The 45,944-nt window shown below is 72.4% G+C and carries 39 protein-coding genes and 2 pseudogenes; 24 read left to right on the plus strand and 17 right to left on the minus strand.

Annotated elements, in window-relative coordinates:
- Nucleotides 1-31: 31 nt before the first annotated feature.
- Nucleotides 32-445 (minus strand): pyridoxamine 5'-phosphate oxidase family protein, encoded by a 414-nt coding sequence (locus D0D15_RS20480; RefSeq protein WP_425266791.1) that lies wholly within the window; start codon nt 443-445, stop codon nt 32-34.
- A 184-nt stretch (nt 446-629) separates the two neighbouring features.
- Here D0D15_RS20480 and D0D15_RS20485 point away from each other — a divergent pair, with 184 nt between their 5' ends.
- Entirely contained in the window at nt 630-1,457 is an 828-nt protein-coding gene (locus D0D15_RS20485) for a DUF4097 family beta strand repeat-containing protein (protein WP_094006004.1), read from the plus strand.
- A 19-nt stretch (nt 1,458-1,476) separates the two neighbouring features.
- Here the strand turns inward: D0D15_RS20485 and D0D15_RS20490 are convergent, their stop codons facing one another.
- The 5 genes from D0D15_RS20490 to D0D15_RS20510 all read right to left on the minus strand — a co-directional run bounded on the left by D0D15_RS20490 (nt 1,477) and on the right by D0D15_RS20510 (nt 5,780).
- Nucleotides 1,477-2,103, minus strand: a complete 627-nt coding sequence (locus tag D0D15_RS20490) for a response regulator (protein WP_115944667.1) — start codon at nt 2,101-2,103, stop codon at nt 1,477-1,479.
- Nucleotides 2,100-3,326: a sensor histidine kinase gene (locus D0D15_RS20495; protein ID WP_094006006.1), complete on the minus strand. Its 1,227-nt coding sequence runs from the start codon at nt 3,324-3,326 to the stop codon at nt 2,100-2,102. The genes D0D15_RS20490 and D0D15_RS20495 overlap by 4 nt, the downstream gene beginning before the upstream one ends.
- Before the next feature lie 172 nt (nt 3,327-3,498).
- On the minus strand, nt 3,499-4,242 hold the full coding sequence (locus tag D0D15_RS20500; protein ID WP_425266792.1) for an ABC transporter permease: 744 nt from the start codon (nt 4,240-4,242) through the stop codon (nt 3,499-3,501).
- On the minus strand, nt 4,239-5,153 hold the full coding sequence (locus tag D0D15_RS20505; RefSeq protein WP_094006007.1) for an ABC transporter ATP-binding protein: 915 nt from the start codon (nt 5,151-5,153) through the stop codon (nt 4,239-4,241). The genes D0D15_RS20500 and D0D15_RS20505 overlap by 4 nt, the downstream gene beginning before the upstream one ends.
- A gap of 99 nt (nt 5,154-5,252) precedes the next feature.
- Nucleotides 5,253-5,780, minus strand: a complete 528-nt coding sequence (locus D0D15_RS20510; RefSeq protein ID WP_115944668.1) for a ribonuclease FAU-1 family protein — start codon at nt 5,778-5,780, stop codon at nt 5,253-5,255.
- A gap of 58 nt (nt 5,781-5,838) precedes the next feature.
- Between D0D15_RS20510 and D0D15_RS20515 the strand changes: the two genes are divergently transcribed.
- From D0D15_RS20515 to uvrB, 3 genes are all read left to right on the plus strand, one after another.
- On the plus strand, nt 5,839-7,092 hold the full coding sequence (locus D0D15_RS20515) for a PucR family transcriptional regulator (protein ID WP_094006009.1): 1,254 nt from the start codon (nt 5,839-5,841) through the stop codon (nt 7,090-7,092).
- Nucleotides 7,093-7,306: 214 nt separating this feature from the next.
- Nucleotides 7,307-7,561 (plus strand): hypothetical protein, encoded by a 255-nt coding sequence (locus D0D15_RS20520; protein ID WP_094006010.1) that lies wholly within the window; start codon nt 7,307-7,309, stop codon nt 7,559-7,561.
- A 49-nt stretch (nt 7,562-7,610) separates the two neighbouring features.
- The gene (gene uvrB, locus D0D15_RS20525; RefSeq protein ID WP_094006011.1) at nt 7,611-9,764 is read left to right on the plus strand and encodes an excinuclease ABC subunit UvrB; all 2,154 of its coding nucleotides are present in this window, start codon (nt 7,611-7,613) and stop codon (nt 9,762-9,764) included.
- A 358-nt stretch (nt 9,765-10,122) separates the two neighbouring features.
- Here the strand turns inward: uvrB and D0D15_RS20530 are convergent, their stop codons facing one another.
- The 3 genes from D0D15_RS20530 to D0D15_RS20540 are packed head-to-tail and all read right to left on the minus strand — an operon-like array spanning nt 10,123 to nt 14,659.
- On the minus strand, nt 10,123-10,881 hold the full coding sequence (locus tag D0D15_RS20530) for an enoyl-CoA hydratase/isomerase family protein (protein WP_094006012.1): 759 nt from the start codon (nt 10,879-10,881) through the stop codon (nt 10,123-10,125).
- 20 nt (nt 10,882-10,901) lie between these two features.
- Nucleotides 10,902-11,828 carry an ABC transporter permease gene (locus tag D0D15_RS20535; protein WP_094006013.1) on the minus strand — a complete coding sequence of 309 codons (927 nt, stop codon included), beginning with the start codon at nt 11,826-11,828 and terminating at the stop codon, nt 10,902-10,904.
- Nucleotides 11,825-14,659 (minus strand): alpha/beta fold hydrolase, encoded by a 2,835-nt coding sequence (locus D0D15_RS20540; RefSeq protein WP_115944669.1) that lies wholly within the window; start codon nt 14,657-14,659, stop codon nt 11,825-11,827. The genes D0D15_RS20535 and D0D15_RS20540 overlap by 4 nt, the downstream gene beginning before the upstream one ends.
- A 258-nt stretch (nt 14,660-14,917) precedes the next feature.
- Here D0D15_RS20540 and D0D15_RS20545 point away from each other — a divergent pair, with 258 nt between their 5' ends.
- Both D0D15_RS20545 and D0D15_RS20550 read left to right on the plus strand, forming a co-directional pair.
- Complete coding sequence (locus D0D15_RS20545; protein ID WP_094006015.1) at nt 14,918-15,907, plus strand: TerC family protein; 990 nt, start codon at nt 14,918-14,920, stop codon at nt 15,905-15,907.
- 10 nt (nt 15,908-15,917) lie between these two features.
- A pseudogene (locus tag D0D15_RS20550) lies at nt 15,918-17,855 on the plus strand (S9 family peptidase).
- A gap of 57 nt (nt 17,856-17,912) precedes the next feature.
- On the opposite strand, the gene D0D15_RS20555 reads toward D0D15_RS20550, so the two are convergent.
- Nucleotides 17,913-18,569, minus strand: a complete 657-nt coding sequence (locus tag D0D15_RS20555) for an RES family NAD+ phosphorylase (protein WP_094006017.1) — start codon at nt 18,567-18,569, stop codon at nt 17,913-17,915.
- 16 nt (nt 18,570-18,585) lie between these two features.
- Entirely contained in the window at nt 18,586-19,170 is a 585-nt protein-coding gene (locus D0D15_RS20560) for a helix-turn-helix domain-containing protein (protein WP_094006033.1), read from the minus strand.
- A 151-nt stretch (nt 19,171-19,321) separates the two neighbouring features.
- Between D0D15_RS20560 and D0D15_RS20565 the strand changes: the two genes are divergently transcribed.
- From D0D15_RS20565 to D0D15_RS20575, 3 genes are read left to right on the plus strand one after another with little or no spacing between them, the layout of a single operon-like run.
- Nucleotides 19,322-20,875 carry a sugar ABC transporter ATP-binding protein gene (locus tag D0D15_RS20565; RefSeq protein ID WP_115944670.1) on the plus strand — a complete coding sequence of 518 codons (1,554 nt, stop codon included), beginning with the start codon at nt 19,322-19,324 and terminating at the stop codon, nt 20,873-20,875.
- The gene (locus tag D0D15_RS20570) at nt 20,872-21,897 is read left to right on the plus strand and encodes an ABC transporter permease (RefSeq protein ID WP_115944671.1); all 1,026 of its coding nucleotides are present in this window, start codon (nt 20,872-20,874) and stop codon (nt 21,895-21,897) included. The genes D0D15_RS20565 and D0D15_RS20570 overlap by 4 nt, the downstream gene beginning before the upstream one ends.
- Before the next feature lie 16 nt (nt 21,898-21,913).
- Nucleotides 21,914-22,909 (plus strand): substrate-binding domain-containing protein, encoded by a 996-nt coding sequence (locus D0D15_RS20575; RefSeq protein WP_094006020.1) that lies wholly within the window; start codon nt 21,914-21,916, stop codon nt 22,907-22,909.
- Nucleotides 22,910-23,021: 112 nt separating this feature from the next.
- Here the strand turns inward: D0D15_RS20575 and D0D15_RS20580 are convergent, their stop codons facing one another.
- Nucleotides 23,022-24,002: a LacI family DNA-binding transcriptional regulator gene (locus tag D0D15_RS20580; protein WP_094006021.1), complete on the minus strand. Its 981-nt coding sequence runs from the start codon at nt 24,000-24,002 to the stop codon at nt 23,022-23,024.
- A 112-nt stretch (nt 24,003-24,114) separates the two neighbouring features.
- On the opposite strand from D0D15_RS20580, the gene D0D15_RS20585 reads away from it, so the two are divergent.
- The 6 genes from D0D15_RS20585 to D0D15_RS20610 all read left to right on the plus strand — a co-directional run bounded on the left by D0D15_RS20585 (nt 24,115) and on the right by D0D15_RS20610 (nt 30,342).
- Nucleotides 24,115-25,530 carry an L-fucose/L-arabinose isomerase family protein gene (locus D0D15_RS20585; RefSeq protein ID WP_094006022.1) on the plus strand — a complete coding sequence of 472 codons (1,416 nt, stop codon included), beginning with the start codon at nt 24,115-24,117 and terminating at the stop codon, nt 25,528-25,530.
- Complete coding sequence (locus tag D0D15_RS20590; protein WP_094006023.1) at nt 25,523-27,013, plus strand: FGGY-family carbohydrate kinase; 1,491 nt, start codon at nt 25,523-25,525, stop codon at nt 27,011-27,013. Before D0D15_RS20585 ends, D0D15_RS20590 begins: the two co-directional genes overlap by 8 nt.
- Before the next feature lie 9 nt (nt 27,014-27,022).
- Nucleotides 27,023-27,727 (plus strand): MgtC/SapB family protein, encoded by a 705-nt coding sequence (locus D0D15_RS20595; protein ID WP_094006024.1) that lies wholly within the window; start codon nt 27,023-27,025, stop codon nt 27,725-27,727.
- 144 nt (nt 27,728-27,871) lie between these two features.
- Complete coding sequence (locus D0D15_RS20600; RefSeq protein ID WP_233157304.1) at nt 27,872-28,366, plus strand: MmpS family transport accessory protein; 495 nt, start codon at nt 27,872-27,874, stop codon at nt 28,364-28,366.
- 743 nt (nt 28,367-29,109) lie between these two features.
- The gene (locus D0D15_RS20605; protein ID WP_094006034.1) at nt 29,110-29,826 is read left to right on the plus strand and encodes an ABC transporter permease; all 717 of its coding nucleotides are present in this window, start codon (nt 29,110-29,112) and stop codon (nt 29,824-29,826) included.
- Between the two features lie 9 nt (nt 29,827-29,835).
- On the plus strand, nt 29,836-30,342 hold the full coding sequence (locus D0D15_RS20610) for a mycothiol transferase (protein WP_198958250.1): 507 nt from the start codon (nt 29,836-29,838) through the stop codon (nt 30,340-30,342).
- On the opposite strand, the gene D0D15_RS20615 is transcribed toward D0D15_RS20610, so the two are convergent.
- A complete protein-coding gene (locus tag D0D15_RS20615) occupies nt 30,339-30,989 on the minus strand; it encodes a hypothetical protein (protein WP_094006027.1) in 651 nt (216 codons plus the stop codon). The two genes, D0D15_RS20610 and D0D15_RS20615, sit on opposite strands and share 4 nt — an antisense overlap.
- Before the next feature lie 262 nt (nt 30,990-31,251).
- On the opposite strand from D0D15_RS20615, the gene D0D15_RS20620 reads away from it, so the two are divergent.
- Entirely contained in the window at nt 31,252-33,438 is a 2,187-nt protein-coding gene (locus D0D15_RS20620; RefSeq protein WP_094006028.1) for a terpene synthase family protein, read from the plus strand.
- A gap of 860 nt (nt 33,439-34,298) precedes the next feature.
- Here the strand turns inward: D0D15_RS20620 and rnhA are convergent.
- Complete coding sequence (gene rnhA, locus D0D15_RS20625; protein WP_094006035.1) at nt 34,299-34,757, minus strand: ribonuclease HI; 459 nt, start codon at nt 34,755-34,757, stop codon at nt 34,299-34,301.
- Between the two features lie 103 nt (nt 34,758-34,860).
- Between rnhA and D0D15_RS20630 the strand changes: the two genes are divergently transcribed.
- The 3 genes and pseudogenes from D0D15_RS20630 (at nt 34,861) to D0D15_RS37840 (ending at nt 38,015) form a co-directional block, all read left to right on the plus strand.
- Nucleotides 34,861-35,631, plus strand: a complete 771-nt coding sequence (locus D0D15_RS20630) for a hypothetical protein (RefSeq protein ID WP_094006045.1) — start codon at nt 34,861-34,863, stop codon at nt 35,629-35,631.
- 1 nt (nt 35,632) lies between these two features.
- Nucleotides 35,633-37,486, plus strand: coding sequence for a DNA/RNA non-specific endonuclease (locus D0D15_RS20635; RefSeq protein WP_094006036.1), 1,854 nt, complete (start codon nt 35,633-35,635; stop codon nt 37,484-37,486).
- Nucleotides 37,487-37,592: 106 nt separating this feature from the next.
- Nucleotides 37,593-38,015: pseudogene (locus D0D15_RS37840) on the plus strand (hypothetical protein).
- A 128-nt stretch (nt 38,016-38,143) separates the two neighbouring features.
- Here the strand turns inward: D0D15_RS37840 and D0D15_RS20645 are convergent.
- Both D0D15_RS20645 and D0D15_RS20650 read right to left on the minus strand, forming a co-directional pair.
- Nucleotides 38,144-38,605, minus strand: a complete 462-nt coding sequence (locus tag D0D15_RS20645; RefSeq protein WP_233157305.1) for an STAS domain-containing protein — start codon at nt 38,603-38,605, stop codon at nt 38,144-38,146.
- A 112-nt stretch (nt 38,606-38,717) separates the two neighbouring features.
- The gene (locus tag D0D15_RS20650; RefSeq protein ID WP_094006038.1) at nt 38,718-39,398 is read right to left on the minus strand and encodes an IclR family transcriptional regulator; all 681 of its coding nucleotides are present in this window, start codon (nt 39,396-39,398) and stop codon (nt 38,718-38,720) included.
- 65 nt (nt 39,399-39,463) lie between these two features.
- On the opposite strand from D0D15_RS20650, the gene D0D15_RS20655 reads away from it, so the two are divergent.
- The 5 genes from D0D15_RS20655 (at nt 39,464) to D0D15_RS20675 (ending at nt 43,806) form a co-directional block, all read left to right on the plus strand.
- Nucleotides 39,464-40,663 carry a styrene monooxygenase/indole monooxygenase family protein gene (locus tag D0D15_RS20655; protein ID WP_094006039.1) on the plus strand — a complete coding sequence of 400 codons (1,200 nt, stop codon included), beginning with the start codon at nt 39,464-39,466 and terminating at the stop codon, nt 40,661-40,663.
- Between the two features lie 20 nt (nt 40,664-40,683).
- On the plus strand, nt 40,684-41,616 hold the full coding sequence (locus D0D15_RS20660) for an AraC-like ligand-binding domain-containing protein (RefSeq protein ID WP_094006040.1): 933 nt from the start codon (nt 40,684-40,686) through the stop codon (nt 41,614-41,616).
- Nucleotides 41,617-41,761: 145 nt separating this feature from the next.
- Complete coding sequence (locus tag D0D15_RS20665) at nt 41,762-42,985, plus strand: styrene monooxygenase/indole monooxygenase family protein (protein WP_094006041.1); 1,224 nt, start codon at nt 41,762-41,764, stop codon at nt 42,983-42,985.
- A gap of 15 nt (nt 42,986-43,000) precedes the next feature.
- Nucleotides 43,001-43,309: an EthD family reductase gene (locus D0D15_RS20670; protein WP_094006042.1), complete on the plus strand. Its 309-nt coding sequence runs from the start codon at nt 43,001-43,003 to the stop codon at nt 43,307-43,309.
- Nucleotides 43,306-43,806, plus strand: a complete 501-nt coding sequence (locus D0D15_RS20675) for a flavin reductase family protein (protein WP_094006043.1) — start codon at nt 43,306-43,308, stop codon at nt 43,804-43,806. Before D0D15_RS20670 ends, D0D15_RS20675 begins: the two co-directional genes overlap by 4 nt.
- On the opposite strand, the gene D0D15_RS20680 is transcribed toward D0D15_RS20675, so the two are convergent.
- Nucleotides 43,800-45,806, minus strand: a complete 2,007-nt coding sequence (locus D0D15_RS20680) for a type ISP restriction/modification enzyme (RefSeq protein ID WP_094006044.1) — start codon at nt 45,804-45,806, stop codon at nt 43,800-43,802. The genes D0D15_RS20675 and D0D15_RS20680 overlap by 7 nt on opposite strands.
- Nucleotides 45,807-45,944: the final 138 nt, after the last annotated feature.

Below are 45,944 nucleotides of genomic sequence, written 5' to 3' on the forward strand. Positions count from 1 at the left end.
CCAACCCACCCACGCAACACCCGGATCCCGCTTATCCGCCCCCCAGATCCGCCGACAGCCAGCGCTCCGGCCGCATCCTCACCACGACGTGTTCCCCGAGCCGCGTTCGCTCGTAGGCCAGGAACTCCTCCACCTGGGCCGCCGGCAGATAGTGCTCCGCCATCTCCCGGGCGCGCTCCGCGCTGTCCGGCTCGATCGCCGTCACCGGGCCGGCCACCGACACGTACCGCACCGTCGGCTCGGTCCGCTGCGCCATCAGGCCGAACCGGCCCGCCGCCTCGATCGCCCGCGCCTTCCGCGAACCGGGCGGCGTGCGCACCCACAGCTCACCGCCCGGCGTGTACCGGTACCAGATCGGCACCGTCAACGGCGCGCGATCGGCCGCCTCGACGACCGACAGCGCGCCGACGTGCGGCTCGGCCAGGAATCGTTCACGTTCTTCCACCGACAACACCATGCGCCCGAGGCTAGGCGGGGGGTACGACAAAAATCCGCGCGCAGCACCTGGCGGCGGTGCCCACCCCGGCCGGCCAGTGGGGCAGCCTGACGCGGCCTGTCAGAGCCGTGACAGCCCGGTGTCAGACCCGGCGGCGAAAGTGATCACAACGAAACCCGACAAGGAGCTCCCGATGACCACCTTCGCCACCCCCGCCCCCATCACCGCCGGCCTGATCACCGCCGGCGCCCGCATCCGGATCACCGCCAGCGAGCGGCCGCACACGGTGGTGCGCGTCGAGCCCGTCGACCGCACCAACAAGGCCCACCTCAAGGTCGCCGAGCGCACCGAGGTCGCCTTCGCCGGCGGCGAGCTGTCCGTCAAGACCCGCAAGCCCGGCGACAAGGACGGGTCGGTCGCCATCACCATCGAGCTGCCGGCCGGCTCCCGCCTGGTCCTGCACACCACCTGGACCGACGTGCGCACCGAGGGCCGGTTCGGCGACTGCGAGCTGAACCTGGGCTCCGGACACGTCCAGCTCGACCACATCGCCGCCCTGCGCGGCAACCTCGCCGCCGGTTCGGTCGCCGTCGGGCACATCGCCGGACCCGCCGACATCGACGGCGGCGCGGCCGCCCTGCGCATCGGCGAGGCCGGGGGCGCCGTCCGCTACCAGGGGTCGACCGGGACGGTCTGGATCGGCCACGCCCGCTCCGGCGTCGACCTCGGCAGCGCCCGGGGCAGCTTCGACATCGACCGCGCCGAGGGCAGCGTCACCGCGAAGGCGGGCGACTGTCCGATCCGGATCGGCCGGCTGACCCGCGGCGTCGCGGAGCTGGTGAACGCCTCCGGGGGCATCGAGGTCGGCATCGGCGAACGCACCGCCGCCTCGGTGGACGCCCGGAGCACCAAGGGCACGGTGCGCAGCTCCCTGCCGCAGCCGGACGACTTCGACGACCACGTCAGCGTGCACGCCCGCACCCGGCTCGACGACATCGTCATCCACCGCGCGGCCGCGTGAGATCCCCGGCGGCGGGGGCTCAGTCGAGGTCGATGAGCCCCCGCCGCAGCGCCCGCGCCACCGCGGCGGCCCGGTCCTTCACCCCGAGCTTCGCGTAGGCGTGCAGCAGGTGCGTCTTCACCGTCGCCTCGCTGATGAACAGCTTCGCGGCCGCGTCCTTGTTCGTGCCGCCGCGGGCCACGAGCGTGAGCACCTCGATCTCGCGCTGGCTCAGCTCCTCCCGCGCCGGCGCCCGCATCTGCCCCATCAGCCGGGTCGCCACGGCGGGGGAGAGCACCGCCTCGCCGCGCGCCGCCGCCCGCACCGCCCGGAACAGCTCCTCCCGCGGCGCGTCCTTGAGCAGGTAGCCCGTCGCACCGGCCTCGATCGCCGGCAGCACGTCGGAATCCGTGTCGTAGGTGGTCAGCACGAGCACCCGCGCCGGGTTGCCGAGCCGCGCCAGCTCGCCGATCGCGTGCACCCCGTCGGTGCCCGGCATCCGCAGGTCCATCAGCACGACGTCCGGCCGCACGCGTTCGGCGAGCGCCACCGCCTCCGCGCCGTCCCCGGCCTCGCCGAGCACCTCGAACCCGTGCTCGGCGGTGAAGATCCCGCGCAGCCCGTCCCGCACCACCGGGTGGTCGTCGGCGAGCACCAGGGTGATCATGCCGCCCCGATCGCGGGCAGGCTGGCGGAGATGGCCGTCCCGCCACCGGGTTCGGACTCCACCGCGAGCGTCCCGGCGAGCCGCTGCACCCGCTGCAGCATCCCGGGCAGCCCGAACCCGTCTCCGCGCCGCGATGGGTCGAAGCCGGCCCCGTCGTCCCGCACGTCGAGCGTCACCTGGTCCTCCATGTAGGACAACGTGAGGCCGACCCGCCGCGCCCCGGCATGCCTGGCCACATTGGACAGTGCCTCCTGGGCGACGCGCAGCAGCGTCGCCTCGATCTCCGGGTGCATCGGCCGCGCGGTGCCGGTCGCGGTGAACTCGACCGCCACCTCGGACCGCTGTGACCACCGCTCCGCCACCGCCTGCAGGGCCTCGGGCAGCCGGGCCTCGTCGAGCGGACCCGGCCGCAGCGCGTTCACCGACCGGCGCGCCTCGGCGAGGTTCTCCCGCGCCAGCGCGGTGGCCGTGGCCACCCGCCGCCGCCACTGGTCCGGATCCTGCTCGGCGGCCTCCAGTTGGGTGATGATGCCGGTGAAGCCCTGCGCGAGCGTGTCGTGGATCTCCAGGCTGAGTCGCTGCCGCTCCTCCAGCGCCCCGGCCTCGCGCGCCTGGGACAGCAGCTGCCGGTGCAGGCCCGCGTTCTCCGCCAGCGCCGCCTCCAGCTCGGTCACCGCCGCGCGCCGCGCCTCGTTCTGCTCGCTGAGCTTGCGGCTGACCACGGTGCCGCCGCAGATCGCCCCGGTCTGCACGACCACGATGGTCAGCCACAGCACCGGCTCGTCGGCCAGCGCCCGCAGCGGCCCGCCGGAGCCAATCGTGTTGATCATCAGCGAGGTCGCGGCCAGCGCCAGCACGCCCAGCGGCACCGGCTTCAGCTTCAGCGCGCTGAAGAAACAGCTGATCATGAACACCAGGAACAGGATCTCGCGGAACATCAGCAGCGAGGCCAGCGTCAGCGTCCCGGCGAACGAGACCGCCAGCACGATCCCGTGCGACCGCCACCGCCGGGGCACCGCGTACCTGGTCAGCAGCAGCCAGGCCAGGGTCGCGCCGGCCAGCGGCAGGACGTCGGCCCGGTGACTGACCAGGGTCGCCAGTCCCAGCAGCACGTAGGCCAGGCGGTTCTCCGCCCAGCGGTCCCACGCCTGCGGCAACGGACCGCCGGGCCCGATGGCGAAGTCGAGCGAGGAGGACCAGAAGCGGCGGTTCACGGGAGGCATTATCCGGCGCTCCGCCCGGCCCGGGGAGACGATGGTGGCTGGTCGGCATACCCCCAAGCAGAATGCCGACCAGCCACCGGGATCAGCCCGTCGCCGTGGACACGAACGCGAGCGAGCTTCGCCTCTCTGACGCGGCCCGCGCCGGATCGGTTGCCCACCGACGCCGACTTCTTCAGTTCCACCGGAACACGCGGGCCGCCACCCCGGCGCAGACCAGCGCGAACACCGCCATCGAGATCAGCTGCAGCGGCTGCGGCCAGCCGCCGGTCCAGGCCGCGCGCAGGGCGTTGAGCGTCGCGCCCAGCGGCAGCACGTCGGCCACGTCCTGCAGCACCGCGGGCAGGTCCTCCTTCGGCACCCACACCCCGCCGAGCGCGAGCATCGGGAAGAACAGGGCCGCGCCGACCCCGCTCGCGGTCCGCCCGGTCGGGGCGAGCGCGGCGATCAGCAGGCCGACGCCGAACAGGGCGAGCACGCCCAGCACCAGCGTCAGCACGAACCCGCCGGCGTTGGCGGGCAGGGCGAACCCGAGTGCCAGGTGCCCGCCGGCCACGATGACCAGCACGACCACCAGCGCGGCCCCGAGGTTGACCAGCAACTGCGCCACGAGCAGCCGGGACGGCGGCACCGGGCTGGCCGCCAGGCGGCGCAGCACCCCCTTCTCGCGGTGCGTCGCCATCACGACCGGGAACAGGGTCAGCCCCAGCATCCCGATCAGGATCGCGACCGACAGCGGCGCGATGAACGCCGACAGCGGGACCTGCCCGCCGAAGTCCTCGCTGGGCTGGTTCATGCCCGGCATCAGCCCGAACACCAGCAGCAACGCGACCGGGATGCCGAGCACCGTCACCGGTGCGGCCGGATCGCGCAGGAACAGCTTCGCCTCCACGGCGATGAGCCTGGACAGCATGGTCATTCTCCCGTCTCCATCGTGCGGCCGGTCAGCGCGACGAACGCGTCGTCCAGCCCGGCCTGCTCCACCCGCAGCTCCAGCGCGACGACCTGCGCCCGCGCCAGCACCGAGGTCACCGCCTGCAGCACGTTGCCGTCCCCGGTGATCACGATCCGGTCCCCGTGCCGGTCCACGCGCCGCACCTCGGGCAGCGCGGTGAACACCTCGTCGGCCACCGGGGTCGACGGGCGGAACCGCACGCGCTGCTCGTCGGTCACCCGCGCGACGAGCCCGGCCGGCGTGTCGACCGCGACCACCCGGCCGCGGTCGATCACCGCGATCCGGTCGCACAGCCGTTCCGCCTCCTCCATGAAGTGGGTGACCAGCAGGATCGTCACCCCGCGCGCCCGCACCCCCTCGATGAGCTCCCAGGTGTCGCGCCGCGCCTGCGGGTCCAGCCCGGTGGTCAGCTCGTCGAGCACCGCCACCTCGGGCTTGCCGATCAGCGCGAGCGCGATCGAGACGCGCTGCTTCTGCCCGCCGGAGAGCTTCCGGTACGCCGAATCGCGCACCTCGGTCAGGCCCAGCTCCGCCATCAGGGCGCCGGGATCGGCCGGGTCCGGGTAGAACGACGCGTACAGCTCGAGCGCCTCACCGACCCGCAGCCGGTCGGGCAGCTCGGTCTCCTGCAACTGCACGCCCAGCCGCTTGCGCAGTTCCGCGGTCTCGTGCCGCGGGTCCAGCCCGAGCACGCGGACCGTGCCGCCGTCCGGCCGCCGCAGCCCTTCCAGGCACTCCACCGTCGTGGTCTTCCCGGCGCCGTTCGGCCCGAGAATCCCGAAGATCTCGCCCTTCTCGACGGTGAAGGACACGTCCTGCACCGCCACCTTCGCGCCGTAGAGCTTGTGGAGGTTTTCCACCTCGATGATCCCCATGGCACCAGCATTCGCCGGAACCGGGCGGAGCGGATCGACCCGGCGGCGGGACCCGGCGTCAGCCGCCCGATGCCCGGGCATCCACCGATCGGTGGATGGTCAGCGGCGGCGCCAGGTCAGGTGGATGTCGTGGGTGGCCAGCCAGCGGCCGACGCGGTAGCCGTGCGCGGCGAGGCCGTTCACCGCGTCGAAGGTGATCTCCAGGGCGCGTTCGGCCTCGCCCGCGGTGAGCAGCCCGGCGCGGGCCGCGGCGAGCAGCTCGTCGGTGTCGAGCACGTCGGCCAGCTCGCCTTCGCGCACCACCAGGTCCAGGTACCAGTCGGTGGTGCGCCAGGTGGCGCCGTCCCGCTCGACCGACACCACGTCGAGGTAGAAGTCCTGGTCGCGTTCGTGGCCGGGGCGGAACCAGTAGTCGGTCAGCCGCAGGCCGAGCCCGGGCAGCACCCAGGACTCGAGGTAGTGGAACTGCGCGCGGCCGGGAGTGGGCCGGGCGAGGTAGAGGCCGAACGGCTCGACGCGGTACTCCTCGACCGCGCGCGCGATGCCCTTGGGATCGGTGTTGGTCCGGTTCGCGACGTCGAAGGTCTCGATCTTCGGGGGATGGATCGTCCCGGCGTGCGCGGTCATGGCTCCATTCTGCTGGTTTACACGGAGTTGGGAACTGTCACGACGGTAGGGTGATCACGTGGCGGACGAGGCAGACACGTTGGAGGCCGTGGCGCGGGTGGCCGCCGCGCTCGCCGAACGGGCGAGCGAGCTCACCGTGAAGCTGGTCGAGATGTACGCCCGCGAGCTGCCGCACCTGGTCAACGACGACGAGAGCGTCGTCAGCCTGATGTCGGCGAGCGTCTACCAGAACCTGGACACCGCGCTGCGGATCTTCCAGCACGGCATCGACCCGCGACGGGTGGAGGCCCCGGCCGCCGCGATGGAGTACGCGCGGCGGCTCGCCCAGCGCGGCACCCCGGTCGTCGACCTGATCCGCGCCTACTACCTGGGCCAGACCGCGCTGCTCGATTATTCCCTGCGCGAGGCCGTCAAGTTCGTGTCCGATCCGGACCTGCTCGGCCGCCTGATGGGGCACGCGCTGACCGGCGCGTTCGCCTTCATCGACCGGGTCACGCAGCAGGCCGTGTCGGCCTACCAGGAGGAACGCGACCGCTGGCTGGTCAACCGCAGTGCGGTGCGCGCCGCCCGGGTGCGGACCCTGCTGGAGGGCGGGGCCACCGACACCAGCGAGACCAGCCTGGGCTACCGGCTGCGCGGCACCCACCTCGCGATGATCGTGTGGCAGGCCCCGGTTCCGGCCGCCGGGCACGTGCTGAGCGGGCTGGAAGCGGTCGCGACCGAGCTCGCCGGCGGGCTGCCCAGCACGGGCGCGCCGCTGTTCGTGCCCAACGACGAGGTCTGCGCGTGGGTGTGGTTCCCGCTGGAGCGCCCGGCGATGCCGGACGAGGAGCGGGTCCGGAAGGTGCTGGACAAGGCCGATCCGGGCATCCGCTTCGTGCTGGGCGATCCGGGGGAGGGGCTGGACGGGTTCCGGCGCAGCCACCGGCAGGCGCAGCGGGTGTACAACCTGGCCTTCGCCGCGGGCGAGCACTGCGACCGGGTCCTGACCTTCCGCGAGGTCGGGGCGATGGCCCTGATGGCGGGCGACCTGCCGGCCGCCCGCGGGTGGGTCGCGGACACGCTGCGGGACCTGGCCACCGACGACGAGCAGCACGCCCGGCTGCGCGAGACGCTGCGGGTGTTCCTGGCCGCGGGCGGCAGCTACACCGCGGCGGCCACGCAGCTGACGATGCACAAGAACTCGGTGCAGTACCGGGTGCGCAAGGCGGAGGAGATGCTGGGCCGCCCGGTGTCGGAGAACCGCCTCGACGTCGAACTCGCGCTGCGGCTGTGCCACCGGCTCGGGGCGGCCGTGCTGACGGCGCCGTAGACCGGTCCCGTGCTCCCGCCCGCTCGGCGAGCTCGGGCTGGAGCGACGGCCCCAGGCGTAGCGGCATGCCTTCCGCTTTGTCTCTTTTGGGTGTTTCCCCGCCGCCTGCGTCACCCCGCGGTCCTGCGCTTTCGTCCTTCAGGACCAGTTCTGGCCCCCAGGATTGGGCCGACGGCACGAAGATTCCACGATTATTCCGGTTTACGCTTCACCCATGGGGAACGTCGTCCACGCCGAGCCGACCGGAGTGATGGCCCTCGTGCGCCTGCGCCGGGGCGTCGCGGGTGAACGCGACCGGGTGTGTCACCTCGTCCCCATCCCCGAGACCGGCCCCATCCCCGAGGTGCTCGTCGCCCGGTGCGGCGCGCCGATCGCCTGCGGGAGCGCCGAGCTGCTGGAGCGGATCTGCGGCATGCCGTGCGAGGCCTGCCTTGCCCGTGCCGCCCGCGACCGGCGTCTGGCCTGCTAGAACACCACCTCGCGGGAAACTGTCGGTGGGTCGGCCTACTCTGGTTTCCGTGGCTTTCGCAACCGAACACCCCGTGCTCGCCCAGTCCGAGTTCCGGCCCGTCTCCGAGATCCCGCGCGCGGGCGGCCGGTTCGAGGTCGTCAGCGAGTACCAGCCCGCCGGTGACCAGCCGGCGGCCATCGACGAGCTCGCCAAGCGGCTCGAGCGGGGCGAGAAGGACGTCGTGCTGCTGGGCGCCACCGGCACCGGCAAGTCGGCGACCACGGCCTGGCTGATCGAGCGGGTGCAGCGGCCCACGCTGGTCATGGCGCCCAACAAGACACTGGCCGCGCAGCTGGCCAACGAGCTGCGCGAGCTGTTCCCGCACAACGCGGTCGAATACTTCGTCAGCTACTACGATTATTACCAGCCGGAAGCCTACGTCCCGCAGACCGACACCTACATCGAGAAGGACTCGTCGATCAACGACGACGTGGAGCGGCTCCGGCACTCGGCGACGATGAACCTGCTGTCGCGGCGCGACGTCATCGTGGTCGCGTCCGTGTCCTGCATCTACGGCCTGGGCACGCCGCAGTCCTACCTCGACCGGTCCTCCAAGCTGGAGGTCGGCATGGAGGTCGAGCGCGACACGTTCCTGCGCGCCCTGGTCGACGTCCAGTACACCCGCAACGACCTCGCGTTCTCCCGCGGCACGTTCCGGGTGCGCGGCGACACGGTCGAGATCATCCCGGCGTACGAGGAGCTGGCCGTGCGGGTCGAGTTCTTCGGCGACGAGGTCGACAAGCTGTACTACCTGCACCCGCTGACCGGTGAGATCGTGCGCGAGGTCGACGAGGTGCGCATCTTCCCGGCCACCCACTACGTGGCCGGGCCGGAGCGCATGGAGAAGGCGATCCGCGGCATCGAGGCGGAGCTGGCCGAGCAGCTGGAGCGGCTGGAGAAGCAGGGCAAGCTGCTGGAGGCGCAGCGGCTGCGGATGCGCACCAGCTACGACATCGAGATGATGCGGCAGGTCGGGTTCTGCTCCGGCATCGAGAACTACTCGCGGCACATCGACGACCGCCCGGCCGGTTCCGCGCCGGCGACCCTGATCGACTATTTTCCGGAGGATTTCCTCCTGGTCATCGACGAGTCGCACGTGACGGTGCCGCAGATCGGCGGCATGTACGAGGGGGACGCGTCGCGGAAGCGGACCCTGGTCGAGCACGGGTTCCGGCTGCCCAGCGCGCTGGACAACCGGCCGCTGACGTGGGAGGAGTTCACCGACCGCATCGGCCAGACGGTGTACCTGTCGGCGACGCCGGGCCCGTACGAGCTGGGTCAGACCGGTGGTGAGTTCGTCGAGCAGGTCATCCGCCCGACCGGCCTGATCGACCCGCAGGTGGTGGTGAAGCCGACCGAGGGCCAGATCGACGACCTGGTGCACGAGATCCGGCTGCGCGCCGAGCGGGACGAGCGGGTCCTGGTGACCACGCTGACCAAGAAGATGGCCGAGGACCTCACCGACTACCTGCTGGAGCTGGGCATCCGGGTGCGGTACCTGCACTCCGAAGTGGACACCCTGCGCCGGGTGGAGCTGCTGCGGCAGCTGCGGTCGGGTGATTTCGACGTGCTGGTCGGCATCAACCTGCTGCGCGAGGGCCTGGACCTGCCGGAGGTGTCGCTGGTGGCGATCCTCGACGCGGACAAGGAGGGCTTCCTGCGCAGCGGCACGTCGCTGATCCAGACGATCGGCCGCGCGGCGCGGAACGTCTCCGGTGAGGTCCACATGTACGCGGACAAGATCACCGACTCGATGCGCTACGCGATCGACGAGACCAACCGCCGCCGCGAGAAGCAGATGGCCTACAACAAGGAGCGGGGCATCGACCCGCAGCCGCTGCGCAAGAAGATCGCGGACATCCTGGACCGGGTCTACAGCGAGGCGGAGGACTCCGAGCAGGCGGTGCAGGTGGGCGGCTCCGGCCGCAACGCCTCGCGCGGCAAGAAGCCCGAGCAGGGCGGCCGCAGCTCCGGGGTCCTGGTGGACCGCGACGTGGCGGGCATGCCACGCGCCGAGCTGGCCGACCTGATCCAGCAGATGACCGACCAGATGATGCAAGCCGCGCGCGACCTGCAGTTCGAGCTGGCGGCCCGCCTCCGCGACGAGATCGCGGAGCTGAAGAAGGAACTACGAGGAATGGACGCGGCCGGCCTGAAGTAGGGCGCTCGCCCGAAGGGCCGGTTGGGCGGCTGGTGTCCGGGCAGGCGGGCAGCTGGCCCGTCGGGCCGCTGGCTGGCGGAACCGCGGACTACTAGGCCGCTGGGCGGACGGGCGGCCGGGCCGCCCAGCGGCTGGACGGCCCGGCCGCCTGGCTTGGGCTGCCTTGGCCGCGGGCAGCCGGGCTGCCCGCGGCCGCCGGGTTGGGCGGGACCACCGCTGCCCGGCCGGGGGAAGCCCGCTGTCGCGGCTCCGCGCGGCCGGGGGCGCCGTACCCGGCAGCCTGCGGAACGCAGGACAGCCTCGAACCATCACCCTGGAGCCGCGCCGGCCCGGCTGCCCGCCGCCGCAGGGGGAAGCCCTACCCGCCCAGGGTGGTGCGCACGTACTCCTCGATCGCGGCCAGTGACGAGGGCGCCGACCACACCCGCTCGACGTGCGCGTCGTCTCCGGCGCGCTGCTCGCCGATCCGCTCGTCGAACGGCCGGTGGATCTGCGCCTTCGTGTGCCGGAACGCCTCCGCCGGCACCGCCGCCAGCCGCGTCGCCACCTCGATCGCCCTCGGCAGCACCTCCTCCGGCGCGGCCAGCTCGTCCACCAGGCCCCGGCCCAGCGCCTCCGACCCGGCGTAGGTCCCACTCAGGAACGTCAGCCCCGGCAACCGCTCCGTCCCGTACGCGCACCGCAGGATCTCCAGCGCCACCAACGGGAACGGCACCCCGACGAGCAGCTCGGTGACCCCGACCCGGCCCCGCTGCGCGTTCAGGACCCGCCGGTCGCACGCCGCCGCCAGCACCGCCCCGCCCGCGATCGCGTGCCCGGTCACCGCCGCGACGACCGGCCCGGGCCACCCGAACAGCGCCAGGAACGCGTCCGACAGCGCGGGCAGGAACTCCCGGACGTAGGGCGCCCCGCCGGCCGAGACCCGCTTGAGGTCCACCCCGGCGGAGAACATCCCGTCCCGCCCGGTCAGCACCACGGCCTTCGCCCCGCCGAGCTCGGCCTCCTCCAGCCGCGCCACCAGCTCCCGGCACAGCTCGGTGTCCAGCGCGTTCGCCTTGCCGTGGGCCAGTTTCAGCACGGCCACGTCGCCGGCCTTGTCCACCTCGATCGTCGTCATCGCCCCACCGTAGTGGGAAATCAGCTCGTGATGTCCTTCGTGGCGAACCGGCGCGCGGCCAGCAGCGCGAACACGGTCGCGTAGATCACCGCGGACAGCACCCCGGCGGCCATGTTCGTCCAGTCGATGTCGGTGGCGATGAGGTCCATCCACCCGTAGGAGTAGTGCGTCGGCAGGTAGTTGCGCAGCGTGCCCAGCGCGGTGATCTGGTCGAGGATCTGCGACAGGATCGCCGCCAGCACCGCCCCGCCGACCGCGCCCAGCGGCGCGTCGGTGAGCACGGACAGCAGCAGCGCCAGCCCCGCCACCCACGCCAGCTGGATCACCACGTACACCGCGGACAGCCCGATCGCGATCAGGCTCTGCCCGAACGGGATCGCGTCCCCGGTCGGGCTCACCGCGTCCCCGGCGCCGTAGAAGATCAGCCCGGCCACCAGCGCCACCAGCGGCAGCAGCACCAGCGCCACCACCGACAGCAGCCCGGACGCGATCGCCTTCTGCCGCAGCAGCCGGTGCCGCGGCACCGGGATCGCCAGCAGGTACTTCAGGCTCGACCAGGACGCCTCGCTGGCGATCGTGTCGCCGAAGAACAACGCCACGATCGTGGGCAGCAGGAACGTCCCGGACACGAACAGCGCCAGCACCACGAAGTTCGGCGCGCTCGCCGTCGCCAGGTCGACGAACCCGCCGGAGCGCCGGTTCGGGCTGGACTCGCCGATCTCGAACGCCAGCACCAGGATGAACGGCAGCAGCACGACGAACCCGAGCACCAGCTGGGTGCGCCGCCGCCGCAGCTGGCGCCGCAGTTCGACGCCCAGCCGCAGCGTGCGCCCCGGCCGGTAGCCCTCGACCGCGCCGTCCGCGCCCACCCCGGAGTGGGTGTGCTCGGCGGCGTCGGTCAGCTCGTCCAGGGCCGCGGGATCGGTGTGGACCCCGTTCTCGCTCATGACGTTTCCTCTCCCACGAGCTGGAGGAACGCGTCCTCCAGCCGTCGTCGCGGCCCGGCCTGCTCGACCGCGACCCCGGCCCGGACCAGCGCCGCGACCGCGTCGCCACCCTGCATGCCGTCCAGGTCGGCGTGCACCAGGCTGCCTTCGACGTCCACACCGGACACCCCGGGCACCCCGCGCAGGGCGTCGGCCGCCGCCTCGGGCCGGTCGACCCGGAAGGTGGCCTCGCCGCCGGCGGCCACGATGTCGCCGACCTCGCCCGCGGCCACCAGCCGGCCGCGGTGCATCACCACGACGTGCGTGCAGGTCTGCTCGACCTCGGCCAGCAGGTGGCTGGAGACCACCACGGTCCGGCCGGTCGCGGCGTAGCGCTGCAGCACCTCGCGCATCTGGTGGATCTGCGGCGGGTCGAGCCCGTTGGTCGGTTCGTCGAGCACGAGCAGCTCCGGCAGCCCGAGCATGGCCTGCGCGATCGCCAGCCGCTGCCGCATGCCCTGGCTGTAGGTGCGGACCTTGCGGTGCACGGCGCTGCCGAGCCCGGCGATCTCCAGCGCCTGCTCCAGGTGCGCCTGCTCGATCGGGCGCCCGGTGGTGTCCCAGTACAGGCGCAGGTTCGCCGTGCCGGACAGGTGCGGCAGGAACCCGGAGCCCTCGACGAACGACCCGATCCGGGACAGCACCGGCGCCCCCGGTGTGACGCGGTGGCCGAACACCCTGATCTCCCCGGCGGTGGGGGTGATCAGGCCCATCAGCATGCGCAGGGTCGTGGTCTTGCCGGCGCCGTTCGGCCCGAGCAGGCCGAGCACCTGGCCCGGTTCGACGCGGAAGGACAGGTCGTCGACCGCGGTCAGCCCGCCCGGGTAGGCCTTGGTCAGCCCGTCGATCACCAGCGGCACCTGCGCCAGCTCCGGATCGGCCTGGTGCGACCGCCGCCGGCGCACCGCGGCCAGCGCCGCGACCGCCGCGGCGATCGCGAGCGTGACGGCGATGCCGATCAGCGTGCCGACCGGCCACCCGCCGCCGACCGCGTTGCCCGGCACGACCGGCACCGACACCGCCGGGTCGGCCAGCGCCACCCGGTACGCCGCCGGGGCCACCGGGGTCGCGTACGCCTGGTCGGTGGTCGTGACCACCAGCTGCAGCGCGTGCCCGGCCTCGACCGGCCGCACGATCCCGGGCAGCGTCACGGTCACCTCGGCGGTGCCCGACGCCGGGATCGCCACCCGGATCGGCGCGATCGCGTTCGCCGGCAGCGTGCGGGTGCCGTCCGGGTTGAGGTCGTAGAGCTTGACGAACAGCACCGCCTCGCCGGTGCCCGACACCCGCAGCCGGACCGTCGACGAGCCGGTGATCAGCAGCTGCGAATCGACGGGCGCGGAGGTGAAGCGCGCGGACTGGCCGGGCGGGTCGATGCTGAACAGCCCGGACAGCCGCGACGAGCCGCTGACCAGGCCGTTCAGGCCGGGGATCCCGCTGACCGCGGCGGGCGTGCCGCCGGGCGGGTTGACGATCGTCTGCTCGTCGCCGGTGAGCGGCAGCGTGCGCCGCGGCGCCTGCGCCGGGTACTCGCCGGCGTCGACCGTGCGCACCGACGGCGAGCCGGACGCGCGCAGCGAGCCCTGCACGTCGTAGGAGAACCCGCTGAACGGGTTGCCGCCCTCGCCGGTGAGCTGGAACCACAGCCAGTCGCCGATCTTGGCGCGCAGCTGCGGGCCGGGACGGCCGCCGTCGTGCCCGCCGGTGTACCAGACCTGCTGCACCTGCCCGCCCGCCGCGGTGATCTGCCGGGCGGTGGCGTCGGACTGGTCGAGCCCGAACAGCGTGTCGGCCTCGCCCTGGACCAGCAGGGCCGGGGCGGTGATGTTCCCGGTGACGGCCGCGGGGGACAGGCGCTGCAGCAGGGCCGCGACCCGCGGGCTCACCGTCCCGGTCGTGGCCAGGTCGGCGTAGGCGCGGCAGATCTCGGCGGTGAAGCGGCCGCACGTCGTCGCGCCGAGCTGCCCCGGCGCCTGCTGGGGGAGCTGCGCCGCGGCCGCCGCCCCGCCCCCGCCGGTGGTCCCGGCGGTCTGGGAGTCGTCGGTCTCCTGGCCGGGCTCGGGCGCCTCGGCCCCCAGGCCGCCGGTGCCCGAGGACGACGTGCCCGCCGAGAACAGCAGCCCGGCCCACGACTTCTTGAACACCCCACCGGGTGAAAACGCGCCCGCTGCGGGCGTTCCGGCGGCGGGCGGGGCCGCCGCGGCCACGTTGGGCGTCAGCCCCTGGGCCAGGTCGTTGTAGGTGATCATCGGCGTGATCGCGTCGACCCGCTTGTCCCGCCCGGCCAGCTGCAGCGCGAGCGCCCCGCCGTAGGAGGCGCCCAGGACGCCGACCCGCGGGTCGCCGGGACCGTCGAGGCGGACCTCCGGGCGGGTGGCGAGCCAGTCGACCAGCCGGGCGGCGTCGGCGACCTCGAAGTCCGGGTCGTTCAGCCCGATCTCGCCGGTGCTGCGGCCGAAGCCGCGCGCCGAGTAGGTGAGCACCACGAACCCGCGCCGCGCCAGCTCCTGGGCGTCCCCGGCGACGCTGTTCTTGTCGCCGCCGAACCCGTGCGGCAGCAGGACCGCCGGGGCGGGCGTGCGTTCCGGCAGGTAGAGCGTGGTGTCCAGGCTGACCGTCGCGGCGGCGCCGGGCGCGGCGGGCACGTCGAGGACGGCCTCCTGCGCCGGCACCGCCGGGGGCTCGCTCGACGAGCGGGTCCAGACGAGCACAGCGGCGGCCACCAGCAGGACGACCACCGCGAGGGTGACGGTCCGGGACCGGCGCGTGTGCGGGAGCGGGATTCGGGGCACACCGAAACCGTATGGGAGCTTTCCTGAGAACGTCCCGGCGCGGGTCGTGATCAAGGGAGCCGGGTGATGAGGGTTACCTAAGGTGGTGTTCGTCCCGTTGATCAGGAAAGATGGATACGACGTGGAGGGGAGTATTCCTTCGCGGCGGTGTCGTCAGCACGGTGGTCCTTCGGGGCACCCGGCACCGCCGGCCGGATCCACCGGCGGAAGAGACCTCCGGCTAGCTGCTGCTGCGCGCTAACCGGAGGTAATGCGTAGATGAATGTCCCCGTGTGGCTGTGGATCGCCACGGTCGCAGGCCTGCTCGTGCTGATCGCGATCGACCTGGTGATCGTCGACCGGAAGCCACATGAAGTCACCACCAAGGAAGCGGCCAAGTGGGTCGTCTTCTACGTCAGCTGCGCCGTGCTGTTCGGCATCGGCGTCTGGGTCCTCGCCGGCCACGACTACGGCGTCGAGTTCTTCACCGGGTACATCACCGAGTACTCGCTCTCGGTGGACAACCTGTTCATCTTCATGGTCATCATGGCCTCGTTCAAGGTGCCGGCGATCCACCAGCACCGCGTGCTGCTGATCGGCATCCTGCTCGCGCTCGCCATGCGCAGCGTGTTCATCGCCGTCGGCGCCGCGCTCATCGCCCAGTTCGTGTGGGTGTTCTTCCTGTTCGGCGCGGTCCTGGTGTGGACAGCCATCAGCATGGTGCGCGGCAACGACCACGACGAGGAGTACCACGAGAACGCGGTGGTGCGGTGGGTGCGCAAGGTCTACCCGGTCACCGAGGACTTCCACGGGCACAAGATGAGCATCAAGCGCGACGGCAAGCGCTGGCTCACCCCGATGTTCGTGGTGATCGTGGCCATCGGCAGCGCCGACCTGCTGTTCGCGGTCGACTCGATCCCGGCGATCTTCGGCATCACCCAGGAGGCCTTCCTGGTGTTCACCGCCAACGCGTTCGCGCTGATGGGCCTGCGGCAGCTGTACTTCCTGCTCGGCGGCCTGGTGAACAAGCTGGTCTACCTGTCCTACGGGCTGGCGGTCATCCTCGGCTTCATCGGCGCCAAGCTGATCCTGCACGCGCTGCACGAGTACCACGCGGTGCCGGACTGGCTGGACATCAACAACTGGGTTTCGCTGGGTGTGATCGTGGCCGTCCTGACCGTCACCACGCTGCTCAGCCTGGCCAAGGCCAAGAAGGACGAGAAGAAGTCCGCGTCGCAGGCTCTTAGCGAGGCTAACGAAATCCGGTAGGTTCGGGGGCATGCGTCCCTCGGATCTCGAACTCCTCGCCGTGCCCGGCACTCCCGCGCTGCACGGCACCCTGCTGCTGACCGCGGTCACCACCCCCGACCTCGGCGGCAACACCTATCGCGGTTCGCGGTGATCCGCCGCCCCGGGCGGCGGGGCGGCCCGGCAGTGGACCCACGGCGAGCGGGACACCGATCCCGCGATCTCCCCGGACGGCCGCTGGGTGGCCTTCCTGCGCGCGAACGGCGGCAAGCCGCAGCTGCACGTGATGCCCGCCGACGGCGGTGACGCCCGGCGCCTCACCGAGCTGCCGCTCGGCGCCGGCGTCCCGGTGTGGGCGCCGGACTCCCGCCGCATCGCCTTCACCGCGCGCCTGCCCGAAGCGGGCCGCTACGGCGCGCCGGACGAGGACGGTGAGGTCCTCGAACCGGACGCGGAGGCGCCGCGCCGGATCACCCGGTACGACTACCGGCTCGACGACGTCGGCTTCCTGCGGGACCGGCCGCGGCGGCTGTTCGTCATCGACACCACCGACACCACCGATCCGGGGGAGCCGGAGCCGCTGACCGACGACCGGGCCGACGTGTCCGACCCCGCGTGGCTGCCGGACGGCTCGGCCCTGCTGGTCGTCGCGCCCCGCGAGTGGGGCGGCACCGACACCGAGGAGAGCGACCTCTATCTGGTGCCGGCCGGCGGCGGCGAGCCGGTGCTGGCGGGGCCGACCGCGGGCAGCGCCGCCAAGCCCGCGGTGTTCCCCGACGGCACCGTGTGCTTCTACGGCCCGGAATTCACCTGGCCGCACGTCGTGGCGCGCAACGTCGGCCTGTGGTCGGCGGAGCTGCCCGCCGACGGTGAGCCGGCCAAGCCGCGGCGCCTGACCGACGCGGAATCGGTGTGCTGCACGACCGACGTGCCGCCGGCGCCGTTCCGCGACCAAATCCTGGTGACCGTGCTCAAGCGCGGCGCCGTCGAGCTGCGGGCGGTGCCCCGCGACGCCGACCGGGCGCCGCTGGACGGTCTGGACCGGCTGCTGGGTGAGCGGAGCGCGGTGCGGTCGTTCGCGGTGCACGAGGAGCGGATCGCGGCGGTCGTGGCGCGGCCGGACAGCTCCGGTGAGGTCGTGCTGCTGGACGGGCGGTCCGAGCGGGTGCTCACGGACTTCTCGAAGCCGGTGCGGGAGTCGGGGCTCCGCCCGGTCGAGGAGCTGACCACCACCGCGCCCGACGGGTACCCGGTGCACGGCTGGCTGGTGCGGCCCGAGGGCGAGGGCCCGCACCCGGTGCTGCTCGTGGTGCACGGCGGCCCGTTCGCGGCCTACGACTGGGGCCTGTTCGACGAGGCGCAGGTGTACGCGTCGGCCGGGTACGCCGTGGTGATGGGCAACCCGCGCGGGTCGGCCGGCTACGGCGAGAGCCACGGGCAGGCGATCGTGCACGGCCTGGGCACGGTGGACGTCGACGACGTGCTGGCGCTGCTGGACGCGGCCCTGGCGCGGGACGACCTGGACTCCTCGCGGGTCGGCGTGATGGGCGGCTCGTACGGCGGGTTCATGACGACGTGGCTGGCGGCCCACCACGGCTCGCGGTTCCGCGCCGCGTGGAGCGAGCGGGCCGTCAACGCGTGGGACTCGTTCACCGGCAGCTCGGACATCGGCTGGTTCTTCACGGAGGCGTACGTCGGCGCGGACCCGGTGGTGCAGCGCGAGCGCAGCCCGCTCACCTACGCCGCGCAGATCCGTATCCCGTTCGCGGTGGTGCACTCCGAGCACGACTGGCGCTGCCCGGTCGAACAGGCGCAGCGGCTGTTCGTGGAGCTCAAGCGGACCGGCACGGAGGTGGAGATGCTGCTCTTCCCGGGCGAGGGCCACGAGCTGAGCCGCTCGGGCAAGCCGCGCCACCGGGTGCAACGCTTCGACGCGATCCTGGAGTGGTGGTCGCGCCACCTGGCGTGACTCCTTCCGCCGCCCCGTCGCGCATTCCCGGCGATGTGCGACGGGGTGCGGGCCGGGTCAGTTCAGCAGCACGTAGTTCAGCTCCTCGCAGACCCGGCCCAGCGGCACGTCCAGCCCGGGGTGGTCCAGCGGCAGCAGCACGTCCGGCGCCAGCGGCAGCGCCTCGCCCGCCGGGGGGTCCCACAGGCACAGCGCGGGGTGCCCGCCGTCCATCGACGAGCGGTACCACAGCCCGTCCAGCTCGGGGAACGCCGCGCGGATCGCGCGCGCCCAGGCCTGCGTGATCTTCTTCGGCCCGCTCGAGATCTCCTGCGACGCCCCGACCCGCGTCGGCCACAGGCCGGTCAGGTCGAGCAGCCTCAGCGGCCGCGTCGGGCGCACCACGACCAGCCGCGGCACGCGCGTCTTGCGGTCGACCAGCGACGTCGTCTGGAACACCTCGGCCACGCTGGTCCGCACGGTCAGCCCGAAGTACAGCACCCCCTGCCCCGGATCGGTGACCGCGCCCCCGTCCCGGCCGGGCGGCTGCGGGTCGAACCGGCCGTGCGGCAGCGGCCCGGTGTAGCGGAACGTGTTCCACCGCTGCGGGTGGTTGCCGCCGGCGCTGAAGATCCGGACCAGCCGCTGCGCCGGCGGCACGCGCACGATGTCGGTTTCCGGGCGCAGGGCAGCGAGGAGTTCGGCCCGCGACGGCGGGAGTGGCAGACGTGCCATGAGAGGTGATGCGACCTCAGAACGGGGTGCCGAGGGTGGCGGCGAGCGCGGCGACCGGCGCCGGGTCGCCCCCGGCCAGCAGCCACTGCCGGGGGGTGACGGGGCGTCCGCCGATCTCCAGGTCGGCCTGCGCGGTGTTCATGAACGCGGCCACGACCAGCGCGGGCTGGTCGTCCGGCACGGCGGCCAGCACGACCTCGAGCCCGGGCAGGGCGCCCCGTTCGCTGAACTGCCACGCCGGCAACCGCCAGCCGCCCTGGTCCTTCCAGCCGGTCAGGCGGCGCTCGCCCAGCTTGTGCCGGATCCGGCTCGGATCGACGCCCAGCAGCCGCGCGGCCTCGGCGACCGTGAGGGCGGATTCGGCCAGCACCGCGTGCGCGGCGACCGACGGCGCGCGGCTGTCCGGCTCGTCGTCACGCCGGGGCGACAGATCGAGCCCGGCCTCGGCGAGCGCGGCCCGCTGCCCTGCCGAGAAGAAGGACGACGGGTCCGGGTTCGGCGGGGCGAGGCGGCGCGCGGCGTCCTCGACCAGCGTGAGGAAGTCCGCGGCGTCGATGCGGAGGCCCGCCTTGGCGAGGACGTTCTCCAGCGCGACCGTCATGGGCATCAGCATAGCCGTCGGCGTGCGGGTTCGTGCGCCCTGGGGGAAACTGTCCGCAGAGGACACATTCCGGTCCACTCTTGACATGTGCCGCAGGTCACTCTAGGTTCGGCCAAGTAATCGATTTCTCGCAGCGTGGCGAGGGGGCCAGATGGACGCGGACCCGCGGTCGCCCCTGGTCGAGCTGGCCGGGGTGAGCAAGTCCTACGGCGGGGTCCACGCGGTGTGTGACGTCGATTTCACTGTCCGTGCCGGGGAAGTGCACGCGTTGCTCGGGGAAAACGGCGCGGGCAAGTCGACTCTGATGAAGGTTCTCTCCGGTGAGGTCGGCGGCTATCGCGGGGAAATCCGCATCGACGGCGTGCCCGTGAAGTTCGCCCGGCCCGCCGACGCGCAGCGCGCCGGGGTGGCGATGATCCACCAGGAACTCGACCTCGTCCCGGCCCTGCCGGTCGCCGAGAACGTGTTCCTGGGCCGCGAGCCGCGCACCCGCCTGGGCACGATCGACCGCCGCCGGATGGTGCGCGAAACCGCGCGGCTGCTGGACCGGATCGGCATCGCCCTCGACCCGCGCCGCCCGGTGGAGCAGCTGCGCACCGGGGAGCAGCAGCTCGTCACGATCGCCAAGGCGTTGTCGCTGGACGCGCGGATCATCGTGATGGACGAGCCGACGTCCGCGTTGTCCGCACCGGAAATCGACCGGTTGTTCGCCGTCATCGCCGAACTGCGCCGCGGCGGCGCCGGCGTCGTCTACATCTCGCACCGGATGGACGAGATCGGCCGCGTGGCCGACCGGGCGACCGTGCTGCGCAACGGCGAAGTCGTCGCGGAGTTCGACGCGCGGGCGATGACCGCGCAGCAGGCGTCCGAGGCGATGGTCGGCAGGCCGGTCGAATCGATGTTCCGCACCGGTGACGGCGCGGCGGCGGGGGAGGAGCTGCTGCGCGTCGAAGACCTGGTCGTGACGTCGCGCCGGCCCGGGCGGCGCGATCCGGCCGGGATCAGCCTGACCGTCGGGCGCGGCGGCCGCGTCGCCGTGGCCGGGCTGCTCGGCGCCGGCCGCACGGAGCTGCTCGAGACCATCTACGGCGTCGGGGGACGCTGGTCCGGGCGGATCCTGTTGCGCGGCGAGGAGATCCGCCCGCGCGGCCCGCGCGCCGCCCTGCGGCTGGGGATCGCGTTCGTGCCGGAGGACCGGCGCATCGCCGGGCTGGCGCTGGAGCACTCCGTGCTCGCCAACACCGTGCTGTCCATTGTGGACCGGATCGCGCGGGCGGGTGTGGTGCCCCGGCGGCGGGAACGCGGCGCGGCGAAGGAGATGGTCGACCGCCTCGGCGTCAAACTCTCCTCGCTGCGCGATCCGGTGGGGTCGCTGTCCGGCGGCAACCAGCAGAAGGTCGTGCTGGGGCGCGGCCTGCTCACCGATCCGGCGCTGCTGCTGGACGAGCCGACGCGCGGGGTGGACGTCGGGGCGAAGGCCGAGATCTACCGGCTGCTCGGCGAGGCGGCGAGCAGGGGCGTGGGGGTCCTGCTCGCGTCGTCGGAACCGGCCGAGCTGATCGGCGTCTGCCACCGCGTGGTCGTGCTGCGGGACGGGCGTGCCGTGCGGGAACTGGACACGGCGAGCGCGGGAGAAGCGGAGCTGCTGGCGTTCTCGATGGGCGAGGGGGCCGTCGAGGACCTGGTGGCGGAAGGGACGTCATGACCAAGGTGGAGGCGCTGCCGGACCTGGCCCACCCCGGCGGCGGCCTGCTGGCGACGCTGTTCCGGTTCCAGAGCCTGTTCGGCCTGGTGCTGGTGTTCATCGCGGCGGTGGTGTACTCGCCGAGCAAGAACGGCGAGCTGGTGTTCCTGGACTCGGGCAACCTGTTCAACGTCGTGCGTTCGATGTCGGAGATCGGGATCCTCGCCGTCGGGATGACGCTGGTGATCCTCATCGGCGGCATCGACCTGTCCGTCGGGTCGGTGCTCGGCCTGGCCAGCGTCGGCTCGGCGGTGCTGCTCACCGAGAACGACCTCGGCCTGGTGCCCGCGGTGCTCACGGTGCTCGCGATCGGGCTCGGGTTCGGCCTGCTGCAGGGGTTCGCGATCACCTCGTTCGGCATCCAGGCGTTCATCGTGACCCTGGCCGGCATGCAGATCGCGCGCGGGCTGGCGCGGATCTGGTCCGGCGGGCAGGGCGTGTCGATCACCTACGGCGACGGGCCGGGCCAGGCGCCCGAGACGTTCTCGCTGCTGGGGGAGCGCACGTTCAACGGGCTGGTGCCGATCCCCGCGCTGATCTTCCTGGTGGTCGCCGCGCTGGCGGTGGTGCTGCTGCGGGTCAGCGCGTTCTCCCGGCACGTCTACGCCATCGGCGGGAACGAGAAGGCCGCGCGCCTGTCCGGGGTGCCGGTCAAGCGGGTCAAGATCATCGTGTTCGGCCTGTGCGGGCTGCTGGCCGCGCTGGCCGGGATCGTGCACGCCGGGCAGCTCAACTTCGGCGGCCCCAACGACGGCGCGATGTACGAACTGGACGCGATCGCCGCCGTGGTCATCGGCGGCACCAGCCTGATGGGCGGGCGCGGTTCGGTGGTCGGCACGGTGGGCGGGGCGCTGCTGGTGGGCGTGCTGCGCAACATCCTGGGCCTGAACAACGTGGACTCCAACGTCCAGCTGCTCGTGATCGGCCTGGTCATCGTGCTCGCCGCGGGGCTGCAACGGCTGCGCCCGGCATCGGTTTCCTGACGAGAGGGGAAGAATCATGCGGAAGTCCCGTGGCCTGGCGGCGGTGGGCGCGTGCCTGCTGCTCGCGGCGTGCGGCACCACGAACGAGAACTCCGGCAGCGGCACCGGTGCGCAGGGCGCGCCGGAGCGGTGCGGCGCCGACGGGCAGTACACGATCGGGATGAGCCAGGCGAACGTCGCCGAACCGTACCGGCAGCGGATGGACGACGACATCCGCGCGGCGGCCGCGTCGGTGCCGCAGTTCACCGTCAACTTCGCCGACGCCGCGCAGGACAACTCCAAGCAGGTCGAGCAGGTCGACAACTTCCTCACCCAGCAGATCGACCTGCTCATCATCAGCCCCAACGAGGCGACGCCGCTCACCGCGCCGGTGAAACGCGCCTACGACAAGGGGATTCCGGTGCTGGTGCTGGACCGCAAGGTCGACGGGGACGCCTACACGTCGTTCATCGGCGCGGACAACGTCGACATCGGACGGCAGGCCGGCGAGTACTTCAAGAACGTGCTGCTGCCCGGGGGCGGCAAGATCGGCGAGCTGCGCGGGCTGGCCGGGTCGACCCCGGCGCGGGAGCGGCACGACGGGTTCGTGCAGGGCATCCAGGGTTCGCGGATCGAGATCGTGGCCGCGCAGGACGGCGACTGGCTGCGGGACAAGGGTCAGCAGCAGGCCGACGCGATCCTCAAGGCCAATCCCGACATCCAGGCGATCTACTCGCACAACGACCCGATGGGCGAGGGCGCGCGGATCGCCGCGGCGAACGCCGGGCGGCCCGACCTGCCGATCACCGGGATCGACGGCCTGCCGATCGAATCGGGCGGTCTGAAGGCGGTCGAGGCGGGCCGTCTGTCGGCGACGTTCCTCTACCCGACGGGCGGCAAGGAGGCGATCGCGGCGGCGAAGACCATCCTGGTGGACTGCGGTCAGGTGCCGAAGACGCAGACCCTGCCGACGAAGCTGGTGACGAAGGAGAACGCGGCCGTCACGTACGCGGAGTTGAACGGCGGTTCCTGAAGCGCGGGTCGCCGCCCGGCTCGGGGTGGGGCGGCGGCTACGGCTCGCGGCGCCGGGATGGCTGATCCGGCGCCGCGTTGCCCTGCCAAGACTCCCCCGGAAAGAACCGCCCTCACCCGCGGTGGCTGCTGCCCCGCTCGATGAGCCGCGCCTCCAGCGTCGTCGCGGTCGGGGGGAGCGAGCCGTCGGCGATGCGGGCCAGCAGCAGCCTCGCCGCCTCCGCCCCGATCTCGTACGCCGGCTGCGCCACCACCGTCAGCGGCGGGTCGATGAGCGTCGCCCACGGGACGTCGTCGAAGGCCACCACCCCTACGTCCCGCCCCAGCCGCAGGCCCTCCGCCCGCAGCGTCTCCAGCACGCCGATCGCCATCGCGCTGTTGGCGACCAGCAACGCGTCCGGCGGCTCCGCGGCGGCCAGCAGTTCCCGCGTCGCCGCCTCGCCGCCGGCCGCCCGGTACTCCGCCCGCCGCTCGCGCCGCCTGCGCCGCCCCAGCGCGTCCCGGTACCCGGCCAGCCGGTCGTCCGCCGTGCGCACCCCCTTCGGCCCGGTCACGCACCCGATCCGCCGGTAACCCGCCGCCAGCAGGTGCTCGGTCGCCGCCCGCGCCGCCGCCCGGCTGTCGACCAGCACCTGGTCGCCGGTTCCCGCCCGCAGCGGCCGGTCCACCGCGACCACCGGCGTGCCGCGCCCCAGCAGCATCTCCACCCCGGCCCACTCGTCGGTCGGCGAGATGACCACCCCGGCCACCCGCTCCTGCAGCGCCACGTCGATGTAGCGGCGCTCCTTCTCGGCGCTCTCGTCGGAGTTGCACAGCACCACGGAGTAACCGGCCGTCTGCGCCACGTCCTCGACGCCCCGCGCGATCGCGGTGAAGAACGGGTTCTCCACATCGGAGATGATGAGCGCGAGGACCGCGGTCTCCTGGCGGCGCAGGTTCCGGGCGAGCCCGTTGGGCTGGTAGCCCAGCTCCTCGGCGGCCGCGCGCACCCGGACGACCAGCGCCGGATCCACTGTGGACACGCCGTTCAGCGCCCGCGACACGGTGGCCGTGGACACCCCGGCGCGCCGCGCCACATCGCTGATGGTCGCCACCGCGACCTCCCGTCTCCCGTGCCGCTCACGCGGTGGACCCGTGGTGGTATTGACACCGTCCGGGCTCCAGAATAGCGTCTTGAGTAATCGATTACCCGCCCTAGGAGGCAGCGTGGCCCGCATCGGTGTGATCAGCATTTCCGACGGGCGTGACCATGTGCACGCGCGCAACGCCCGGTTCATCCAGTCCAAACAGGACGCGCTCGTGCGGTCGCTCGCCTCGGCCGGGCACGAGGTGGTCGCGGGCAGTGACCTGGTCGCCACCAACACGCTGGCCACGTCGGTGGCGCGCGAGGTCGCCGCCGCCGGGGTGGACGTCACGATCTTCTACTACGCGGTGTGGAGCTTCCCGCACTTCACGATGCTCGCCGCGGACGCCACCCGCAGCCCGCTGATCCTGGTCGCGAGCACCGATCCCACCGAACCGGGCCTGGTCGGCATGCTCGCCGCGGGCGGGGCGCTGGACCAGATCGGCCGCGCCCACACCCGGCTGTGGGGCGCGCCGGACGACGCGGACCTGGCCGCGCGGGTGGGCGCGCACGCGCGGGCCGCGGCGGCGGTCGCGTCGCTGCGCGGGTCGACCTTCGGCCGCTTCGGCGGGCGCCCGATGGGCATGAACACCGCGGTCGCCAACACCGACCAGTGGATGCGCCAGTTCGGCGTCGACGTCGAGGAGATCGACCAGTACGAGCTGGTGCTGCGCGCGGAGAAGGCCGACGTGGGCGAGGCGGCCAAGGCGCGCCGGTGGATCGAGGAGCACGCGGGCGGCGTCCACTACGACGGGCGGAAGCTCACGCCCGAGCTGCTGGAGCGGCAGATCCGGTCGTACCTGGCGATCCGGGACATCATCGACGAGCGCAAGCTGGACTTCTCCGGTATCAAGGGCCAGCCCGAGCTGACCGAGCACTTCGCCACGATGGACGTCACCGAGGCCTTCCTCAACGACCCCTACGATTGGAACGGCCCCAAGCCGGTGCACGTCACCGCCACCGAGGCGGACATGGACGGCGCGCTGACCATGCAGCTCATGCACGAGATCTCCGGCGACCCGGTGCTGTTCGCCGACGTGCGCCACTACCACGCCGATCGCGACATCTGGGACCTGTGCAATTCCGGCCAGCACGCCACCTGGTACGCCGCGCGCAGCGACGACCCGGCGGAGAACCTGCGCAAGGTCCACTTCTACCCGGAGGTCTTCTTCTTCCCGGCAGGCGGGGCGTCCGTGCAGCACATCGCCGCGCCCGGGCAGATGACACTGGGGCGGCTCACCCGGCGGGCGGGGGAGTACCGTCTGCAGCTGATGCTGGGCGAGTTCGAGAACTACGACGACGAGACCAACGACGCGCTGATGCGCCAGTCCACCCCCGAGTGGCCGCACGCCTGGGCCCGGCTGGACGCGCCCGCCGAGACGTTCCTGTCCGAGTTCGGGGCCAACCACATCCACGCGATCCCCGGCGACCACCGCGCCGAGCTGCGCGCCGCGGCCGGCCTGCTCGGCGTCGAAGTGCACGAGTGGTCCCGTGGCTGACCTGCTGCTCGGCATCGACATCGGGACGTCCAGCTCGAAGGGCGTCCTGGTCACCCGCGACGGGGAGATCGTCGCCCGCGCGTCCCGGGCGCACGAGACCTCCCACCCGCACCCCGGCTGGGTCGAGCACGACGCGGAAACGGTGTGGTGGCAGGACTTCCTCGCGCTGACCCGTGAGCTGGTCGCCGCCGCGGGCGACCGGAAGCTCGCCGCGCTGGCGGTGAGCGGTATCGGCCCGGTGCTGCTGCCCGCCGACTCCGGCGGAGCGCCGCTGCGGCCGGCCATCCTGTACGGCGTGGACACCCGCGCCTCGCGGGAGATCGAGGAGCTGACCGCGGAACTCGGCGCGGAGTCCATTGTGGAACGCGCCGGGACGGCGTTGTCGTCGCAGGCGGTCGGCCCGAAGTGGCGCTGGCTCGCGCGGCACGAGCCGGAGGTGTTCCGGCGGACCCGGCTGTTCCTGATGTGCAGTTCCTACCTGGTGCACCGGCTGACCGGCGAGTACGTCCTGGACCACCACTCGGCCAGCCAGTGCGACCCGATGTACGACCTGCGCGCCGGGGACTGGGCCGCGGACTGGGCGGCCCTGTGCGCGCCCGGGGTCGAGATGCCGCGGCTGGTGTGGCCGACCGAGGTGGCCGGCACCGTGAGCGCGGCCGCGGCGGCGGAAACCGGCCTGCCGCAGGGGCTTCCGGTCACCGCGGGCACGGTCGACGCGTGGGCCGAGGCCGCCAGCGTCGGCGTGAGCGAGCCCGGCGACACCATGGTCATGTACGGCACCACGATGTTCCTGATCCAGGTGCTCGCCGACCCGCGCCCGCACACCGGCCTGTGGACCACGTGCGGAGCGTTCCCCGGCACGTACTCGCTCGCCGCCGGGATGGCCACCTCCGGCGCGATCACCGACTGGCTGCGCCGTCTCGTCGGCGGCGACTTCGCCACGCTCGTCGACGAGGCCGCGAAGGTGCCGCCGGGCAGCCGCGGACTGCTGATGCTGCCGTACTTCGCGGGGGAACGCACGCCGCTGTTCGACCCGGACGCGCGCGGGGTGCTGGCCGGGCTGACCACCTCGCACGGCATCGGCGAGATCTACCGGGCGGCGCTGGAGGGCATCGCCTACGGGGTGCGGCACAACCTGGAGGCGATGCGCGACTCGGGCGGTGTGGCGCGGCGCCTGGTCGCGGTCGGCGGCGGCACGCAGGGCGGGCTGTGGACGCAGATCGTCAGCGACGTGACCGGCGCCGACCAGCAGGTGCCCGCCGAGACGATCGGCGCGGCGTTCGGCGACGCGTTCCTGGCGGCCGTCGCGATCGGCGCGGAACCGGACATCGCGCGCTGGAACCCGGTGGCGAGCACGGTGCGCCCGGATCCTGCCGCGGTGGACGTCTATGACCGGTTCTACCCGCGCTACCGCGAACTCTATCCCTCCACAAAGGACATAACGCACTTTCTGGCCGAGCGTCAGCGGGAGAGCGGGCACTAGCCTGGCCGGGTGTTGTCCGAACCCTCGGGCCAGGGCTGGCAGCAGGTCGGCGAACTCGTGCTCGCGCTGGTGCTGTGCTCGCTGATCGGCCTGGAACGCGAACTGAAGCAGAAGAGCGCCGGGCTGCGCACGCACACCCTGGTCGGGGTGGGGGCGGCGCTGTTCCTCCTGGTGAGCAAGTACGGGTTCACCGACGTGCTCGCGCCGGGGCGGATCGTGCTGGACCCGTCGCGGGTGGCGGCGCAGATCGTGTCCGGGATCGGGTTCATCGGCGGCGGGCTGATCTTCGTGCGCCGCGACGTGGTGCGCGGCCTGACCACCGCCGCGGTGGTGTGGATGAGCGTCGCGGTCGGATGCGCCTGCGCGGCCGGGCTGCCGCTGCTCGCGCTGGTCGTCACGGCGGCGCACTTCGTGGTGGTCTACGGCTACCCGCCGCTGGTGCGGCTGCTGACGCGGCGGAGCCCGGCGACGACGACGGTGCGGCTGGCCTACCGCGACGGCGAGGGGGTCCTGCGACGGATCCTCGAGCTGGCGACTCGCGCGGGCTATTCGGTGGAGCAGGCGCTGTCCGCCCGCCGCGACACCGGCCGGGTGATCGACCTGCGGATGCGCCTGCTCGGGCCGCGGCGCGTCGACGACCTGCTCGCCACACTGGCCGAGCAGCCCGGGATCGTGGCGGTTGAAACCGGCGGTGTGGACGATACGAGCGAGTAGAAGCCGCAGGTCAGCGGTTCGCGCTACCCCAAGCGGGTGAAAAGCGGATGGTCAGGTTCCCGGAAGGTAACGATTGACGCTCGGCTTGCGAGGAATGGTTGACGCGCTCGGTGGAAGCGCGGTGAGCCGAGAGAAGACGACGCCATGGGTGTTGTTCCCACCGCGGGCCCCGGCCCGGGACCGCGGCGGCCGCTGGCCAGTTCGATGGCGGTGCTCGCCGCGCTCGGAGTGGTCCTGACGGTTGGCCTCACCTCGCTGCTCGTCGCCGGGCACCGGTCCGCCGACCCGTCGGTGGGTTCGCTGAGCGGGGCCAGTGCGCCGGTGGTGGCGCCGGTCGCGCCGGTGCCGCAGGTGTCCTACGCCGTGACGTACGAGCTGGCCGGTGGCGCGGGCGCGCTGAACGTGACGTACGTGGCGCAGGGGTCGGGCATCGCGCAGGTCCTGGAGACGGACACGCCGTGGTCGGTGTCGCTGCAGCGGACCGGGGCGCAGGGGGCGGAGCAGTACGTCAGCCTGACGGCGCAGAACGCCGGCGGCGGCACCCTGACGTGCCGGATCATCGTGGACGGCGTCGTCGTCAGCGAGCGATCCGTGTCCACGCCGCAGGGCATGGTGCGCTGCTCGAAGTCGCTGCCCTGACGTCGCCGCCCTGACTTCACCTGATCCGCCGTCGTCCCGCCGGGGGTGGCGGCGGCACCGCCGGGGCCGGGGCGAGCGGCGCCCGCGCTGCTCTCGGGGCTGCCGAGCATTCGACCGTTCCGTGCCGTTTGGTGCTCTCCCTCGTCCGTAGGCGGTTGGGCTGCGGTCGCATTGCGGCCGCGGGCGCCGTGCCTGCCCTGCGGTGGCTCAGTCCCGCTGGGGCCTGGGGCGAGCCGGCCCGCGCTGTTGTCGGGGCCGGTGAGCCTTCGACCGTTCCGGACGCGTGATCTCGCTCATCCATGGGCGGTGGGGCTGCGCCGCATTCCGGCCCGCGCCGCACCTGCCCTGCGGTGCCCCAGCGCCGCCAAGGCCCAGCGCGAGCCGGGCCCTGGCGCAGTCGGGGCCACCGGGGCACTCACAGCGCCTTGGATCAGGGTGGCTTGGCGCTCTCGCTCATCCATGGGCAGCAGGGCTGTGGCCGCACTCCGGCCCGCGCCGCGCCGGCTCTGCGGTGACTCAGCGCCACCAGGCCCCAGCGCGAGCCGCCCCCTCCCCGGAGCCGCCGAGACGCTAGCTGGCCCGGAGTGCTGCAGTCCCGGCCCGCGTCGCCGTGACCCAGCGCCCGCCCGGAAGCCACCCCCGCACGTGCGCCGCGATTCCGATCCCGTCCCTCATCCGGCGGCCACTGCCCGCCGTGCGGCACGATCAACCTCGTGAGCGGAGCGACCCTGCAGGCCGGCCCGATGCTGGCCGTCGTCCTCGCCGTGCTCGTCGCGGCCGGCGCGCTCGCCGTGTGGCTCGGGCGGCTCGGGCCCGGGTGGGCGGTCGTGACCGCGGCCGGCCGCGCCGTCGCCCAGCTGGCCGCGGTGTCGCTGCTGATCACCGCCGTGCTCCGGTCGGGGTGGTGGACCGGCCTGTTCGTGCTGCTCATGTTCACCGTCGCCGCGGTCACCTCGGCCCGGCGCGTCGGGCTACCGCTGGGCCGCCTGCCGTGGATCGCCGTCGCCCTGGCCGGTGGTGTCCTGCCGGTGCTCGCGCTCGTGCTCGGGTCCGGCGTGGTGCCCCTGGAGCCGATCGCGGTCGTGCCGATCGCCGGGATCGTCATCGGCGGCACGATGAGCGCGACCTCCCAGGCCGCTCGCCGCGCCCTCGACGAGCTGTCCACCCGGCACGGCGAGTACGAAGCCGCCCTCGCCCTCGGCTTCCTGCCGCGCGCCGCCGCGCTGGAGATCTGCCGCCCCACCGCCGGCCAGGCGCTCATCCCCGCGCTCGACCAGACCCGCACGGTCGGCCTGGTGACCCTGCCCGGCGCCTACGTCGGTGTGCTGCTCGGCGGGGCCAGCCCGGTGCAGGCCGGGGTGACGCAGGTGCTGGTCCTGATCGGGTTGCTGGCGGCCGAGGCGATCGCGGTGCTCGTGACGGTCCAGCTCGTCGCGGCGGGACTCGTCGATCGCGGTTAGCGTGGGGGCATGACTGTTGCGGACTTGGTGATCGACGGGTTCGACCGCGTCCAGGAGGTCGTGCACGAGGCCGTCGACGGGCTGACCGAGGACCAGCTCGCGCAGCGTCTCGACGAGGGCGCCAACTCGATCGCGTGGCTGGTCTGGCATCTCACGCGCGTGCAGGACGACCACATCGCGGACCTGGCCGGCACGCCGCAGGTGTGGACCGAGGAGGGCTGGCACGAGCGGTTCGGCCTGCCGTTCGGACCGGGGGCGACGGGCTACGGCCACCGCTCGAAGGACGTGGCCGCCGTGCGCGCGGAGGCCAAACTGCTCGCCGGCTACCACGACGCCGTGCACGACTCGACGGTCTCGTGGCTGGGCGGCCTGCGCGAGTCGCAGCTGGACCAGGTGGTCGACGAGGCGTGGGACCCGCCGGTGACCCTCGGGGTCCGGCTGGTGAGCATCCTGTCCGACGACCTGCAGCACGCCGGCCAGGCCGCGTTCATCCGCGGCATCCTCGAGCGCCGCTAGGGAGGCGGGAACTCGGCGGCGACCTCGGCCGCGTCGTCCATCGTCGCGGGGTCCGGGTGTCCGCCGCCGGGCGCGGCCTCGGCGATGACGACGAGCGAGCCGCTGCGCCGCGAGCCGTAGTACTGCCCGGTGAACTCCACGCCGGCGAGGCCGAGCGCGCCGGCCGCGAGGGGCTCGACGTTGCCCGTGCCGTCGGTGTCGGCCGGCTCCTTGAGGTCGGCCGCGGTGCCCGCGCTGGGCATCCGCACCCACGCGATCGACACCACGACGGTGTTGCCGTGCGCGTCGCCGATCGCGAGGAGGAGCCGGTCCAGCTTGCGGCACGGGTGCTTCCGGAAGAACTGCCGCACCTGACCGTAGGAGTGTGCGCCGCAGGTCAGTTCGGCGCGGGCGACCTGTTTCAGCTGGCGCAGGCCCAGGCGGGTCCAGGCCTGATCGCGCTGTCCCTTGCGGGCGGCGTCCTTGCCGGCCGGCTTGCCGTGCGCCGAGGTCGCGGTGCCGCCCGCGGTACCGCCGCCGGTCGTCAGGCCCGCGCCGCCCGCCACGGCGGCGCCCAGCGCCACCGCCGCGATAGCCGCGCCGCCCTTCTTCTTGTAGCCCGGTCTGCGCTTCCCCTGCGAATCGGTCCACCAGTAGTCGGGTTCCACGGCTGGAAATATTTGTCACATCACTCCATTGGTGTTCTCGTTTCGCGTGAAATCGCTCGAACGGCCCAGTCCCGCCGCCTCCCGGATTTCGAAGTCTCCCGGAATCTTCGGACAATCCCCTGGTCGTCACTAATGAAACTGAGACTGTCCGAAGAGGACATCAAGGCAACTGAGGGTGTTCTGCCCGCGTCATCCGAACAGGGCCTGGGATCGCTCACCTGGCTGTTGCCGCCGCCGGCCCGGGAATGACACTGTCGAAGGCATGCAGGCCTTCACTCTGCCCGAGTTCTACGTCCCCTATCCGGCCAGGCTCAACCCGAACCTGGAGGGCACCCGCGCGCACAGCATGGACTGGGCGCGCCGCATGGGCATGCTCGACGCGCCCAAACCCGGCGGGGGTGTGGTGTGGACGGAGTCCGCGCTGGCCGAGATGGACTACGCCCTCATGTGCGCCTACACGCATCCGGACTGTGCGGGGCCGGCACTCGATCTGATCACCGACTGGTACGTCTGGGTGTTCTTCTTCGACGACCACTTCCTCGAGCAGTTCAAGTACTCGCGCGACATGGTGGGCGCGAAGGAGTACCTGGACCGGCTCGAGCTGTTCATGACCGCGCCCGGCCAGGAGCCGCCGGAGCCGGAGAACCCCGCCGAGGCCGGGCTGAAGGACCTGTGGGAGCGCACGATCCCGGCGATGTCGGAGGGGTGGCGGCGCCGGTTCACGCTGAGCACCCGCAACCTGATGGTCGAGTCGATGTGGGAGCTGGCGAACATCGACCTGGGCCGCGTCGCCAACCCCATCGAGTACATCCAGATGCGGCGGCGGGTCGGCGGGGCGCCGTGGTCGGCGAACCTGGTCGAGTACGCCGTGCGGGCCGAGGTGCCGGACCGGCTGGCGGGGACGCGGCCGATCGAGGTCCTGTCCGACACGTTCGCCGACGCCGTGCACCTGCGCAACGACCTGTTCTCCTACCAGCGCGAGGTGCAGGAGGAGGGCGAGAACTCCAACGCCGTGCTGGTGCTCGAACGGTTCCTCGGCTGCTCCACCCAGGAGGCCGCCGAATTGGTGAACGAGCTGCTGACCTCGCGGCTGCAGCAGTTCGAGGACACGGCCCTGGTCGACGTGCCCGCCCTGCTCGCCGAACACGCCGCACTGCCGCACGAGCAGATCGCCGTCGGCGCCTACGTGAAGGGTTTGCAGGACTGGCAGTCCGGCGGGCACGAGTGGCACGCGCGGTCCAGCCGGTACATGAACGAGGGCGCGGCCGGCGGCGGCCCCAGCCGGCTCACGCCCGGGCCGGTCCTGCGCACCCGGACGCGGCAACGCGACCACGTGCCGTTCACCAAGGTCGGGCACCTGCCGCTGCCCGAGATCTACATGCCCTACGCCTTCCGGATGAGCCCGCACCTGGAGGAGGCGCGGGAGCACAACGTGCACTGGTGCCGGGAGATGGGTTTCTACGACTCGGTGCCGGGCGTGGAGGCCGGGGGAGTGTGGGACGAGGAGCGGTTGCGCGGGATCGACCTGGCGCACTGCGCGTCGATGATCCACGCCGACGCCGATCCGGAGCAGCTGCACCTGTCCACGGCGTGGCTGGCGTGGGGCACCTACGGCGACGACTACTTCCCGGCGGTGTTCGGGGCGGGCCGCAACGTGCCCGCGGCGAAAGCGTCCAACGACCGGTTGTCGCTGTTCATGCCGCTGGACGCGGGGGAGACGCCGGAGCCGTTGACTCCGCTGGAGCGCGGTCTGCAGGACCTGTGGCGCCGCACGGCGACCCCGCTGGGCGTCGACGCGCGGCGGGTGTTCCGGAAGGCCGTGGAGGACATGACCGCGAGCTGGGTGTGGGAGCTGGCGAACCAGGCGCAGAACCGCATCCCGGACCCGATCGACTACGTCGAGATGCGGCGGCGGACGTTCGGGTCGGACATGACCATGAGCCTGTCCCGGATCACCCATCTCACGGCGGTGCCGCCGGAGCTGTTCGGCACGCGGACGTTGCGCGAGCTGGAGACCGCGGCGCAGGACTACGCGTGCTTCGTGAACGACCTGTTCTCCTACCAGAAGGAGATCGAGTTCGAGGGCGAGCTGCACAACATGGTGCTGGTGGTGGAACACTTCCTGGGCCTGGACCGGCTCGCCGTGCGGGACGTGGTGAACGACCTGATGACGGCGCGGATGCGGCAGTTCGAGCACATCCTGGCCACGGACCTGCCCCAGCTCTTCGAGGACGCCGAACTGGACCCCCCAGCCCGCGACGCGCTCATCCGGCACGCAGACGAGCTGAAGGACTGGATGTCCGGCATCCTCGAGTGGCACCGCCAGTGCGTCCGCTACACCGAGCCGGAGCTGAAGCGCCTGACGAGCCCACCCGCGCCCGCCTTCCCCGCCGAGCTGGGCATGTCGGCCCTCCGGCTGGCGGACCGCTTCCGGGCAGCCTCAGCCTGAGGCACTCGGCCAGGCGCGGCCGGTCAGGGCTCGCCCGGCCTCCGGCCAGGCGCGGTCGGCCAGGGCTCGCCCGGCCTTGGTCTCCTGCCGAGGAGGGCGCAAGCCTGCCGGGCTTTCGCCTCGGGCACGGCCTGGCCTGGCCTGCCGGGTGTCGTCTCGGCCTCCTGCCGAGGAGGGCGCTGGCCTGCGAGGTTTCGCTTCGGCCTTCGGCCTGGCCTGCCGGGTCTCGGCCTCGGCCTCCTCCTGAGGTGAGAGCGCGCCTGCCGGGGTTTCGCCTCGGCCGCGAGCTGGCCCGCTCCGCTTGCGGCCTCGGGCCGCATCCGGTCAGCCTCCTTGGCCGCCCCTCGCCTCTGCGCACCCTTGGCGCGCCTCCGGCCGCCCTCGGCCCATCGGCTTCGCGGCGCCGTAGGCCTCTGGCCCGGCCGGCGCTGACCGCCTCCACCCTCTGCGGCCTTCTCCGACCCTCCGGCGGCCTGCGCCTGTGGCCTCCACCCCCGGCGTGCGGCCTCCACCTCCGGCCCTCCGGCGGCCTGCGGCCTGCGGCGGCCTGCGGCCTGCGGCGGCCTGCGGCCTGCGGCGGCCTGCGGCCTGCGGCGGCCTGCGGCCTGCGGCGGCCTGCGGCCTGCGGCGGCCTGCGGCCTGCGGCGGCCTGCGGCCTGCGGCGGCCTGCGGCCTGCGGCGGCCTGCGGCCTGCGGCGGCCTGCGGCCTGCGGCGGCCTGCGGCCTGCGGCGGCCTGCGGCCTGCGGCGGCCTGCGGCCTGCGGCGGCCTGCGGCCTGCGGCGGCCTGCGGCCTGCGGCGGCCTGCGGCCTGCGGCGGCCTCCCGCCTCCCCCCTCCCGCCTCCGGCCCGGCCCCTACCCTCACCCGCGCCGTGCGGCTTCCTTCGCGCCCTTGACCGCCAGCCGGTCCGCTCGCTCGTTCTCCGGGTGCCCCGCGTGGCCCTTCACCCAGTGCCATTGCACCTCGTGCGCGCCGATCGCCGCGTCGAGGCGTTGCCACAGGTCGGCGTTCTTCACGGGTTCGCGGCTCGCGGTCTGCCAGCCGTTCGTCTTCCAGCGGGGCATCCACTGCGTGACGCCGTTGCGGACGTAACTGGAGTCCGTGTACACCCGCACCACCGAGGGCCGCGTCAGGGCTTCCAGTGCGCGGATCGGCGCCATCAGTTCCATGCGGTTGTTGGTCGTGGTGCCGGGCTCGCCGCCGTAGAGTTCCTTCTCGTGCCGGCCGTAGCGCAGCACGGCGCCCCACCCGCCGGGCCCGGGGTTCCCGCTGCACGCCCCGTCGGTGTAGATGTCGACGACCGGCCCGTCCTCCTGCACGCGCGGAAGCGTAGCAGCGGCAACGAAACACGGATCAAGTAACTTCTGCGCCCCGGCTGCGACTCCAGGGCGAGGCCCTCCGGACTCACCCGCGGGAGTGATCATGCGTTATCGCCCCATCGGCAGCGATCCCCTGGACGGGCGGCTCGGCCGCTACATCCCGGACGACTGGCGCCACCTGGAGACCTACCCGATTTCGGCGCTGCCGGAGGTGGACCGTCCCAGCGCCGTGCCCGTGGTGATCGGGGTGAACTGGTACGCGGCGTTCGACGAGCCGGAGCGCGACGAGCGGTCCGGGGAGATCTTCATCGGCCACCGGGGCGATCTCGGCCCGATCCGGGGCGGGCACTGCGTCTGCCTGGAGCCGGGCGGCGAGCCGGACACCGACGACTGGTACCGCTTCTACGACCAGGGCCGCGAGGGCGCGTGCGTCGGTTTCGGCTGGTCGCGCTGCATGACCCTGCTGAACAAGGGCCTCTACGCCGCGCGCTGGCTGTGGGACCGCGCGAAGGAACGCGACGAGTGGCCGCAGACCAACCCCGGCGACGACGACGGCACCTCCGTCCGCGCCGCCGCCGAGGTGCTCGTCTCGGCCGGCCACGTCGACTGGGACCCGGTGTTCGGTGACGACGACTCGGGTGAACGCGCCGGCTACGAGCCGGACGTGTCGGACGGCATCCTCGCGTTCCGCTGGGCCACCTCGGCCGCCGAGGTGCACCAGGTGCTGGCCAACCCGCGCGCCGACGAGCTGAACGCCGTGCCGATCCTCAACTCGTGGGGCGAGAACTACCCGCACCGGGTGTGGATGCCGGACGCGGTCCTCGACCGGCTCATCGGCGAGGACGGCGAAGTCGCGATTCCGACGGACCGCTGACATGGCGTCCTATCCGGACCGCGACGCGGTCGAGAAGCGTGTGCACGAGCGCGAGGACGATCGGCAGCGCAAGATCGCCATCCTGGCCGAGCCGTTCGGGCTCGCGCGAGCCGACGAGCCGGGCCGGGTCGCCACCCGCATCGACCGGCTGAGCCGGTCCCGCCCGGACGTCCGCCCGGTCAACCCCGGGGCGATCGCGCGCGGCGAGGAGGACGCGCTGCGCGACGCGGGCACCGTGCTGGAGCGGATCATCCGCACCGACGACCTGCTCGGCGTCGGCTACCTGGAGGGCGGGGTGCGCGCGGCGAAGGCGGTCGGCCGCATCTCCATCCGCGACGACCGCGGCCGGCTGCGCGGCTACGGCACCGGGTCGCTGGTGTCGCCGGAGCTGTTGCTGACCAACCACCACGTGCTCGGCGACGCCGCGACCGCCGCGTGCAGCGTCGTGGAGTTCGACTACCAGGACGGCCCGGACGGCCTGCCGCTGCCGGTGAAGCTGTTCGCCCTCGATCCACGGCGGTTCTTCGCCGCCGACCAGGGCCTCGACTTCGCGCTCGTCGCGGTCCGGGCCGCCGTCGCGGCGCTGGCGCCGTTCGGCTTCAACCGGCTCGTCGAGGCCGAGGGCAAGGCGATCATCGGCGATTACGTGACGATCGTGCAGCACCCGAACGGGGAGCGGAAGCAGATCGCGTTGCGGGAGAACCGGATCGTCGACGTGCTGGAGCGTTTCCTGCACTACGAGACCGACACCGAGCCCGGTTCGTCGGGCTCGCCGGTCTTCAACGACCAGTGGGAGGTCGTGGCGCTGCACCACGCGAGCGTCCGCGCGCCGCGGCACGGCGAGCTGGGCGGCGTGGTCAACGAGGGTGTCCGCGTCAGCCGCCTGCTGGCCGCCCTGCGCGCCCGTGCCTTCCCGCCCGAGCAGCAGGCGCTGCTGGCCGGGGTGTTCGGCGAGCCGTCCCCGGTGGTCGTCGCCCCGGTCACCGAGGCGATCCGCATCGACCCGGACTACGCCAACCGGGGCGGCTACGACCCGGATTTCCTGGCCGGGCACCGGATTCCGCTGCCCGCGTTGTCGCCGGACCTCGTGCCGCTGGCGGCGGTGAACCGGCAGGCCACGAGCGAGCCCAGGTACGTGCTGCCCTACCACCACTTCAGCGTGGTGCTGAACAAGCAGCGCCGGCTCGCGTTCTTCACGGCCGTCAACATCGACGGCACCACGAGCGTGCGGCTGCGCCGGGAGAAGGACAAGTGGTCGCTCGACCCGCGGGTGGCGGAGGAGGAGCAGACCGGCGAGCGGGTCTACGAGGACAACCCGCTCGACCGCGGTCACCTCGTCCGCAGGCTCGACCCGGCGTGGGGCCCGTCGCGTGAGGCGGCGAAGGCGGCCAACGACGACACGTTCCACTTCACCAACTGCACGCCCCAGCACGAGGACTTCAACCAGAACCGGAGCACGTGGGCGGGGCTGGAGGACTACGTCCTGGAGAACGCCGACAACCGGGACCTGCGGGTCAGCGTCGTCACCGGCCCGGTCCTGGCCGCCGACGACGACCAGTACCGGGGCGTGCGGCTGCCGCGGCAGTACTTCAAGGTGGTGGCGATGGTCCGGCAGGACGGCAGCCTGTCGGCCACCGGCTACCTGCTCAGCCAGGAGCAGCTGCTGGAGGGGCTGGAGGCGGCGCCAGCGGAGTTCTCCTACGGCGCCTACCGCACGTTCCAGGTGCCGGTCCGGCGCATCGAGAGCCTGACCGGTCTGTCGTTCGGCATCCTCACCGACGCCGACCCGCTGGCCCAGCGGGAATCGGCGACGACCGCGAAGGAGGTCGGCGGGCCGGCGGACCTGGTCCTCTAGATGAGCGAGTCCGAGTCTGGGCAGTGTGCGGGGATGGGGGGAGGGTGGTCAAGATCAGTGTGTGACGACCGGCCCGAACATCCTTCTGGCCGCACTGTAGGTCGAGATCGGTGACCACCTCGGTAAGCCCGCTCGTGTCGGCAGGCCACCCCGGCTGCCGGATGCTGAACTGCTGGCGCCGGCGGTCGCGCGGGTGCTGCTGGGTTGTGCGCTCGGAGGCCCGATGGTTGCGGTGTGTGTCCCGCCACCTGCCCGACGCGTTCCCTTACCTGCCCGGCAGGGCCGGTTACGGCTACCGCCGCCACTCCCGCTTCTTCTGGGCCTGCGCCTGATCTGCACCCCGGCCCGGCTGCTGCAACCGTCCTACCGCAACCGAACCCCGCACCTGCTCAAGCCGGTCCGGCAACTGATCGAATCGGTCAACGACACCCTCAACGGCCAACTCGATCTCGAACTACTCGCCGCCCGTGTCGCACAACGACCGCTCGCCCCCACCGCCGCGATCCGGCACGACCCCGCCACCGGTTAACCCAGCACCCGATCCCTGATCGCCTACGACCACTGATCAAGCTCAGACTCACTCATCCAGGCAGTGCCCGGCGCCCGGTCCGCCAGCACCGGACCGAGCGGCGCGCGAGCGTCAGGCCGGTGAAGCCGTCACCAGGGTGCGCGCCCGACGTGCTGCTCCGTGACGTGCCGCAGCACGATGTCCTCGGCGGGCTCGTCTGCGGCCGGCAGGCTGTGCAGCATCCCCGCCGCGCGCAGCGCGCGTTCGACCGGGCGGGCGCCGGTGCCGGTGATCCGCAGGGCGGCGCCGCGGCGGGCGGCGGCCTGCTGGGTTTCCACGAGCACGGTCAGCCCGGCGGTGCCGAGGAAGGTGACCTCGGACAGGTCGAGCACGAGCAGGGTCACCGGTCCGCGGAAGCGGTGGCCGATCACCCGGGACAGCTCGGGCGCGGTGCCCAGGTCGACGTCGCCGCCGACGGTGACGAGCAGGGTGTGCCGCGCGGGCTGGGCGACGTCGACCGTGAACGCGCCGGCGTCGGCGGCCGGTGTGGACCGCGGGGCGGGGATGCCCCGCTGCGTGACCGGTGCGGGGCGGGTTTCCGGAGGTGCCATCAGCAGGGCCTCCACACTGCAGCGGTGAGCGCATGTCGGGTACGTCTGCCGGCTACCTGCTCAACCGTGGCCACAGCCTACCTGCACTTCTCGGTTCCGGCGACCGCGCTGGTCAGCGGCCGGTGAGCTGCCCGGCCGCGGCGTGCAGGCCGGTCAGCGCCGCGTCCTCGTCCAGGCGGCCGGGGACGAACAGCACGCAGGCGCTGGCCACCCGCCCGGCCCGCAGGGAGACGGGCACCGCGAGCGAGGCGATGCCGGGCAGTACCTCGCCGGTGGTGCGCACGTGGCCCAGGTCGCGGGCCAGCGTGACCTCCGGCCGCTCGTTCGGCCGCGGCGGCAGCGCGGCGAGGATGGCCAGCCCGGGCGCGCCGCGGGTGAGCGGGTGGCGCACCCCGGGCCGGTAGGACACCGGTCCGGCGGCGGCCGGTGGTTCGACGGTCACCAGCGTGAGCGCCTCCTCGCCGTGCGGAACCGCGAGGAACGCGACCGTCCCGGCCGCCTCGGCGACCGGCGCGAGCACGGACTGCGCGAGCGACTGCAGGTCGGAGCGCACGGCGGAGGCGACGGTGAGCACGGCCAGGCCCACCTCGTAGCGTCCGGCCGCGTCGCGCTGCAGGTAGCCGTGCGCCTCCAGGGTGCACAGCACGCGGTAGGCGATCGACCGGTGCAGGCCGGTGACCTCGGCGATCGTGGCGGTCGTGCATGGCGCGTGCGCGGCGACGGCCTCCAGCACGGCCAGACCCCGTTCGAGTGTTTGCAGGCCCGCGCCGCCGACGACCTTGCCTTCCGCCATGCGCTCCTCGTACTGTTCTCTCAGAAATAGAACTCGCTGCTCGATAATAGAGTAAGGACAGCGTCGTGACCACGGTCGGCATCGTCGGAGCGGGGATAGCCGGGCTGCACCTCGGCCTCGCGCTGCGTGCCGCCGGCATCCCGGTCACGCTGTACGCCGAGCGGCCGTTCGACGACCTGGCCGCCGGGCCGCTGCTCAACACGGTCGCGCACCACCACCCGCTGCTGGAGCGCGAGCGGGCGCTGGGGGTGCACCACTGGCCGGCGGCGGAGTTCGGCTACGCGGCTCACCACCACTGGATCGGGGGAGTCCGCTTCACCGGCCGGTTCACCCACCCGTCGTGCGCCGTCGACCACCGCCTCTACCTGCCGCGGCTGGCCGAGGACCTCGCCGGCCGCGGCGGGCGCGTCGAAGTGCGCGCGGTCGGCCCGCGCGACCTCGGTGAGCTGGCCGCGCGGCACGACCTGCTCGTCGTCGCGACCGGGCGGGGCGCGCTGAGCGGCCTGTTCCCGCGCCGTCCGGGGCACAGCCCGCACGACGCGCCCCGGCGGCTGGTGTGCGCGGGCCTGTACACCGGCATCGCACCGGCCGAACCGGCCGCGGTCACCATCGGGGTCGCGCCCGGGCAGGGCGAGCTGCTGGAGATCCCGTTGCTGTCGCGGCATGGACGCGTCACGGCGCTGCTGTTCGAGAACGTGCCCGGCGGCGACCTCGCGGTGCTGAACGAGCTGTCCCCGGCGCAGGATCCCGCGCTGTTCCGCAAGACCGTCCTGGAGAAGCTGCGCGAGCACCACCCGGCGACCGCCGAGCGTGTGCTCGACGACTTCGCCCTCACCGATCCGCGCGATCTGCTGCAGGGCGCGGTCACGCCCGCGGTGCGGGAGGACTTCCTGCCGCTGGGGGACGACAAGTTCGCCCTCGCGCTGGGCGACGCGCACGTGGTGGTCGATCCGGTGATGGGGCAGGGCGCGAACATCGCCTCCTACAGCGCGGCCGTGGCAGCCGCGGAGATCGCCGCCGACACCGTCTACGACGAGGTGTTCTGCCGCCGCGTCGCGCGGGCGCGCGAGGAGGTGCTGCTCGGGGCGTCGGCGTGGACGAACCTGGTGCTGGACCCGCCGCCGTGGCTCGGCGAGCTGTGGCAGGGGCTGGCCGGCGATCCGCGCCGCGCGGACGAGTTCACCGACAACTTCGACCACCCGGACCGGCAGTGGCGCGTGCTCGCCACCCGGCGCCGGGTGCGGGCGTTCCTCGACGGAAGCTGACCGGGAGAGCGGAGGACAACGTGGTCCACACAGCGACGAAGATCCTGAGCACGCGTGCGGTGCCCGGCGGCGAGAGCGTCGACTACTGGCGGCACGTCATCTCCGACGCGTTCGTGCCGCTGGAGGCAGCCGCGCCGGAGCCGTCGTTCCGCGGCGAGGTGCGGATCGACCGCCTCGGCTCGACGCTGGTGTCCCGGGTGGACGCCGGCCCGCACCGCGTGCGCCGGACCAAGGCGATGATCGGCGCGAGCGAGCGTGGCTACTACAAGCTGGGCCTGCAGGTGCGGGGCAGCTGCCTGCTCGTGCAGGACGGGCGCGAGGCGCTGCTCGGGCCCGGCGACTTCGCGCTGTACGACACCGACCGGCCCTACACGCTGGCCTTCGCCGAGCCGACCGCCATGGCGGTGTTCATGTTCCCCCGGGAGCGGCTGCGCCTGACCGCCGCGGGAGCGCGGCAGATCCTGGGACAGCCCATCCGCGGCGACGACGAACCCGGTTCGCTGCTGGCACCGCTGTTCCGCCGCCTGGTGGGCCTGCTGGGCAGCGCCACCTCACCGATGCCGCTGGCCGACGCGGTGCTCGACCTGCTGTCCGCGCTGCTGTCCGAACAGACCGGCGCCACCCCCGATTCCCTGGTGCTGCGGGCCCAGTCCTACATCGACGCGCATCTGTCCGATCCGGGCCTGTGCCCGGACTCGGTGGCCGCCGCGCTGCACATCTCGACGCGGTACCTGCAGAAGCTGTTCGCGGAGCAGGGCACGGGCGTGGCGGGCTGGATCCGGAACCGGCGGCTGGAGCAGTGCCGCCGCGAGCTGTCCCGGCCCGGGCTGACCCGCCCGGTCAGCGCCGTGGGCGCCGCGTGGGGCCTGCCGGACGCGGCGCACTTCAGCCGCTCCTTCAAGGCCGCGTACGGCCTGAGCCCGCGGGAGTTCCGCGCCCGGGCCCTGTCCTGACGGTTCGCGGATCGTCAAGAAGCGTTCGCCTGAGGGAAAGACCGGCGCGGCCGCGGCGGGCAGGATGGTGCCATCGACCCGGCCGGACCCACGCGTCCGGCCGATGTGGACAGTGCCTTCGCCGCCACCACCGAAAGGAGCGCCCATGCCGAACATCGGCATCATCGGCGCCGGGATCGCCGGCCTGCAGCTGGGTTTGCTGCTGCGCCGGCACGACGTCCCGGTCACCGTCTACACCGACAAGACCGCGGCCCAGCTGGCGAACGGCCGCCTGCTGAACAGCGTCGCCCACCACGCGCCGACGCTGAAGCGCGAGCGGGAGCTGGGCATCGACTTCTGGCCGGTGGCGGAGTACGGCTACTCCTGCCACCACCACTACGTCGGCGGCCCCGAGCCGATGTCCTGGCGCGGCGACTTCGACGAGTGGTCCAGCGCCATCGACTACCGCCTCTACCTGCCCAAGCTGACCGAGACGTTCGAGGAACGCGGCGGGCGGCTGGAGATCCGCACGCTGCAGGCCGAGGACATCGAACCGATCGCCGACCGGCACGACCTGCTCGTCGTCGCCGCCGGCCGGGGCGCGTTCGCCGCGTTGTTCCCGCGCCGCCCCGAGCTGAGCCCGTACGACGGGCCGCAGCGGATCCTGTCCGTCGGCCTCTACCACGGCATCACCTACTCCGAGCCGAAGGGCGTCACGATCAGCGTCTCGCCCGGGCACGGCGAGCTGCTGGAAATCCCGATGTACGGCCGGGACGGGTTCACCACCGCGCTGCTGTTCGAGAACGTGCCGGGCGGTGACCTGGAGATCCTCGGCCGCCAGTCCTACGAGGCGGACCCGAAGGCGTACGAGCGGCTCGTGCTGGACAAGCTCGCCAAGCACCACCCGCGGACGTTCGAGCGCGTCGACCCGGCTCGCTTCGCGCTCACCGGGCCGCTGGACATCCTGCAGGGCGCGCTGACGCCGACCGTGCGGCAGGACTACGCGAAGCTGCCCAACGGCAAGTTCGCGCTCGCGATCGGCGACGTGCACACCGTGGTCGACCCGGTCGTCGGGCAGGGCGCGAACTCGGCGTCGCACTCGGCGTGGGTCACCGGGCAGGCGATCCTGGCCGACTACGGGTTCGACGAGCTGTTCTGCCAGGACGTGGCGGCGCGCCGGGCCGACGTCGTGCTGGGCGCGGCGAACTGGACGAACCTGATGATCGGCCCGCCGCCGGAGCACCTGCTGCGGCTGTTCGGCGCGATGTACGCGGACAAGGCGATCGCCGACGAGTTCACCAACAACTTCGACTACCCCGACCGGCAGTGGCGGATCCTCGCCACCGCCGAGCGCACCGGCGAGTTCCTGGCCCGCCGGGCGAAGGCCTGAGGAAGGGAATTGCCCATGTACCGCCTGACTGTGTTGTACCCGCCGCCGGCCGATCCGGAGCACTTCAAGCAGTACTACGTGAGCACGCACCTGCCGCTGGCGGCGAAGCTGCCGGGCCTGCGGGCGATGCGGTACGGCTTCGACGTGGCCGCGATGGACGGGGAGAGCCCGTACTTCGCGATCTGGGAGGGCGAGTTCGACTCGGCCGACGCGATGGCCGCGGCGATGTCGTCGGAGCAGGGCCGGGCCGTCGCCGCGGACGTGCCGAACTACGCGACGGGCGGCGCGCGGATCCTGCACTACGCGCCCGTCGAAGGCCCGTGACGGCGGGCGTGGCGACCGACCCGCGCCGGTTCCGCACGGCGATGGGCCGGTTCGCCACCGGAGTCACGGTGATCACCACCCGCACCGCCGAGGGCCGGGTCCACGGCATGACGGCGAACGGTTTCCTGTCGGTGTCGCTGGAGCCGCCGCTGATCCTGGTGTCGCTGGGCGCGTGCACGATGGCGCGGCACCTGTCCGAGGGCGACCGGTACGCGGTGACGGTGCTGTCGGCCGACCAGGAGGACGTGTCCCGCCACTTCGGCGGCCGCCCCTGCGTCGACGTCGGTTTCGACACCCAGGGTGGGTTCGACTTCATCCCGGGCGGCCTGGCGGCCATCGGCTGCCGGATCGTCGACCGCCACCCGGCGGGTGACCACACGCTGTTCCTGGGCGAGGTGGAACACCTGACCTACCGGGACGGCGCCCCGCTGCTCTTCTACACCGGCTCGTACCGCACGCTGCACGCCGGCCTGACGGAGGACGTGTTCTTCTACTGAGCGTCGTACTGGATGAGCGGTTCCGATTGTCGCTCATTCGGCGGTCGCTGGTAGGGAGGAGGTGCCGGGAGCACCTCCTCCCGTTCGAGATCGTCCGCGGTGATGAGCGGCCCGGCCAGGATTCGCTCCAGAAGGTCGCGCTGAGCAGGTTCGAGCTCGACACAGCCCTCCAGGACCTCGAGCAAGTCGAGCAGGTCGTCGTCGAATTCCGCAGTCCAGCGGCTGGGGTTGATGTCGTCCAGCGGCGAGGTGCGCCTTCGCCGGCGCGGATCCGGATGCCGGTAGCTGAACCATTTGCGGACGATCTGGAGATTACCGACGTGGTACTCCCACACCTCCTTGCGGACGGGGTGAACTCGTCCGGCTCGCTCGAAGAGCGTGTCCTCCCCCAGGACGAGTGTTTGTGTCTCCTCCTCATACCTCACCGACGTCGGAAGCTGGTCGTCCCCGGAGGGCACCGGCTCGATGTATCCGGCTCGTCTGACGCGACCGAGGCTTCTCGGACGTTTCTGCGCGGGGTTGATCATGCGCTCGCCATACGTGTGCAACCACAGGATCCGCCGGCCCAGTTCGACTCCTTCCCGCCACAACTCCGGATCCAGGGTGAGCGGCACGCGAATTCCCGGAGTCTTCAGTTGTCGCTGGAAACGCTGTGTGAACCCCGGATGTGCCACCACGCCGGCAACATAGGCGAGAACATCTTCCGCCTTGATCCGGTGCCCGAGGAACCTGGCGAGCACTCTGGTCAGTTTCGGCGGAAGGTTCGCCACGCAGCCTTCGGCGTCGCGGAAGAGGGGAAGTACCCGGCCACCGCGGCCATCGAAGCAATGGACGTTCGGAACCAGGGAGGTGAACACCACGGCGGGCCCGCCCGATACGGCGTGAGCGTGCTGCTCGCACATATAAATCTGCTTGGGGCCGAAACTTTGCCACAACTCGTTCCGCGGGAAGTCGACGACCCGACGATCGTAGATCAGTTGCTGGCGGTCGAAGCTGCGAAAAGCCACGGGCACTGTCTCCGTGGTGATCCGCTCGTCGTCGATCAGCGGTGACGAGAGAGCCGGCCGACCGGGCATCGCGGGGTACGTCTGATCGACCCTTCGATCTCGTGTCTCCTTGAATAGGGGGCGCTTCTCGGCGGGAGAGGCTCGTACCAGCCGCGCCCACCTTCTTTGCAGGGTCTCGGCGTCTGGCGCCCACACCCAGTTGCGGTTGGAGTTGACGCCAGGTTGCTGCCAGGGGAACAGGTCTCCGAGCGCCGGAAAGGTTTCCCAGTCGGAGTCGCCGGGCCGGAATGCGGCCTGCCAGTCTGCCGGGCAGTCCTCCCAGCCCGGGGCTTGCGTCGACAACGTGCTCAGCGCGTCGAACTTCTGTCGCTGAGTACCGGCCAGCGCGATGTAATGAATCCTGGCGGGGGTCTTCGGATCGGGGTTCCCGGTGCGCATGAAGATGCCGATGCAGATCTTGTGCTGAGTCTCCGGGAAGATCCGGGTCCTGATGTCCGGCCGGTGTTCTTCCGGCGACAGATCGATGATCCAGCCTTCGTCAGCGGTCTTTCTCAGGTACTGACGCATACCCGCGTAGGACCTGGAAGTGAGGTAAGCGCTCGGCGTGATGAGGGCGACCACCCCCACCGGGTCGTTGGACTCGAATGCCTTCCATGCGGACCACCGCCAGAAGTAGGTCCACATGTTGTTGAGGTTGAAGGCGAACTTCCCCAGGCCGGGAGTCCGGAATTCGTCCAGCGAGGGACGTTTGCTCACGTCCACGGGCCGTCGGGGATCCCGTCGCTCCTCCAGCCACTTGGCCGCGCCACGTGCTCGTTCCCGCCAGGGTGGGTTGCCGATGACGACCATCACCGGGGCGTCGATCTTGACCTGGTTCGCGCGCTTACGTGACTTCTTCAACTCGTTGTACACCTGTCCGTAATCGAACGGCATGGCGTACGGGTCATCCAGAGTGTCGGTCAGGAAACGGGGCTCCTCGGCGGGGAGCTCCACCCCGTAAATGGGGCTCTGTTGATCTATGTGTGGGTGCGGTCAGGTAGTTCGGGGCGGTAGCCGCCGAGCGCGAGGAGTGCGAGGGAGATCAGGGCGTCGGCGTGTTTGAACCCGAAGGCCAGGCGGGTCAGTAGCCGG

Source organism: Amycolatopsis thermalba (assembly GCF_003385215.1).
Taxonomy (GTDB): domain Bacteria; phylum Actinomycetota; class Actinomycetes; order Mycobacteriales; family Pseudonocardiaceae; genus Amycolatopsis_E; species Amycolatopsis_E thermalba.

Excerpts from the sequence above, each read along its gene's own strand:
- D0D15_RS20620 (WP_094006028.1), top strand. The coding sequence starts at position 31,252 with ATGCAGGCCTTCACTCTGCCCGAGTTCTACGTCCCCTATCCGGCCAGG.
- D0D15_RS20560 (WP_094006033.1), bottom strand. The coding sequence starts at position 19,170 with ATGACGGTCGCGCTGGAGAACGTCCTCGCCAAGGCGGGCCTCCGCATC.
- D0D15_RS20555 (WP_094006017.1), bottom strand. The coding sequence starts at position 18,569 with ATGGCACGTCTGCCACTCCCGCCGTCGCGGGCCGAACTCCTCGCTGCC.
- D0D15_RS20500 (WP_425266792.1), bottom strand. The coding sequence starts at position 4,242 with ATGACCATGCTGTCCAGGCTCATCGCCGTGGAGGCGAAGCTGTTCCTG.
- D0D15_RS20610 (WP_198958250.1), top strand. The coding sequence starts at position 29,836 with ATGACTGTTGCGGACTTGGTGATCGACGGGTTCGACCGCGTCCAGGAG.
- D0D15_RS20495 (WP_094006006.1), bottom strand. The coding sequence starts at position 3,326 with ATGCCTCCCGTGAACCGCCGCTTCTGGTCCTCCTCGCTCGACTTCGCC.
- D0D15_RS20565 (WP_115944670.1), top strand. The coding sequence starts at position 19,322 with ATGGACGCGGACCCGCGGTCGCCCCTGGTCGAGCTGGCCGGGGTGAGC.
- D0D15_RS20605 (WP_094006034.1), top strand. The coding sequence starts at position 29,110 with ATGCTGGCCGTCGTCCTCGCCGTGCTCGTCGCGGCCGGCGCGCTCGCC.
- D0D15_RS20510 (WP_115944668.1), bottom strand. The coding sequence starts at position 5,780 with ATGACCGCGCACGCCGGGACGATCCATCCCCCGAAGATCGAGACCTTC.
- D0D15_RS20650 (WP_094006038.1), bottom strand. The coding sequence starts at position 39,398 with ATGGCGGAAGGCAAGGTCGTCGGCGGCGCGGGCCTGCAAACACTCGAA.
- D0D15_RS20600 (WP_233157304.1), top strand. The coding sequence starts at position 27,872 with ATGGGTGTTGTTCCCACCGCGGGCCCCGGCCCGGGACCGCGGCGGCCG.
- D0D15_RS20485 (WP_094006004.1), top strand. The coding sequence starts at position 630 with ATGACCACCTTCGCCACCCCCGCCCCCATCACCGCCGGCCTGATCACC.
- D0D15_RS20665 (WP_094006041.1), top strand. The coding sequence starts at position 41,762 with ATGCCGAACATCGGCATCATCGGCGCCGGGATCGCCGGCCTGCAGCTG.
- D0D15_RS20545 (WP_094006015.1), top strand. The coding sequence starts at position 14,918 with ATGAATGTCCCCGTGTGGCTGTGGATCGCCACGGTCGCAGGCCTGCTC.
- D0D15_RS20505 (WP_094006007.1), bottom strand. The coding sequence starts at position 5,153 with ATGGGGATCATCGAGGTGGAAAACCTCCACAAGCTCTACGGCGCGAAG.
- D0D15_RS20490 (WP_115944667.1), bottom strand. The coding sequence starts at position 2,103 with ATGATCACCCTGGTGCTCGCCGACGACCACCCGGTGGTGCGGGACGGG.
- D0D15_RS20670 (WP_094006042.1), top strand. The coding sequence starts at position 43,001 with ATGTACCGCCTGACTGTGTTGTACCCGCCGCCGGCCGATCCGGAGCAC.
- D0D15_RS20630 (WP_094006045.1), top strand. The coding sequence starts at position 34,861 with ATGCGTTATCGCCCCATCGGCAGCGATCCCCTGGACGGGCGGCTCGGC.
- D0D15_RS20535 (WP_094006013.1), bottom strand. The coding sequence starts at position 11,828 with ATGAGCGAGAACGGGGTCCACACCGATCCCGCGGCCCTGGACGAGCTG.
- D0D15_RS20645 (WP_233157305.1), bottom strand. The coding sequence starts at position 38,605 with ATGGCACCTCCGGAAACCCGCCCCGCACCGGTCACGCAGCGGGGCATC.
- D0D15_RS20530 (WP_094006012.1), bottom strand. The coding sequence starts at position 10,881 with ATGACGACGATCGAGGTGGACAAGGCCGGCGACGTGGCCGTGCTGAAA.
- D0D15_RS20520 (WP_094006010.1), top strand. The coding sequence starts at position 7,307 with ATGGGGAACGTCGTCCACGCCGAGCCGACCGGAGTGATGGCCCTCGTG.
- D0D15_RS20570 (WP_115944671.1), top strand. The coding sequence starts at position 20,872 with ATGACCAAGGTGGAGGCGCTGCCGGACCTGGCCCACCCCGGCGGCGGC.
- D0D15_RS20635 (WP_094006036.1), top strand. The coding sequence starts at position 35,633 with ATGGCGTCCTATCCGGACCGCGACGCGGTCGAGAAGCGTGTGCACGAG.
- D0D15_RS20575 (WP_094006020.1), top strand. The coding sequence starts at position 21,914 with ATGCGGAAGTCCCGTGGCCTGGCGGCGGTGGGCGCGTGCCTGCTGCTC.